The following is a 57671-nucleotide window of genomic DNA, read 5'->3' as shown; positions in this document are numbered from 1 at the left end:
TGGTATTACCAAAAACCTATTCTGTTAGTCGCAGCACTGTAATTAACGCTCCTGATAGTGTTATTTATAAAAACATTGCCGATTTTAAAGAATTTTACAAATGGAACCCATGGGCTAAAATGGAGCCAAGTGCTAAAACCACCTATGCCGGTACGCCTGAGCAGCCTGGCCACGTGTACACCTGGGAAGGTAAAGAAACCGGACAGGGATCGATGACGATATTAACAGCCAAACCAAGTACCAATGTAGATATCGAACTAAAATTCATTAAACCTTTCGAGAGTTTAGCCGATACTAAATTTGACATTCAGCCTGATGGTGCCGGACAAAAAGTAACCTGGACCATGAGCGGCGAAAACAATATGATTTCGAAATGGATGTGCGTTTTTGTAAGCATGGATAAAATGATCGGCAAAGATTTCGAAGATGGCTTAAAATCGTTAAAAGAAAAGTCAGAAAAAGGAAGTTAATTTTCACTGGCACCAATATTAAAGGCTCCTCAACCAAAATTGAGGAGCTTTCTTTTTTGTTTAAGCCATAAACGCAAACAATTGTGTCGCTTTGACGTTAAAAAAGCATTAAAAAACAACTTCTGGTGCTAAATATTTTGTAATTCGCTATTTTTTAGATTATTTGCTGCTTAAATGAATTTATTACTTGTAGAAGATGAACCGAGTGTGGTTTCTGTAGTATCGAGAGGACTTACGGAAGAAGGCTTTACGGTTAGTATTGCCCCGGATGGCTTAATTGGTAAACAGATGGCTTCGGAACATGATTTCGATCTCATCATTCTCGACATTATGCTACCTGGAATAAATGGACTGGAGCTTTGCAAAATCATCAAAACGCATAAGCCCCAAACGCCCATCATTATGCTTACCGCATTGGGCACTACCGAAAATGTAGTAAACGGGCTCGATAACGGTGCCGACGATTACCTGATTAAACCCTTTAAGTTTGCCGAGCTTTTTGCAAGGATCAGGATGTTGCTTAGACGGTACAGCGGCCTTACTACGCAAGACCAGATCATCACCATTGCCGACCTGCAAATTAACCTGAGTGCCAAAACCGTAAAACGCAGTCAGCAGGAAATTGTACTCACGGCCACCGAATACCGCCTGTTGGAGTACCTGGCCAAAAATAAATCGAAAATTTTATCGCGGATTGATATCTTAGAGAACGTTTGGGATATAGACTTTAACCTGGGCACCAACGTAGTTGATGTTTACGTAAATTACCTCCGCAAAAAAATAGATAAAAATGCCAGTCAGAAACTGATTCACACTGCGGTAGGTCTTGGTTATGTGCTAAAAGAAAAATAGATGCAGATTGCAAAAAAAATCACTTTACTTTTTGCCATTCTCTCGGCAGTTATCATCTCGCTGCTCAGCGGTTTTGTATGGTATTTCTCTAACGAGTTTGCTTTCGAAGATTTTTACAAGCGTTTAGAGGCCAGGGTTAAAATTGCTGCCCAGATTAAACTCACCGAAGACGTTAACAATAAGGCTTATGCCAAAATGCGTAACCAGTACCTGGAGCGCTTACCTTCAGAAAAAGAATATATTATGCGGGCCGGCGAAGTTAAAGCTCTCGACCGCCAGTTACCAGCCAGTTTTTACAACCGGATAAACACAGGTGCCATGGCCCGTTACCGGATAGAAAACCATTTCTATGCGGGCAAATTCTTTAAAAATAACAACAACGGCTACATTGTTATTGTGTCGGCAAACGATCCCTTTGGCTTTCGCGAATTGAAAGATCTCCAAAGAATCCTGATCATTGGCTTTTTCCTTTCTGTTATTTTATCGTTCATTGTCGGTTGGAAGTTCTCCAACTACATGCTCATGCCTTTGCGTAATATCATTAAAAGCGTAAAAAGGATTAAGGCAGAAAATTTACACTTAAGATTGGATGTTAAAGACGGAAACGATGAAATGTCGCAACTGGCCCAGACTTTTAACAACATGCTTAACCGTTTGGAAACGGCCTTCGAAACGCAGAACAACTTTATCAGCAATGCTTCTCACGAATTAAGAACGCCCCTAACCATTATCAGTGGAGAAGTAGAGCTGGCCATGAAAAACATTGATGATGAGCAGAAACAGGGAAAGGCCCTGGCTAAAATTAAAGACGAAGCCGAAAGACTGGAACACATTTTAACCAGTTTGCTCGGGCTGGCACAATCGGGTTTTAATGGTAAAAACCAACCCTGGGAAGAAGTTAGAATGGATGAATTGCTCTGGGAAATTAAAGATTCAGTTAACCAGGTGCATCCAAACAGTAAAATTGAAATCGATTTCAGCAAACTTCCTGACGATGAAAGCCTGCTTACTTTAAGGGCAAATAAAAACCTGATGAAACTGGCTTTGAACAATATTGTAAGCAACGCCTGCAAATATTCGAACGAAAAGCTGGTAAGCGTAAGCATAGAAAGCAATATACACACCCTTTCTATTGCTGTTACCGATAGAGGGATCGGGATTCCACAAACCGATATACAACATATATTCGAACCCTTTTACCGGGCATCGAACACCAACGACTTTAAAGGTTATGGCGTAGGCCTTCCACTTTCTTTAAACATTATCCGCCTCCACCGTGGTAGTATTGCCATTAAATCGCAGGAAGGTGTTGGTACAGAGATTAAGGTTTTGTTGCCAACCATGGTGTAAGTTTCATTAGTTCAATCGTTCATTAGTCATTAGTCAATGGTTCATTAGTCAATAGTCCATAGCTTAATCCAACTGAAAATTGAAAACTGCCAACTGAGAACTATTGATTATTGCTTCTCTAAATTAAATTCTAATCTCATTCTAATACCGTTCTTATTTCGCTGTAATAACATCGGGCTAAACTTGTATAAATATTTAATTCATTTAACAAGAGAAAGCCATGAAAACAATTTTAGTACCTACCGATTTTAAATTAGGAAGCATTAACATTATCGATGCGCTTGTTCAGAATCAGCCAACCGAAACATTTCATATCATTTTTGTTCATGCATTTAAGTTATCAGATTCGATAACCGACATGTTGATGTTGAGTCGCCGCAGCCGCGATTATGAAAACATCAGTGATGAGTTTTACCAGCAATTAAATCAGGCAAAAGCCAAACATGCCGGCCGCATTGAAGCCATTGGCCTTGAATATTTTTACGGAAGTACCGTTGCTGCCTTTAAAAACTTTATCGAAGCTTTTGATGTAGACTGCATTGCTTATTTGGGAGGCTACAATTTTACACCGATCAATAAATACAGCATCGATCCGAAATTTTTAACCGGACGTGCAGGTTGTCCGGTAATTGAATTAACATCGGCCACGCCTCTTGCTACAGAAAATTTAATCGACACCAAGATTCAGGAAACGCAGTTGCAGGAAGCAAGTGCTTAATTAAAAATCACTTAAAAAAATTATCATATGCTGTTACGAAATAATATTCCGCTCACTTATATATTCGGGAAGATCAAAAAAGAACTGCTGTTTGTGATAGGCTACTCAATTGGTATTGTAGTGCTGTACGAGAACTTCCATGTTACACGCATCTCTATTCCAGTTGCAGTACCGGCATTATTGGGAACCATCATTTCACTATTGTTAGCCTTTCGTTCAAATCAGGCTTACGACAGATGGTGGGAGGCCAGGATCCTTTGGGGGGCGATAGTTAACGATTCGAGGTCTATATCCCGCCAGATATTATCATTTGTAGAAAACCCTTATGGCTCACAAGAAATCGAAACTTTTAAAGAAAGGTTTATTAAAAGGCAAATTGCCTGGTGTTACGCCTTAAGCCAGTCGTTAAGAGGGTTTAACGCCCGCAAAGGCCTCGAAGAATACCTGTGCGCTGAAGAAATGGCCTTTATTAAAAAGCGTAAAAATGTAACCACATCAATATTGGAGTTACATGCCATGGACCTTAAAAAAGCGCTGCAGGAAGGCTGGATAAACAAATACCAGCAGATAGAGATTGATAAAACCATTACGGCTTTATGTAACCACATGGGTGGATCGGAAAGGATTAAAAACACAGTTTTTCCGGTTACCTACAGTAAATACATCAATATGTCTATCCACTTGTTTATTGTATTGCTTCCTTTTGGTTTAATCGAATACTTCGGCTACATGGAAGTTCCTTTGGTAGTAGCTATTGCAGCATTTTTCCTTTTGGTAGAGAAAATGGCCGTACACCTTCAGGATCCTTTTGAAAATAAACCGACTGACACCCCTACAACTACCATTTGCAGGAACATAGAACGCGATCTTTGCCAGATGCTGGATGACAATAAAATATACGAGGATAAACCTCAGACAGAACTGGCGCCTGTAGGCTCATACTATATCTTATAGTGCCGGTTAATAAAGAAAATCGTTTGATAGCGGTTAGTTATGAGCTATAGTTTGCTCCTTGGATGAGGTGCGGTTATAGTAAAGTGTACAAATAATAAAAGCCATTCGAAATTTTTGAATGGCTTTTTTGTATATCGGTACCTTACCTAATTAGGCATATAGTATTTTATATTTTTCAATTAGTGATTTGCTTTCATTCATACCAGTTTTGGCAGTTTTGAAGGCAGAAATAAAATAAACTACAAACAACACAACCGATCCAGCTGCTGCTACCTGCCAGGCGTTAAGCGAAAAAACTGTAATACTTGCAGGCACCTTATTTATCAATAAATTGGTGAAAAATAATCCAGTCATTAAAAAAGAAAGAAAAGAAATTCCCGATTTAAAGGATAGGTATTTTTTATAATCTTTAATCAGAAAACCAGCGAATAAGCCCCCAACAATGGCAACAAGCATACAGATGATATTGAACTTATAAAAATCATCTTTTCCTATAAAGGCAAGCATTTTATAGGCAGCTAATACAAAAAAACAGCTGATTAAAATGTACCTAAAGCCAAAAAGTGAAGCAAAGCTTTTCCAGAAGTAGCGGCTATATCTTTTACTTATTGAACTAATGATTTCATTGGAGATATTATGAAGTCCTGTTATGCAAAATGATTCGTATGTTTCAGCTGTAGCGTCTGCAAAACTCAGATTGGGATTCGCATTCAATTTTTCTTCAACTAATGAAGCAATATGGTCTAAAATTTCCATCTGCACATCAATGTAGGTAAATCCTTTCTTTTCGATAAAGGCTTTAATTTCGAATAACTGCTCCTGATTAAGTGTCATAATTAAACCGCTAAAACTTTGATTTTTTTATTGTAAAGTTTGATAAAAGCCCTTAAATAAATAGAGGTACAACAGAAAAGGCTTAATACGAGAATGGTTTTTAGATTACGACTGATTTCCACTATACTATCAGGAGAAAGAAACCAAAAAAACATAAACACATAAAACGACACACCGATTGAGGTCGATGCTTGTAAAAAAGAATACTTTATTGATGGTTTTTGTAATTTCCGATCTAAATAATATCTTTTTAAATAATAGAACAAACACATCAGTATTACAACAATACCAATTGATGCATTGATTGGTTTGGTATTAAATCCGGTTTTTAAAGTAGTATAATATAGGAATACCCAACTCATTATCATTACCAAATTTGCAGGTAACTGAGGCCACTTAAAAGCATTTATAATTTCGCCTTTAAATAGTCTAAAATACTGTTTGGTAATGCGCTTGGCATGAATTGTCTCGTTAGCTAAAATTTCTGTTTCCCCACCAAAATCTTCTGCTAAAATTTCATCAACCAAAGTAAAGCTGTAAACCTGGTTCTCGGCCGTCAAACGATTCAATACATGATCGTAAACTTCATCATAAGTCTCTTTGTATTTCGTCGTTCCCGAAACTAAACTTGCTACTTCTTGCTGCTGTTCTGTTGTTAATTCCATTAAAAGCTTGGTTTAAGGTTTAATAATAACTGTAACTGGGCAATAAAATCTTTTGCTTCCCGGAGCTTGTTTACTACCTCTTTCTCACCATCATTAGATAAGGAGTAATATTTCCTGAGCCTGTTTTCAACCACCTCTGTTGTGGTTTCAAGCAATCCCTCAGCTTCTAATTTGTGTAATGCCGGATATAGTGCTCCTTCTTTCAACAGTAATTCTCCCTGAGTGATCGATTTTACCTTTTGGGTAATCTCATAACCATACATCCGTTCATTTTCTGCTAAAAGGTTTAGGATAATAGTTTGCAAGGTACCTTTAAATAGTTCGTTGTTAACTGCCATAAACAAATGTATACATTTTTACATACATAAGAAATTTATGTATATAATTTTTAAAATAAATATCATTTGAAACAAAAAACCCTCCCCAAGCTTAACTTGAAGAGGGTTATATATTTTGCTTTCAGCTTTAGTCTTTAAGCTTTTTGCTACTTAAGCATCAATCTTAGCATATTTCGCATTACGCTCAATAAACTCTCTGCGTGGAGCAACCTCATCGCCCATCAGCATTGAGAACGTATGATCGCATTCTGCAGCACTTTCAATAGTAGCCTGCAATAAAGTACGTGTAGCCGGATTTAAAGTGGTATCCCACAATTGCTCGGCGTTCATCTCACCCAAACCTTTATAACGTTGAATGTGTACGCTTTCTTCTTTACCTGCACCTTTTAAACGCTGTACAGCTGCATCGCGCTGCGTGTCATTCCAGCAATATTCGAAATCTTTACCTTTTTTAACCTGATAAAGTGGTGGCGATGCAATATAAACATAACCGGCTTCGATTAACGCGCGCATATAACGGTAGAAGAATGTTAAAATCAGGGTCGTAATGTGCGAACCGTCGATATCAGCATCCGTCATGATTACGATTTTGTGGTAACGCAGTTTAGTTAAGTTCAAAGCCTTATCATCTTCCGGCGTACCAATGCTTACCCCAATTGCAGTAAACATATTCTTGATCTCGTCGTTTTCGTAAATCTTGTGCTCCATCGCTTTCTCTACGTTCAGAATCTTACCTTTTAAAGGTAAAATAGCCTGAATGTTTCTGTCACGACCTTGCTTAGCGGTACCACCCGCCGAGTCACCCTCTACCAGGTAAATTTCACATCTTTCCGGATCACTGTCAGAGCAATCGGCCAGCTTACCAGGTAAACCCGAACCGCCCATTACACTCTTACGTTGCACCATTTCGCGGGCCTTACGGGCCGCTGCACGGGCAGTAGCGGCTAAAATAACCTTATTGATGATTAATTTAGCTTCTTTAGGGTTTTCTTCGAGGTAATTACCCAGCGCCTCTCCTACTGCAACATCAACCGATCCCATAACCTCACTGTTACCCAGTTTGGTTTTGGTTTGCCCCTCAAACTGAGGTTCTGCTACCTTAACAGAAACTACCGCGGTTAAACCTTCTCTAAAGTCATCGCCGGTAATCTCCATTTTTACGTTCTTTAACAAACCTTCCTTATCGGCATAGTTTTTTAACGTACGGGTTAAACCCCTGCGGAAACCTGCAATGTGTGTACCACCTTCGTGGGTATTGATGTTGTTTACATACGAGTGTACATTTTCCGAGTAACTATCGTTGTATTGGAAAGCCAGTTCTACCGGCACACCGTTTTTAATACCTTCGATATAAATCGGCTCAACCAATAACGAGGTACGCGTACCATCTAAAAAGGCAACAAACTCTTTCAAACCACCTTCAGAGTGGAAAGTTTCTGATAAGAACGTTCCGTCATCCAGCTTCTCACGCTCATCTGTTAAAGTAAGCTTAATGCCTTTATTTAAGAAAGCAAGCTCACGTAAACGACCTGCAAGTGTATCGTATTTATACTCTAAAGTTTGGGTAAAAATTTCGGCATCTGGCTGAAAGGTCTGGATTGTTCCAGTACGATCAGATGTACCAATTTCTTTTACATCAAACAAAGGCTTACCTCTTTCGTATTCCTGGGTAAAAATCTTTCCTTCGCGGTGCACAACCGTTTTAACGTGAGTTGATAAGGCGTTCACACAACTTACCCCCACACCGTGCAAACCACCGGAAACTTTGTAAGTATCTTTATCGAATTTACCACCGGCGTGCAGTACCGTCATTACAATTTCTAATGCCGATTTACCCTCTTTAGTGTTAATGCCAGTTGGAATACCACGCCCGTTATCTTCTACAGTAATGGAGTTACCTTCGTGTATAGTTACCAGAATATCAGTACAATAACCTGCTAACGCCTCATCGATTGAGTTATCTACAACCTCGTAAACCAAGTGGTGTAATCCTTTAACACCCGTATCACCTATATACATCGAAGGGCGCTTACGCACCGCTTCTAAACCTTCTAAAACCTGTATATTATCTGCCGAATAATTTGACTTTAAATCCTGTTCTTCGCTCATATATTAATTAAAAACTATAAGTATCAAAAATACGGAAATTTTGGCAATTAAGCTAATATGTGGATAAGTTTTAGGCTGTTAGGAGATTATTTTCGGCACTTTTTTAATGCCTTTAAACCGGGTTTGAAAAGCAAAACCTGTATTCCATTTCAGCGTTACTCCCGCTTTACATTACAAGTCCCGGTGAAGCACCGGGCGCTTTCCATTTCAATCGGGTTTGGCTTGCCACCAACTTGCTAAAATTAACGGAAACACCCACCAACCGTTCTTACGGAACGAAAACGCCAATTATACAATTGGCTACCCGGCAGCCGTTCCTATGGAACAATACGCAGATCATTTTGCACTATGCAGCTTTCAATAGTAGTAGCAATTGGCCACCTAAACCCGATGGTAGTGGGCATGAAATAAAACGGACAGCGGGCCTAACCTTAAAATGAAATGCTGCAAATTGCTTTACCCATTAAAATTTAACCGTTTAATAATCGTTTATTTACCAGATTGCCTTTAAATTGCATTTAAAAACTAATTTATATAAGTTTGCTAAAATTTATTAAACAATAATGGAAAGAAGAACCTTCAAAACCTTTGGTTTATTTGCAACAGCAGCTTTGATTACAACTTTCACTGCCTGCCAGAACAAAGAAGCTAAAACTACTGAAACAAAAAAAACAGATAGCCCTACTGTAGCAGTTGCTGCAAGTGAGAAAATTGTATATGTTAACTCCGATTCTTTGTTAACAAAATACGAATATTTCAAAGATCTTAAGGTGAAATTTGAGGGTAAAACCAAAAATGCACAGGCCGATATGCAAGCTAAAGGACAGGCTTTTCAACGCGAAGTAGCCCAGTACCAGCAATCAGCACAAACCTTATCAGCCGATCAACGTAAATCGACCGAAGAGCGTTTAGCCCGTAAACAACAGGAATTGCAAACTTACCAGCAAAATGCAGGTGGTGCTTTACAAAACGAACAAGCTGTTGAAAACGAGAAACTTTACGATAAAGTTGCTGCATACTTAAAAGTTTACGCCAAAGAAAAAGGCTATAAAATGGTATTAACTTACTCAAAAGGTAACAGCGCTATTTTATTTGCCGATGAAAGCTTAGATGTAACATCAGAAGTAATTAAAGGCTTAAATGCCGAATACAGCAAAAAATAAGTATTAAAATACTAAACAGAAATGCCTCGAAACAAAATCGGGGCATTTTTTTTGTACCTTACCCTTACCATGGAAAACAACAGACAACACGAAGAATTTATGCAAATGGCCATAGCGCTATCAGTAGAAAATGTGAACCAGCATATCGGTGGCCCTTTTGGTGCAGTGATTGTAAAAGACGGTAAGTTTATTGCCGGATCGGCCAATAAAGTAACTTCAACCAATGATCCTACTGCCCATGCGGAAGTATCGGCCATCCGAATGGCTTGCACAACATTGGGTACCTTCGATTTGAGTGGCTGCGTGGTATATACCAGCTGCGAGCCCTGCCCTATGTGCTTAGGCGCTATTTACTGGGCACGGATCGAAACCATTTATTACGCCAACACCAAAACCGATGCCGAAAACATTGGTTTCAGCGATAAATTTATTTACGATGAACTGGAAAAACCTATGGATAAAAGAACTTTACCCGTGGTACAACTGATGCGCGATGAAGCGCTGGAAGCCTTTAAACTTTGGGAAACCTCGCCTTTGCGGATTACCTATTAACAGAGATCGTCATTTCGAACGGAGCGTAGCGAAGCAGAGAAATTTAACTCACTATACCCCAGTCGAGATGACGATCGTTTTATTTATAACTATTTACTCGATTCCTTTTCGGCCAGCAAGCCCACCATCGCATCTATTTCTTTAACTACGCTGTCATCTGAGCCCGAAAAGCCAACGGCTTTAAACCTGATATTGCCGCTGCCATCAATGATAAATTTTGTTGGAATGCCATCTACCTTGTAGGCACTCACCACATCAAATTTTGAAGGGTCTTTCGCATTTTTGGTATCGTAAAGCACGTTAAAATTGTATTTCTTTTCAGCCAGAAAATCAGTTACCAGTTTTTCTCGGTTATCTTCAGTTTGCCAGGTATTTACAAACAGGAACACCACATTCGGGTTGCTTGCGTATTTAGCCATCGCTTTTTGCATACCAGGAAAAGAAGCCACACATGGCCCGCACCAGGTTGCCCAATAATCTAAGATTACCGTTTTACCTTTTAAACTGGCCAGGCTAACGGTTTCGCCTTTTAAATTGGTTAAAGAGAAGCCCGGTGCCGGAATGTTGATCATTTTTTTGGTCCACTCTGCTTTTTCTTTGGCAATGGCAGCCTTTTCTAAATTGGCAATATAAGTTTCATAAGAACCTGCTTTCTTTAAAGTGGTATAAAGGCTTTTGAAAATTGTTTTCAAAGAATCAGTGCCTTTGCCTTCCTTGATAATTTTTTCGGCTTCAGTATAGGCCTTTTCTTTGTTACCAGTTAAGTTTAAATAGGTTACGTACCTTTCGTTTCCACTGGCATCGTTATAGGCTTTAGCTTTTTCCTGATAAGCCAATGCTTCTTCATTATTCCCCTGATGATGCAACAATAACGCATAAGTATCGGCATACATGGCATAGGCCCTGTCAAGCGATTTGATGTACTCCTCTTTTGAAGAGAAATAAGCTGGAACCTCATCTTTTTTGGCTGCTTCAATCAAATCAAGCGACTGTTTAGAAAGTTTGGCAGCGAGTTCGAGGTTTTCTTTTTTCTCGGCTGATGACCAGGCAAAATTATTGTATAAACCAGCTTTACTCTGTTTATTGGTTACTTTGCTGCTGTACAACTCAAACTTATCAAAATCTTTGGCTTTTACAGCTGAACCAGCTAAAGCATTGTAAATGGAATTTAACTTACCTTCATCTGCTTTTTTAGCAGGATCATATTGATATTTGGCAATCATCTCCAGAGCCTTTTTCTCCTGTCCGGCAAAATCTTTGGTGGTGTAAAGCGCATTCATATCCTGCCCGTAAGCATAATTACCTTTTGGATAATTTTGAAGCAGGATGGCTTTAACCGAATCAGCCTGTGGCTTTTCCTTTAACAAATTATACAGGTTTAAAGTAGTGGTTAGATCTTCCTCTTTCGGCACTTTTATTTTAGCCAGTTGCTGAATGTTTTCGTTAATCAGTTTGGTGCCTTTTTCTTTATCTGTTTTATAGGCAAGCGACAAATACTGGTATAAATTTTTCTTTTTAAGCGCAGGCTTTAAGGCAAAAGCTTGTTTGTAAAGCCCTTCAGCTTTTTCAGGATCGAGCGTAAGCCCCAGATAATAATTACCTGCCAGGCCATATAAAAAAGCCTGGTTAATATAAGTTTCAGCAGCTACTTTACCGCCCTTGCTTAGCGCTAAAACATAGCCGGCAGGAGCTTCGTCTTTCTGATCGCCGACCGAAAAGGCCAGTCCTACAACGGTTGCGCTATCTGGTGTAGCAATTTCTCCTCTGTAAATTTCGCCATCTTTAACCAGGTCTACCTTTGCATTCTTTGGGTTTGTACCAGAAAAGAAAGTGAAGCTGGTACATTTAACATCGGCAAGGTTTTCGAGATTGGTACCCTTTGGCGTATAGGTAAACTTGATTTTACTACCCGCAGCCGGCTGATTAACGGCAAATTTTACGCCTTGTGCCTGTACTGCACTGGCAGCAAGCAACAATAACGACAAGATTTTTAATGTTTTCATAATGAAAGGTTTAGATATTGTTTTAGATAACTAAATATATCGTTTTCTATTGGTTTTTAATCATTAAATTGTGTTAATTTTTAAGGAATAATTATTGTAGCAGATTTTGCATGACCTATGAACAAAAAATAGCCAGCGAACTGGGGTTCTGGAAGTTTAAAACCTTACAGAAACCATCGTTCTTAAGTAAGGTAACCGATAAGGTGCAAAAGAAAATAAACAGCGTTATTCCTGATAAAGTACACCAGGCCATTACTACAGCCATCAAACAAATGGTTAAAGCGGTTCTTTTTGGCTCTACTTTTACCACTTCGAAACCGGTTACCGATTTAACCCTGATGCATCGCGAGGCATTGATTAAACAAAAGATAGAAAATTATAAGAATACTGGTGCTGCAGAAGGAGGTATTACCGGTGCGGGTGGTTTTTTAATGAGTTTGGCCGATTTTCCGTTGCTACTGGGTATAAAAATGAAAATGCTTTTCGATATCGCTGCAATTTATGGCTACGATGTAAAAGATTACCGCGAACGTTTGTTTATCCTGCACATTTTTCAGCTCGCTTTTTCGAGCAAAGAAGAAAGTCAGCAGGTTTTTATTAAAATGCAGGATTGGGATAATAAAGCCCACCAGTTACCAACCAATATTGATGAATTTGACTGGTTAACTTTCCAGCAGCAATACCGCGATTATATCGATCTGGCCAAACTGGCTCAAATGTTGCCTTTTGTAGGTGCGGCAGTCGGCGCTGTAGCCAATTATAAACTGATTGAAAAACTGGGCAAAACAGCGATGATGAGTTACCGTTTGAGATATTTCAGTTTGCAGTATGCAGTTATCAGTACGCAAGAAGAAAACCCTAAACTAAACAGCTGAGTAAAGTAGCGATTCAGTTGGCAGTTAACATTACGCGTGCAGAAAACTGGTAACTCAAAACTGTTAATTGCGAACTGAAAACTGGTAATTGAAAACTAACTATTCCTCTTCAAACATCCCACCCAACAAATCGTCGGTTTCCCTTCTGTCTTTTTTGGTTGGGCGGCCTGTTCCCCGATCGCGCTTAAGCGTTGGTGCATGGAAAGCCGATTTAAAAGCATGCGTTTCTTCAACCGGGGTAAGGTCTTTATATTTGGTTAAAGCCGTTGGCGAATCAGTTCGGTTGTAAGAAAATTCGACCACTTCAATCACCTTCTTTTCAATTCCTTTCGATACCTGGTAAACATCGCCGATTTTTACAATGGCCGATGGTTTAATGTTCTGGCCGTTAAGCTTTACCCTTCCCGCTTTACAGGCATCAGTAGCCAGGCTTCTGGTTTTAAACAACCTGATGGCCCACAAATATTTATCGATCCTGAGTTTTTCTGTTTCTGTCATAAAGCTACAAAAGTACGCAATTCGGTTAACTGTATAAACTGGTAAATCGCTACGTTGGTTAATTGTACAAACTGGTTAACCGGTTAATTGTATCGAGCTTAATCCAGCAGTTAACCGATTTAAACAATTAACCAGTTAACCAAAGACCAAAACAATTTAAACAATTAGCCCTTTAATAAACAAAAATTGACTTATTTTGCGTAAAATTTAAAAACATCATGTATTCAGATTTAAAGAAATTAATTGAAGCCGCCTGGGAAGACAGAACCCTTTTAAAATATAGCAACTATTGCGAAGCCATCGAAGCCGTAATTATGGGATTAGATAAAGGCGAAATCCGCGTTGCTGAGCCAGTTTTAAACTCATGGGGCATTAATGAGTGGGTAAAGAAAGCGGTTATTTTATATTTCCCGATTCGCGAGATGAAAGAAATTAAAAACGGTCCATTTGTTTACCATGATAAAATGGAATTAAAAACAGACTATAAAACAACCGGTGTACGTGTAGTGCCTATGGCAAGCGCCCGTTACGGTTCGTTCTTAGCCCCTGGTGTGATCATGATGCCATCTTACGTTAACATTGGTGCCTATGTAGACGAAGGTACTATGGTTGATACCTGGGCTACTGTAGGTTCTTGCGCACAAATTGGTAAACGCGTTCACTTAAGCGGTGGTGTGGGTATTGGTGGTGTTTTAGAACCCGTTCAGGCTGCACCGGTAATTATCGAAGATGATGCTTTCTTAGGTTCGAGAGCAATTGTTGTAGAAGGTGTTAAAGTAGAAAGAGAAGCTGTACTGGGTGCTAACGTAGTATTAACTGCTTCAACCAAAATTATTGATGTTACCGGTCCAACCCCGGTTGAATATAAAGGTATTGTACCTGCACGTTCGGTAGTAATTCCGGGTAGCTATACCAAAAAATTCCCTGCAGGCGAATTCCAGGTGCCATGTGCTTTAATTATCGGTAAACGTAAAGAAAGTACAGATAAGAAAACTTCGCTTAACGACGCGTTGAGAGAAAATAATGTGGCAGTTTAAGCTGAAAGCAAAAAGGTGAAAGCTGAAAGCGAAACACAAACTCAAAAAGCCGAAAGTACTGAACTTGATCAATCAAGCTTTGGTCTTTCGGCTTTAAGCTTTAAGCTTAAAATTGGATTCGACGGCAAGCGTGCAGCCAATAACTTAACCGGACTTGGTAATTACAGCCGTTCTTTAATTGAGCAGCTGGCGAATCAGTTTCCGGACAATCAATATTTGGTTTACACGCCAAAAGTTAAAGCTGCCAAACAGATCGATGCTTTTTTTGAGCAGCCAAACATCGAATTAAAACTCCCTAAAACGGGTCCGTTTTTATGGCGAAGCCTGAACATTCTGAAAGATCTTAATCAGGACGGTGTTCAGATTTTTCACGGCTTAAGTCACGAAATTCCGTTAGCGATACAGCATACGCGCATTAAATCGGTTGTTACCATACACGATTTAATTTTCTTGCGTTTCCCGCAGTATTACAAATTTATTGATCGTAAGCTTTACGAATGGAAAAGCAGATCGGCCTGCGAACGTGCCAATCAAATTATCGCCATCAGCGAAAAGACAAAGGCAGATATTGTTGATTTATATGGCATTGACCCCGCTAAAATTACAGTGATTTACCAAAGCTGCGATGATAGTTTTAAAAGCCCTTTTGCAAAAGAAAACCTAAGCCGCATTAAAGCCACTTATAAACTACCTGAGAAATTTATCCTTAGCGTAGGCACGATTGAAGCGCGTAAAAACCTGAAACTGGTTGTACAGGCTTTAAAAGAGGTAGATGAAGCCTACAAACTGGTGGTAATTGGCAAGCATACGCCTTATTTTAAAACAGTTGAGCAAGAGATTGAACGACTCGGTTTAAAAAACAGGGTTCTATTTTTACAAAATATTCCATTTGCCGATTTACCGGGCATATACCAAATGGCCGATGTTTTTGCTTATCCTTCATTTTACGAAGGCTTTGGCATTCCCATTATCGAAGCTTTGTACTCGGCTGTACCGGTTGTAGCGGCAACAGGCTCATGTTTAGAAGAGGCCGGCGGACCAAATAGTTTATATGTTTCACCTAACGATGCCGGTGCATTAGCCAAAGCCATCAACAGGATTATTGAATCGCCGCAGTTACAAAAAGAAATGAAAGCAAAAGGGCTGGAATTTGTTCAAAAATTCAACAGCCCTGTAGTTACGCAGCAATTAATGGATTGCTATTTAAATATGTTTAGCCAATAATTAAGGCTTATCTTGCCGCTACCATATTTGGTGGATATTGAGCCAATATTTCTTTAACACCGGTATACAGGCGTTGTTCGCGTTTGCTAAAATTATCTAAGTTAAAGCCACTTCCCTGTCCGTGCCAGAATAAAATCTTTTTAGCAGGATCTAAGAAATCGATAATGATGGTACCTTCTATGTATTGGTTTACGTAGCTTGGGCCACCCCAGCCACCCCAACCGCCGCGCCAGCCCCAGCCGCCGCCCCAACCCCATCCACCGTAGTAGGCAGGACCATAAACGTCAGTTTTTTCTCTGGCAACCACAACCAGGTTTACCAATAAATCGGGTTTATCGGCTTTGGTAAATCCTTTGGCATTCATTTCGGCTTCAACAGCCGCCATTAAACGGCGCTTGTCGAGGTTATTTAATTTAACCCTCGCAATACCTTTATCGTAAAAATTATAAGTTTTATAACTATTTAAATCTACGTTTTTATCGTAATCGGATGCGGTGCGGAGTGTGCTACATCCAGCTAATGCCAATACCACTGTAAAAAGCATTAATAATTTTTGAAATGTTTTCATCGTGCGTTTTTTTATGTAAATAACCTGTAATAAATATAACAATTTTAAAATGAAAAGGTTACGGTTGATATAAATTTTACAAATCCATTTGATTTCTATGAAACCTCATTAAAATTTCGATTCGGAAAATGGCTATAAAATTAAATATTGCAGGCTTAAAAAAAATAAACATTAACATAATTTAACTTCCTATTTATAAATACCTTTGCAACATGCTTAGAGACGAAATTAATAAGGCTTTAGAAGTTTTGAAATCAGGCGGGGTTATCCTGTATCCAACCGATACGATCTGGGGTTTAGGCTGCGATGCCAGCAATCCCGAAGCGGTTGATAAAGTATTGAAAATCAAAAACCGTCCGGCAGAAAAGAGCCTGATTGTTTTATTGGATGTAGATAGCAAGTTACAAAGCTATGTGACCGAGATACCAGATGTTGCCTACGATCTGATTGAATATGCAGAAAACCCTTTAACCGTAATTTTCTCAGGCGCAAAAAACCTGGCTCCTAATGTGATTAATGCAGATGGAAGCGTAGGGATCAGGATCGCAAAACACGATTTCTGTACCCCCCTTATTCAGCGTTTCAGAAAACCGATTGTTTCTACCTCAGCTAATTTAAGCGGTCAGCCATCACCTAAATTCTTTGATGACATTGCCCCCGAGATACTGGAGGCAGTTGATTATGTGGTAGACTTTGAACAGGAAAACCGGACTAATAAAAAACCGTCAACCATTGTTAAACTGGGTCCATCCGGACAGTTTGAGTTTATTAGAAAGTAATTTTATTACTTTTGTAATTCATTACCATTATACCCATACCTGAAAGTGCCGGCTATATGCCTTATATTTTCCGGAATTTGGGTTGAGTACTATTATCAACTGCATGCAGCAACACCTACAAAACCCGATTTTTAAAACCTTATCATCAATAGCCGATAAGCACAATACCGAAGCTTATGTTATCGGCGGTTTTGTTCGCGATATCTTTTTAAACCGGCCATCAAAAGATATCGATGTAGTGGTGGTAGGCAGTGGCATTGAGTATGCCGAGGCTGTAGGCAGAAAATTAAACACCAAAGTGGCTGTATTTAAAAACTTTGGTACTGCCAACATTAAATACCAGGATTTAGAGGTAGAATTTGTTGGGGCAAGAAAAGAATCTTATCGATCTGATTCGCGTAAACCTATTGTTGAAGATGGTACTTTAGCAGACGATCAGTTACGTCGCGATTTTACCATCAATGCCCTGGCCATTAACCTGAATGCCGGTAATTTTGGTGAGCTGCTCGATCCTTTTAACGGCATGCAAGATCTGGAAAACAAGCTGATCCGCACCCCACTCGATCCGGAGATTACGTTTTCAGACGATCCCCTGCGCATGATGCGTGCCATCCGTTTTGCCACACAGCTTAACTTCAGTATAGATGAGGCTGCCATAAATGCTATCAAATCGCAGAAACAACGCATCAGCATTGTATCTAAAGAAAGGATAACCGACGAAATGAATAAAATCATTTTATCACCAAAACCTTCTATCGGTTTTAAACACCTTTTTGATACCGGCTTACTGCAGATCATTTTCCCACAAATGGCACAGCTTTATGGAGTGGAAATTATAAAAGGTAAAGGCCATAAAGATAATTTTTACCATACATTAGAGGTACTGGATAATATCTGCGCCGATACCGACGACCTATGGCTACGCTGGGCAGCTATTTTACACGATATTGCCAAACCAGCAACCAAACGTTTTGAAGAAGGTCACGGCTGGACTTTCCACGGTCATGAAGATAAGGGTGCACGCATGGTACCCAAAATCTTTGCACAGTTAAAGCTTCCTTTAAACGAAAAGATGAAGTATGTGCAAAAACTCGTTCAACTGCATTTACGCCCCATCGTACTGGCCCAGGAAACCGTTACCGACTCTGCCGTAAGAAGATTGCTTTTCGATGCCGGAGAGGAAATAGAAAGCCTGATGTTGTTATGCAATGCCGATGTGACCACCAAAAACGAGTATAAAAAAACCAAATACCGCAACAACTTTGAACTGGTTAAACAAAAGCTCAAAGATGTAGAAGAACGCGATAAAATCAGAAACTGGCAACCTCCCATTACAGGCAACGATATTATGGAAACTTTTGGGCTAAGCGCCGGTAAAGAAGTAGGGTTAATTAAAAATGCAATCCGCGAAGCCATACTGGAGGGAGAAATCACAAACGATTACAACGAAGCGTTTAACTTTATGCTCGATCAGGCAAAACAAATGGGATTAAATCCTGTTAAATAATCATTTAATTGCCTAAATCATCCCCTCTTACCTTGTTTTGTGACGTTTGATGTTTTGTGGTAATGCAAATTAACTTTATTTTTACGGTTCCAAAATACAATAATGGCTATTTATAAATTTAGAATTACTTTCGAAGATTATGATGATGTTGTGAGAGAGATCGACATTAAATCAAATCAGACATTTGAAGACCTGCACAAGGCTATTCACAGATCTACAGGTTACAATGCCGAAAAATCTTCGTCTTTTTATGTAAGTACCGACAATTGGTTAAAGGGTGATGAAATTGCCTATTTACCAAGCGAGCGTAAAAAAGACCGTGTAGTTTTAATGGAAAATTCGAAATTAAGCGGTTTTATTGAAGATCCACACCAAAAGTTTTATTACATCTATAACTTCGATCGTCCGTACGATTTCCACGTGGAACTGGTTAAAATTATTTTAGATGCCGATCCGAATATCGAATATCCGTTTTTAGCCAAAAGTACCGGCGAAGCGCCTAAAATTTTCGAAAGCAGCAATGCTCCCGTTGCCGATCCCGGTTTAGCCGCTGGTGCTGCTGCAGGTGAATTCGATTTCTTAAACGAAATGAATTTTGTACCTGAAGATACCGACGAGCTGGAAGCCATGGGCGATATGGGTATTAACGAAGAAGAACGCGATGAAGATGAAGAAAACGAAGAGGACGAATTTGGAGATGAGTTTTCTGACAACGACAATTACGATGATGATAATCACAAAGATGATTATTAATTTGTTCAATAAAATCTAAAACATATCAAGTCAGGTGTATAACATCTGACTTTTTCATTTTAAAAACATGATGTCTGCCGCAAGTAGCACCGATCAAAAAACGAAAACTTTAATCTCTGTTGTAGGTCCTACTGCAATTGGTAAAACTGCTTTGGCTATTCAGCTGGCACAACATTTTGGTACTGAAATTATTTCTGCCGATTCACGTCAGTTTTTCAGGGAGATGGAAATTGGTACCGCCAAGCCCGATGCAACGGAACTAGCCGCAGCTAAACATCATTTCATTAACTCACATTCGGTTGCTCAACTGTTTAGCACTGGTGATTTTGAAGTTGAAGGTTTACAAGTACTGGATCAGATTTTCGAAAATCACGACATAGCTATTATGGTTGGCGGTTCGGGCCTTTATATCAATGCCTTAATTAACGGTTTAGACGAAATGCCCGAAATTGATCTGGCCATCCGTGAAAAACTGAATAATCAATTCGAAACGGAAGGCATCACAACCATTCAGCAACAGCTGGCCGAGGCAGATCCCGAATATTTTGCAAAGGTAGATCAGCAAAATCCGCAGCGCATGATCAGAGGGCTGGAAGTGTTTTTATCTACCGGCCAGAAACTTTCTGCTATGCTCTCGGCCACTAAAAAAGAACGGCCATTTAACATTGTTAAAATTGGGCTAAATACCGACAGGGCAGTTTTGTACGACAGAATTAACCGCCGGGTAGACCAAATGATCGATATGGGGCTTTTAAATGAAGTGAAGAGACTAGTAGATTTCAGGAAATACAACGCGCTTAACACAGTTGGTTACAGCGAAATTTTCGACTATTTAGACGGAACAATTTCTTTAGACGCGGCCATTGCAGCCATTAAGCAAAATACCCGCCGTTTTGCCAAACGTCAGCTAACCTGGTTTAGAAGAGATGAGGAAATTAACTGGTTCGAGCCTGATGAAAAGGAGAAAGTGCTTCAGTTGATCAACGAAAAACTGATTAACAAAAAAGGCTAACTTATAAAGAAAGTCTAAATGAGTTTGTCAGGTTGAGCTTGTCGAAACGCTTTAAGATGTTTAGACAAGTCCTTCGACAGGCTCAGGATGACAATCTATTAGAAGATAGCCTTTTTCTCTGTGTAATCCACTTAATTAATTCGGGAACTTCACCCCTCTATACTGAGTAATATCAACAGTTGGAATAGTAGCACCATATTTGGAATTTATTGCCTCAATAAATACATTGGCAATTACAGCATTTCCGCGTGGGGTTAAATGAATTCCATCCAAAGAAAAGGCGCCACCACTAATAAATGCGGCATTAATACCTACCCCCTGAATATTCAAACCTGTTTTAACCTGATTAAAATAATCATAAGTATCTGCAATGGCTAAACCTTTGCTGGTAGCTAACGATTTAATGCTGCTGTTATAGCTATTTACGTAATCTTTAATTTTAATTACTTCGTCTTTATCAAGCACCCAGTTGTTTGCAATTGGGTTTAACGGATGTAAACCATAAGGAATGGTACCCTGACCGAATAAACCGGCAGACTGAAATGGTAAGCGAATTAAATCTTCGGAAGTTGCTGCCCTGACTGTACCTGTTCCTGTTTGGATATATACTGCTGTAGCAGCCGGATTAATGGCTTTTGCAGCAGCCAATAAAGCTGGTACTGTTACAGTATTAAAATAAGGAATAGCCGTTACATCCGGAATGGTAGCTACAATACCTTTTTGGCCGTTTGCAGTTAAAACATTCAACATATTTGTGTACAATGATGCAAAAGTAACTTTATCGGTTAAGGTAGTTGTTGGATCGCCAGTAACTGCAACTGCACCATTTAAGGCATATCCCAATACATCATTATTACCTAGCCAAAGCGAGAAAAAGGTATGATTTCTGCCCTGAATAAACTGAAAATAATTGGTTTTGCCTACCTGTGCATCAGCCAGTAAACGCTCAAAGAAAGGGTTGGCAGCACTGAAAGTTAAAGTTGGATCGAAAGATAAATCGAGACGCATACCCGGAATACCCAGGTTTTGAACTTCACCACTGTATTTATCCAGATGTTTTGCTGCATCTCTGTAAGCCAGTTTATCTGCAACAGGTGTTAGCGTTGGTGTACCATTAACGAGTGCGGTTAAAGCAAGATAGCCTGAACCATTTGAATGCTCCTCAGTAAAAAACGGTGAGGTAAAGGCACCTCCACCCACTGTGGCCATTTTAGCTGCGATTAAGTTCGGGTAAGCCACTTTTTGCCCTTCCAGGTATAATCCACCATCTGCATACCCCGAAGTTAAAGAGTTACCAACGGCAATATATTTGCTAAAATTAGCTTGTCCTGCGGTTGAACCTGCAGGTGTTTCTATTTCGGGTTTACAGGCTGCTGTAAAAAGGATGGCAGCAGCAATGAAACTATTTAATATATATCTTTTCATTTATAATCTCTCCTACCATTTATAAGTTAATGAAATACCTGGTGCATAAACCAGGGTCTTAAATGTACCGTCTAAACCAGTTTCGATGTTCTTTTGCTTGCGCGATTTCACATCTTCGAAGAAAAAAGAAGCATTTACTTCGAAATGGCTGGTAGGGGTATAACCTAAACCCGCACTTAAAATATAACGGTCGGCATCAGGTGCTTCGGGTGTTACATAACCATCCTGAACCGGAGAGAATGCATAGCCTACACCTGCCCTTAGCGCCAGTTTTTCTGAAGCCTGGTGATTGATCCCTAATTTAAACGATGAACCATCGCGGTAATTACGGGCAGATTTAGTTTGCGAAGATCCGTTAACAGGTTGCGCATAATTAAAAGTTAAATCCTGATAAACATGCCATTGCACCCAGCTGGCATCAAAAGCCAACGTAGTGCTTTGCGATAGCGGAATACCTACCCCCAGACTTGTAGTTGCCGGCAATGGTAATTCTGCATTAAAAGTATTGCCTGCCGGGAAAGCACCGGTTAACGATTTTGGCACATCAAACCCCGCCGATCCATTGTCTAATTTGGTTACCACTTTTGATTTGTGCACCAAAGCAAACGAAATATTGCTGAGTGTTTTGATGTATAAACCCGCATTCCAGCCGTAACCTTTTCCGGTACCTTCTAAAGTAGCATGACCAGAGTGGCCATCAGGGAAATTAACAGGAAGTGCGCGTTGCAGATTTACTTCGCCATGGTTATACACAAAACCTGCACCAATACCAATACGATCGGTTATCTTAATACTCAACGTAGGCTGAAAGTAAATGGCTTTCAGGTTTAAAGAGGTAAGGGCATATCTACCTGACCAGTTGTCGCCCCAATCTACCAAACCGCCAAAAGGGGTGTAAACGCCCAAACCCAGTTTCCATTTGTTGGATTTCGGTCCCCAAACCGCATAAAACTCGAAAGGTGGAGCAATTTTGTTCTTTACATTTTCGGTAATATCCGAACCTGACTGTTTAAACGCTGATTTAAACAACAATGGGTTTACGCCTGCTGAAACTGAGTTTTTCTCTAAGAAAGTTACTGCTCCGGGATTATAAAATACAGAAGCCTCGTCTAAAGCCAATGCAGAACCTGCACCTGCCATACCAATTTGCTTCTGACCTTGTAAATTAACCTGAAAGCCCTGCCCCAGAACCCACAATGGAGCAGAAAGTAATACGCTCAATAAGATTTTTTTCATTTATAGATGGTTATAGCACAAATATATATTATGCTAACATAGCATACAAACATTTGTTTGTAAGAATCTTAATATACTTAGGCCTGAGCAGTAGGTCCTCCGAAGCCCATCGGAAATGGTGGCTCTTCCTGGGTTTTAATACGGCCATTTACGGCTTCGAATTTCTGTATATTATCTTCTAATGCTGATAATAAGCGCTTTGCGTGCTCGGGTGTTAAAATAATACGCGATTTTACCTTTGCTTTAGGAATACCAGGCATTACACGGATAAAATCCAACACAAATTCGGTATTCGAATGGGTGATAATGGCCAGGTTTGAAAAAATTCCTTCAGCAATTTCTTCTGACAGCTCTATATTTAACTGGTTTTCGTTTTGTTGTTCTTCCATAATAGCTCAAAAATAAAAAATTCCGCAGCTTAATGGCGGAATTTAAAATATAATATTAAAAACTTGCGATCCTCGTTATTTCAGCATAAAGTTAATGATGCCAATAACAGCGCCTACGATGGCTAGAAACTGCACAAGCCCAACTAAATAGATCGATTTGGAAAGCTCCGATTTAACTTGCAAGATATATTCTTTTGTATTGGCTATATCTTCTTTTGTCGCTAAAATTTCCCGTTTATTTTCAAATTCAGCTTTCACCTCATCTTTAACAAAAGAAACTAATTCTTCGGCCTCTTTCTCCCCAAGTTTTAATTTAAGTATCTGAAAAAGTTGAATTTCTGTAACGCTCATTGCACTTATTTTTTATTAAATCTACAAAATCTATTCCAAATAAAAAATTCAGTAACAATGTCATTCCATCTCATTTATTTCGCTAAAAAATCTAACTCTGCAATGGCCAGCGCTTTTTTACCTCCGGCAATGAGCGTAGCCTTTACCTGTATGTATTTAGCCGAAATTACCTTTTTAAAATAATGTGTCCTTGGCGTAGGGTCGTTAATTAAGTTCCCGAATTCAAATGTTTCAGCATCAGTCCAGGTTTGGCCATCGTTGCTAATTTGGATCACCCCTTTTTCCATCATACCGTCTAAAAATTGCGCAGGTGGCGTATAGATAAATCCGGTTAAGTTATAGCTGTTGTCTAAATCTAATGCTATTTTGTGTTCAGCATCGTTTGAAGCAGATAGCCAATAGCTCTGTTTATTGGCATCGAAAGCCATACCTGCGGTACGTCTGTTCATTTCGCTGTCGGCAGCTAATAATTTCCAGTCTTTTTTCACTATCCCAAAAGTCTCAGAAGCTATGGCCCCTTTTTCATTTTTGATGATTGCTATTGCTTTAACCTCGCCTTTTGCAATCTGTACAGGGCCAGTATATTTATTGGCGCTTGCATTGGGTACGCTACCATTGGTGGTATAATAAATTGCTACTCCTTTATTCAGATTAGCCGTTGCATTTTCGCCATGCGGTTTCCAGCCAAACTCGTGCATTTTAGGAGAAATGGTAGTTAAACCGTTTGCATCTCTTGTAAACTGCAATTGTGGTGGATGTGTGCGGTAATAATGTGCTGAAATGGTAGCAATTGCCGGATTTGCTCTTGACGAAAGTACTGTTAGCCTGAATTTCGAAGTGGTAATTTCAGGAAAACGCAGAATACGTTTATATCCAACATTGGTAGCTTCGGCAATTTTTTGCCATTTATTGCCAATCCAGGCTTCTAACTGGTGTTGTGTTACACGTTCACTAAAACCGGCAATATCTTCCTGTATTACAATCCGGTTTACAGTAACTGGTTTAAGAGTAGTAATTTCGATGCTTTTTTGCTGGTTATTAAGTAGAACATAGGTGTGTAAATTGTTATCCAGCACCTGTTTCGCACCTTTAGCGCCGGCAAATAAGTCTTTACCATAAGTGTCGTTTATGCGTTTACCTACTTCATTCAGCACTTTTACATCTTCATCCGAAAATTTCCCATTCCTGTTCGGTGGGATATTAAGCAAAAAGGTCGAATTTCCACCCACAGAACGTTCGTAAATATCGAAAACATCGTCGGCACTGCGTACTTTTTGTTTATCATCATCGCGGTAAAACCACCCTTCCCTGATAGAGGTATTGGTTTCTGCCTGTTGGTAGTGCAGGAATTTAGCTTTGTACAGTTGCTCATCACTGCCCAGGTCTTTATCAGTAAGATCAGGAAAATGTGTAGCCATATCCGGATTTTCGCTAAAAGGTAATACATTCCATTCTGTGTTTCGTGTTGCGCCGGCTTCGTTTCCGCACCAGCGGATATCTTCACGACCGAAAATTACCGCTTTAGGGGCCAAAGTATGGATGAGTTTTTTCCAGGCCAGATAATTGTACTGCTGCCCGCCTTTTGTTTTAGGATGCGCGCCATCAAACCAAACTTCATCTATTGGTCCGTATTCAGTTAAAACCTCGAATAGCTGGTTGAGAAAGTATTCATTGTAATCGTCAACTTCGAATTGAAATTTGGTCTGATTGGCAAAAGGTCTTCCTGCTACCGCCCTGGGAATAGTGCGTGTAGTAGTTTTGCTTAGGTTGCCATATAAACCTGCTGCATCTTCCATTTGAAATAAATCAGCCGGCGATAAATAAATCCCCAGTTTTAAGCCATACTTCTTACAGGAGGCAGAAAGTTCTTTCAAAATATCGCCTCTACCGTCTTCAAAACCACTTGACATGATGCCGTGTTTAGTATAGCGGCTTTGCCAAAGTACGAAACCATCATGGTGTTTCACGGTTAGCAATACCATTTTCATCCCCGCTGTTTTCATCGCCTGACACCATTGGTCGGTATGCAGTTCCTTCAGATCAAAAATTTTAGGGTCTTCTTTACCATTTCCCCATTCCATCCGGGTAAAAGTATTGGGACCGAAATGGATAAATGCAATAAATTCGTTTTTTAAAGCACTTAACTGGTTGGGTGTTGGTACTACGTGGCTGGCCTTAGCTATAATGGCCGCTTTACTATCAGTTGGTTCAATTGCAATGGTATTTTGCAACTTGATATTGTTGCTTTGGGCAAGCGCATGCGCTGTGAATGTGGCTATGATAGCCGATGTAATCAATATTCGTTTCATTAATGTTTTGTGTGTATCATTTGTGTGTTTAAAATTATCGTTTGGTTCAGGTTAATTCATAAACCAAATTGGCCGCTTATTCATGTATATTATCATTTCCCTCCATAAAATCGTGTAAGCGGCTAATGGTTATTTATGAAGGTTTTCTTTAAAAGGATAAAACTTAACCCAATCAATTTCCATTTCAACCGGTAAATCGGCATCTTTTATTTTGCCTACCCAGCTTCCGCCGAGTTGCATATCAAGCAGCAGGTAATGATTTACACCAAAGGGGAATTGTCCTTGCGCTGTAGTAGCTATTTTGGGGTAGGTAAAAGTTTTTTTATTATTAACGAAGAATACCAAACTATCAGGATATTTCTCCACGGCATAGGTATTAAATTCGGCAGGATTAATCTTCGCAATACCGCCAGATTTGGGTCTATCTTTTATTTTGAGCGTTAGCGTGTAATAAGTATGAATGGTTTGATAGGCGATGGAGTCAAAATTTAAACGTTCCATAATATCAATCTCGCCACCATCGGGCCATTTGCTGTTTTCGGCCAGCAACCAAAAAGCTGGCCAGGCACCCTTTGCGCCATTTAGTTTCGCCTTAATTTCTAAACGGCCAAAACCAAAGCTCTTTTTATCTTTTGTATAAATGCCACCTGTTAAATACCGGGAAGTATCCTTAGCTAAATCATTATTTTTTATTCCCCTGAGGATCATTTTACCATCATGTAAGGCATAACAAGTATCGTTATTGCTCATGTGCCTGTTCCAGTCTGCCCCACCCCGTGGTATCTTAGACCAATATTGAGTATCGAAACTACCTTTTTGATTAAAATCTTCTGTCCACGAAGCCCGGCCACGATAAGCCTTATTAACCGAACACGAATACAACAAAACCAGCAACAAAGCCAGCCAGCTCATTTTTTTCATCTCAAATTATCTTTTTGTGTTTAAAATTTTCCTGATTACTTTTTCATAGGCATCTGCATATTGCATCATGCCCAAATCGTTCGGATGGGTACCATCAATGGTGCTATCGTCGGTAAAGCCGATCTCTTTTGCTGTTAAAAGGTAAAGATCCTTTATACCCGACTTCCTGAGTTTTTGGAAAGTATTATTCAGTATTTGGGAAGTCCAGATGTATCTGGCCGTAAGCGCCGAATCGAGGTTAACTGATGGTAAACCGGAGCTGTGCTCAACCAATAAAACCGGGATATTTGGGTGCTTTGCTTTTAAGCTTTGTACCGAGCTGGTAATTCGTTTCTCAATTTCTTCCGCTGGATAAACATTTTTATCATGCAGGTTTGGCTGACAATCGAGCACAAAAAGCCTGGCATTGGTCTGGTTCATTAAATCGATAAGTGGTGCTTCTAATCTTCCATTACCCGAAAAGCCCAGGTTAATTACTGGTTGATTTAACTGTCGTCCTAAAATGTTAAGCCAGGCCATTCCCGGTCTGCTGGCGCTGGCACCCTGCATAATCGAAGTGCCATAAAACACCAGCACAGGTTGGTCGTCTACATTTTCAGCTACAAAATCAGCATTAGCCGCCACACCTATTTTTAACCATTTAGGGGTATTGTACAGTGGCAGGTATAAACGAAACTTTTTGATTGATACGGTGGTATTAAAATTTTCATAGCTGTACGTAACTGTATCTTTATAGCTATAAGCAGCTTTAATCCAGTGCCATTTATTTTCAGTGTCCTGCGCATATAAATCTACTCCACTCACACCTAATGTTGGCATGTTATCTAAACTCTTGGTTCCGGCAAGCTGATATTTTACTACAATTTTTTTCGCATTGGTAGTAAAATCGATGTACTCGCCAGCAGTGTTCTTAGCTAAGTTCCAGACCTCTTTGCGTAAATCTTTTTCTGCTACCACCGGCAAACGGTTATAATAATTGGCACTATCGGTATTTTGCCAGGCCTTGCCCTTTAAGGTAACAGCAGTATTTAACCTGGGGTTAAACCACTTCAAACCGGCATCGGTTTGGGCATACGTGGTCTGGTTCAGCATCATGAAGGGAGCCAGCAAACCTAAAAAAATAATGGATCTCATATATCTGGTTCAGGATCTAAAATTTGGTTAATAGTTAATGGGCAAGCAGTTAGCGTTATAAATAATCATCTAAAAATTACCCAACAAGGAACATACTAATCGGCAATAAGACGCTAAATAAACTTGTGTTGACTAAGTTAATTAAACGAAATACAATAAAATTAAAGATTTGATAACCAGCGCCTACGCAAACGGTTGATAAATTGTAACAAAACAGATAGTTCCTGTAACAACGAAAAAAGCCCCTTTTTAAGGAGCTTTGCTATCGCTTTAAAGCAAAAATAATTGTTATACGAACTATAAAGCCTGATTAAAAACTTTTAAAGCTTCCTGATCATCGTAAGCGACAATTAGTTTATTTAGTTTCTTTTTAAGTTCGTTTTTGATTGTGTTATAATGCTTATCATCAACAATATTATTTAACTCGCTGGGATCCTTCTTCAAATCGTATAATTCCCAGGCTTCTGTACCTTTATAAAAGCGAACCAGCACATAATCATCTGTGCGGATGCCAAAATGCGGCGATACGTAGTGTGGCCCCGGATATTCGTAATAATGGTAGTAAGCGCCATCTTTTGACCAGTTTTTTATTTGCGGATTCTTTAACACCGGCAGGAAAGATTTGCCCTGCATAAAGTCAGGTTTTGCAATGCCCGAAAAATCAAGAATGGTTGGTGCCCAATCTACATTGGAAATGATCTGGTTTACTTTTTTATCCTTAAGCGCCGGCAATTGCGGCATCCGGATGATGAATGGCGTACGAAGCGATTCTTCATAGATAAAGCGTTTATCAAACCAGCCATGCTCGCCCAGGTAAAAACCCTGATCGGATGCATAAATTACAATGGTATTTTCGCTCAGTCCATTTTTATCGAGATAATCTAATATTTCGCCAATGTTCCGGTCTAAAGATTTAGCTGTAGCGTAATAATCTTTCATATACCGCTGAAATTTCCATTCTTTTAACGCATTGCCGGTTAAATTCAGTTGCGCAAATTCTTTAGCAAGTTGACCATAATAATTTCGGTATGCCTTGCTCTGCACGCTATCCATCCGCGCGTATTCGCCTTGCTGATAGTAGCGCATCATCGATTCTTCGATCTCCTTTCCTTTAACAGCTGGCTTTGCAGGCTGATTATTCACCTTTGGTTTTTCGCCAAAGGGCTGATTAATCTTTAAATCGGTTTTAAGCGTCAGCACATCTCCAACGCTCATTAACTGTTTAGCAGCAGCTGTTCTTCCTTTGTAATCATCATAAAAGGTTGCAGGTAAAGGAAACTTAACCGAATCGTAAGCACCAAGGTCTTGTAAATCGGGCAGCCATTCTCTGTGTGTGGCCTTCTCGCCTACCACCAGGAAAAAAGGTTTATCGGGGTTTCTGTCTTTTAAATATTTTTTGGTGAGTTCGGTAATCACCTCTGTTACGTAACCATGGTACAACAGGGTATCGTTCTTTTGGTTAATAAAATCGGGGTTAAAGTAGTGCCCCTGAACCGGCATCACATTCCAGTAATCGAAACCTTTGGGCAAGCTGCCTAAATGCCATTTCCCAATCCAGGCGGTTTGATAACCATTTTGGCTCAAAATTTCGGGTAAAAAACGTTGATTGGTATCCAAAACCCCATCATTAACCTTGTAACCATTTTTATGACTGTATTGCCCGGTAATAAATGCCGCACGACTTGGTCCGCAAATGGCGTTGGATACAATTGCATTATTAAACAAAGCGCCTGATTTTGCCAAACGGTCTATGTTGGGTGTACTGATTAATTTATTACCATAAGCACCAATGGCCTGATAGGCATGATCATCAGACAGAATAAAAATAATATTAGGCTGCTTATGCTGTGCAAAAACTACTACATGGAAGCAAAAGAATAACAGGATTAAAATTTTCTTCATGGGGATGGTATAATTTGGCTTAACCACTACGGCGAAACGGTACAAATATAATTTCTTTTTGTAATGGATAATTTGATAAATCCAATTTGGCCGGTAAACAAAAAAACCCCGGCAAAATGCCGGGGTTTCAATTATCATGCGCTTAAATATTAAGCTTCTACTTCTTCTTGTTTCGAAGCCAATAATTTGTCGTATTCTTCTTGAGAACCTACAATGATACGCTCGTAACCACGTACACCAGTACCTGAAGGGATTAAGTGACCTACGATCACGTTTTCTTTCAAGCCTAACATGTTATCGCGTTTACCTGCAATCGCTGCCTCATTTAATACTTTCGTAGTTTCCTGGAACGAAGCCGCAGAAATGAACGATTTAGTACCTAATGATGCACGGGTAATACCTTGTAGAATTGAACTGGCAGTTGCCGGTCTTGCATCTCTCACCGTGATCTGTTTTAAATCTTTACGTTTTAACTGAGAATTTTCGTCTCTTAATTTACGTAATGATACAATCTGACCTGGTTTGAATTCAGTCGAATCACCTGCGTCTTCAACAACTTTCTTGTCGTACATCGCATCGTTTTCTTCTGAGAAGTCCCAACGATCTACTGCATTGTTTTCTAAGAAAATAGTATCTCCCGGATCCTCGATGTGAACTTTCTGCATCATCTGGTGAACAATTACCTCGAAGTGTTTATCGTTAATTTTCACACCTTGTAAACGGTAAACCTCCTGGATACCATTTACTAAGTACTCCTGAACTGCTGCAGGGCCTTTAATTGCAAGGATATCAGCCGGAGAAATTGAACCATCAGATAATGGCATACCTGCTTTCACAAAGTCGTTATCCTGTACAAGGATGTGTTTCGACAATGGAACAAGGTATTTTTTAACTTCACCATCTTTCGATTCGATTGTGATCTCGCGGTTACCACGTTTAACGCCACCTAAAGTTACCACACCATCAATTTCGGTTACTACAGCCGGGTTAGATGGGTTACGTGCTTCAAATAGTTCGGTTACACGAGGTAAACCACCCGTAATATCTCGGGTTTTACCAGTTGCACGCGGGATTTTAGCAATGATCTGACCAGTTTGGATAGCTTCACCTTCATCAACTGAAACGTGTGCTCCTACCGGAATGTTATAACCTTTGATAAACTCGCCTTTTTTGTCAACAATCTGAACTGAAGGGTTTTTAGTTTTATCACGGGTATCGATAATTACTTTTTCACGGTGACCAGTTTGCTCATCAGACTCTTCACGGTAAGTTACACCATCGATAATGGCATCGAATTGTGCTTTACCGGCAAACTCTGAAAGGATAACCGCGTTGTACGGATCCCACGAACAAATTTTATCGCCTTTAGTTACTTTATCGCCTTCTTTAACGAATAAATATGCACCGTAAGGAATGTTGTTGGTTACGATCACGCGACCGCTTCCTGGTTCAACAATTCTAAACTCACCTGAACGGCCCAATACAACCTGTACGGTACCATCTTCAGTTTGTGTATCTACAGTACGAATGTTTTCGAACTCAACCACACCATCAAACTTAGCTACGATGTTAGATTCTGCAGCGATGTTTGATGCAGTACCACCCACGTGGAAAGTACGAAGTGTTAACTGTGTACCCGGCTCACCGATTGACTGTGCTGCAATTACACCAACAGCCTCACCTCTTTGAACACGTTTACCAGACGCTAAGTTACGGCCATAACATAAGGCACAAACACCACGTTTAGATTCGCAGGTTAATACCGAACGGATTTCGATACCTTCAAGCGGCGATTCTTCAATTGTTTTAGCTACATCTTCATCAATATCTTGACCAGCAGCTACCAATAACTCACCATTTAAAGGATTGTACACATCGTGTAATGATGTACGACCTAAAATACGCTCGTATAATGGTTCAACAATATCTTCGTTATCTTTCAATGCGGTTGTGTACATACCTCTTAAAGTACCACAATCCTCATCGTTAACAATCATATCCTGAGCAACGTCATGCAAACGACGGGTTAAGTAACCCGCATCGGCAGTTTTTAACGCCGTATCAGCCAAACCTTTACGGGCACCGTGTGTAGAGATGAAGTACTCTAATACCGATAAACCTTCTTTAAAGTTTGATAAAATCGGGTTTTCAATGATATCGCCACCTGAACCTGATTTTTGAGGCTTAGCCATCAAACCACGCATACCGCAAAGCTGACGAATCTGCTCTTTAGATCCACGTGCTCCCGAGTCAAGCATCATGTAAACCGAGTTAAAGCCCTGGTTATCTGACGATAACTGAGTCATAACGAAAGTAGTTAACCTGTTGTTGATACGGGTCCAGATATCGATAATCTGGTTGTAACGTTCGTTGTTGGTAATGAAACCCATGTTATAGTTGTTTCTTACCTCTTCAACTTCTGCTGCAGCCTGCTCTAATAATGTATGTTTCTCTACCGGAATGTTTACGTCTTGTAAGTTGAACGATAAACCTCCCTGGAACGCCATTTTGAAACCTAATTCTTTGATATCATCAAGGAACTGAGAAGCACGTGCCATACCAGTCATTTTAACTACTTCACCGATAATATCTCTTAACGATTTTTTAGTTAATAACTCGTTGATATAACCCACTTCTTCCGGAACCAACTGGTTGAATAATACTCTACCAACAGTAGTTTCGGTTAATTTGTTAGCGATAGTGCCATCAGCTTGTTTCACATTTACCCTTACTTTGATAAATGCGTGCAAGTCTAATTCTTTCTCGTTATAAGCAATAATTACTTCTTCCGGAGAATAGAAAGCAGAATCCTGTCCTTTAACCACTCTTGTTTCATCAGTTCTGCGGCCTTTAGTAATGTAATAAAGACCCAAAACCATATCCTGCGATGGTACAGTAATTGGCGTACCGTTTGCAGGGTTTAAGATGTTGTGTGCAGCCAACATTAATACCTGGGCTTCCAAAATTGCTGCGTTACCTAGTGGTAAGTGGACAGCCATCTGGTCACCGTCAAAATCGGCGTTGAATGCGGTACAAACTAATGGGTGTAACTGGATCGCTTTTCCTTCGATTAGTTTTGGCTGGAAAGCCTGGATACCTAATCTGTGAAGCGTAGGTGCACGGTTTAATAATACCGGGTGACCTTTTAATACGTTCTCCAGGATATCCCAAACTAAAGGATCTTTTCTATCTACAATTTTCTTAGCTGATTTAACTGTTTTTACCACACCACGTTCAATCATCTTACGGATGATGAATGGTTTGTAAAGCTCAGCAGCCATATCTTTAGGAATACCGCACTCGTGTAATTTAAGGCTAGGCCCTACAACAATTACCGAACGTGCCGAGTAATCCACACGTTTACCCAATAAGTTCTGACGGAAACGACCTTGTTTACCTTTCAAAATATCTGAAAGTGATTTTAAAGCACGGTTACCTTCAGTTTTTACTGCGTTAACTTTACGTGAGTTATCGAATAACGAATCTACAGCTTCCTGTAACATACGTTTCTCGTTACGTAAAATTACCTCTGGTGCTTTAATCTCGATCAAACGTTTTAAACGGTTGTTACGGATAATTACACGACGGTATAAATCATTTAAATCTGAAGTAGCGAAACGACCACCTTCTAATGGCACCAACGGACGTAATTCTGGTGGAATAACCGGAACGATTTTAACAATCATCCACTCAGGGCGATTCTCGATACGGGTATTGGCACCACGGAAAGCTTCTACAACCTGAAGACGTTTTAACGCCTCATTTTTACGTTGCTGAGAAGTTTCGTTAGCCGCCTGGTGACGTAAGTCGTAAGATAAAGTATCTAAATCAATACGTTTTAATAAATCTTCTAATGCTTCAGCACCCATTTTGGCGATGAATTTATTAGGATCTTTATCATCCAAGTATTGGTTTTCTTTAGGTAATTTATCTAAGATATCTAAATATTCTTCTTCCGTTAAGAAGTCCATATAGTTGATACCTTCTTCAGCCATTAGACCAGACTGAATAACTACGTAACGCTCGTAATAGATAATTAAATCTAATTTTTTAGTAGGTAAACCTAATAAATAACCGATTTTGTTTGGTAAAGAACGGAAATACCAGATGTGTGCAACAGGAACCACCAAAGCGATGTGCCCCATACGCTCACGACGTACTTTCTTTTCAGTTACTTCAACACCACAACGATCACAAACAATACCCTTATAACGGATACGTTTGTATTTACCGCAATGACATTCGTAATCTTTTACCGGACCAAAAATACGCTCACAGAACAAACCATCACGCTCAGGTTTGTAAGTACGGTAGTTAATGGTTTCTGGTTTCAACACCTCACCGCTTGAACGTTCCAGAATAGTTTCCGGAGACGATAAGCTAATCGTGATTGATGTGAAATTGCTTTTTAATTTATTATCCTTTTTGTAAGACATATCTTTTTGTTTTTAGTAGCAAGTACCTAGTATCAAGTATCTAGACGGGTAATCCGATCTTGATACTCGATACTTTAATACTTAATACTTAGTCTAACGTAATATCTAAACCTAAACCGCGTAACTCATGTACCAATACGTTAAACGATTCTGGTACACCCGGAGTTGGTAGGTTTTCACCTTTAACAATGGCTTCGTAAGTTTTGGCCCTTCCGATTACATCATCCGACTTAACGGTTAAGATCTCCTGAAGAATATTAGCAGCACCGAATGCTTCTAATGCCCAAACCTCCATCTCACCAAAACGCTGACCACCGAACTGGGCTTTACCACCCAATGGTTGTTGTGTAATTAATGAGTATGGTCCGATTGAACGGGCGTGCATCTTATCATCAACCATGTGACCTAGTTTCAACATGTAGATAATACCTACAGTTGTGGTCTGATCGAAACGCTCACCTGTTAAACCATTGTATAAGTAGGTTTTTCCTGAAGCAGGAACTCCCGCTTTAGCAATCCACTCTTCAACCTCATCGTGCGTAGCACCATCAAAAATCGGAGTTGCAAATTTAACACCCAATTCTTTACCGGCCCAGGCCAATACGGTTTCGTAGATCTGACCAAGGTTCATACGTGAAGGTACACCCAGTGGGTTCAACACGATATCAACCGGGCTACCATCAGCTAAGAAAGGCATATCTTCATCACGTACAATACGTGCAACAATACCTTTGTTACCGTGGCGACCTGCCATTTTATCACCTACTTTTAACTTACGTTTTTTAGCAACATAAACTTTTGCCATTTGTACAATACCCGATGGAAGCTCATCACCTACACTGATCGCAAATTTATCGCGTTTGTAAGCACCAAGTTCTTCGTTAACACGGATACCGTAGTTGTGAAGCAACATTTTAATCAGCTCGTTTTTATCATCATCAGTAGTCCATTTGTTAGGGCTAATGTGGTTATAATCAAGCTCTGCTAAAATTTTCTGAGTAAATTTAGCGCCTTTAGCAACTAATAATTCTTTGTAAATATTAAATACACCCTGCGATGTTTTTCCGTTTACAATAGCGAATAATTTGTCTACTAATTCGTTCTTTAACTTCTCAGTTACGGTGTTATAGCCTTTATCTAACTTCTCAATTGCCGATTTTTCTTCAGCTTTGGTAGTTTTCTTAGCACGGCTGAATAATTTAGTATCAATTACCACACCCTGGATTGAAGGAGGAGTTTTTAAAGACGCATCTTTAACATCACCTGCTTTATCACCGAAGATTGCACGTAGTAATTTCTCTTCCGGTGAAGGATCAGACTCACCTTTAGGGGTAATCTTACCAATTAAAATATCACCTTCTTTTACTTCAGCACCGATACGGATAATACCGTTTTCATCAAGGTCTTTTGTAGCCTCTTCAGAAACGTTCGGGATATCTGGTGTTAATTCCTCTTCTCCACGTTTAGTATCACGTACTTCTAATTCAAACTCTTCAATATGCAATGAAGTGAAAACGTCATCACGAACAATACGCTCATTGATTACAATCGCATCCTCAAAGTTGAAACCTTGCCAAGGCATGAATGCCACTTTTAAGTTTCTACCCAATGCCAATTCGCCATCTTCAGTAGCATAACCTTCGCATAGTACCTGACCTTTACTTACTTTCTGACCTTTCTTAACGATTGGTTTTAAGTTGATACAGGTATTCTGGTTGGTTTTTTTGAATTTGATTAAACGGTATGTTTTGCTATCACCTTCAAATGAAACTAAACGATCATCTTCGTTACGCTCATATTTAATGGTAATTTCGTTTGCATCTACATATTCAACAACACCGTCACCTTCTGCATTGATCAAAGTTCTTGAATCGCGGGCAACGCGACCTTCCAAACCTGTACCAACGATTGGTGCTTCAGGACGTAACAATGGTACGGCCTGACGTTGCATGTTCGATCCCATCAATGCCCTGTTCGCATCATCATGTTCTAAGAACGGAATTAACGAAGCAGCAATTGAAGTAATCTGGTTAGGTGCAACGTCCATCAAGTCTAATTTCTCAGGCTCGATAATCGGGAAGTCACCCTCGTAACGTGCTTTAACACGTGGCGTAGAGAACACACCTTTATCATCATACTCAGCGTTAGCCTGAGCAATGGTTTTACCATCCTCATCCTCTGCCGATAAATAGATAACGTCTGAATCTACAACTACTTTACCATCTTCAACGCGTTTGTATGGTGTTTCAATGAAACCTAAATTGTTGATTTTTGCATGCACACAAAGTGATGAAATCAAACCAATGTTTGGTCCCTCTGGAGTTTCAATTGTACATAAACGACCGTAGTGCGTGTAGTGAACGTCACGTACCTCGAAACCAGCACGCTCGCGGGATAAACCACCCGGACCTAAAGCTGATAAACGGCGTTTGTGCGTAATCTCTGCCAATGGATTGGTTTGATCCATGAACTGAGATAACTGGTTTGTACCAAAGAAAGAGTTGATTACTGATGATAACGTACGGGCGTTAATCAAATCAGTTGGTGTAAACACCTCGTTATCGCGGATGTTCATACGCTCACGGATAGTTCTGGCCATACGGGCTAAACCAACACCGAATTGTGCGTATAACTGCTCACCTACCGTACGTACACGACGGTTTGATAAGTGATCGATATCATCCACCTCTTCTTTAGAGTTGATCAATTTGATCAGGTATTTAACAATCGCGATAATATCGGCTTTCGTTAATACTTTTACATCATCAGGGGTATTCATTTTCAACTTACGGTTGATGCGGTAACGACCAACATCACCTAAATCGTAACGTTTATCTGAGAAGAATAAACGATCAATGATACCACGGGCAGTTTCCTCATCAGGTGGTTCTGCGTTACGCAAAGCACGGTAGATGTTTTCAACAGCTTCTTTCTCTGAGTTTGATGTATCCTTTTGTAATGTATTATATATAATGGTATAATCGGCCTGGCTAGCACCATCTTCCTTAGAAAGGATAATGGTTTTAACACCTGCTTCAATAACCATATCAATGTGTTCGTCTTCTAAAACGGTTTCTCTTTCAAGAATCACTTCATTACGGTCGATAGAAACTACCTCACCTGTATCTTCATCTACAAAATCTTCAACCCATTTCTTCAATACCCTTGCAGCCAGTTTACGACCGATGTATTTCTTCAAACCTGATTTACTAACTTTTACTTCGTCAGCAAGATCGAAAAGTTCTAAGATGTCTTTATCAGAATCGTAACCGATAGCACGTAATAAAGTGGTAACCGGGAATTTTTTCTTACGATCGATATAAGCGTACATTACGTTGTTAACGTCTGTAGCAAATTCGATCCATGAACCTTTGAAAGGGATAACACGTGCAGAATACAATTTGGTTCCGTTAGTGTGACGGCTTTGGCCGAAGAACACACCCGGAGAACGGTGTAATTGCGAAACGATAACACGTTCTGCACCGTTGATAACAAATGTACCTTTTGGTGTCATATACGGGATAGTACCTAAATACACATCCTGGATAATGGTTTCAAAATCCTCATGTTCAACATCGTTACAAGAAAGCTTAAGCTTTGCTTTTAATGGAACATTGTAGGTTAATCCACGCTCAATACACTCGTGTATATCGTAACGCGGCGGATCAACAAAATAATCAAGAAATTCTAATACGAAGATATTTCTTGAATCTGTTATTGGAAAGTTTTCAGCAAACACTTTGAACAAACCCTCGCTAGAGCGATCGTCTGATGTGGTATCTATCTGGAAAAATTCTCTGAATGATTGCAATTGCACATCCAGAAAATCCGGATAGTCTATAATGTGCTTACTAGTTGCAAAATTTACTCTTTGTTCGACTGTCTTTGCCAATGGACTAAAAGATTTTAGTTTAAGAATAAACTATTTGTTTGGTTCGAATTTCAAACAAGCTCATTAACCAAACAAAATGAGATGTTTATAAACAGGTAAAGACACCGACATTTTCAGTCGGTGTCTAATACATTTTTAGCTTAGCTAAGTTAAGTGATTACTTAATCTCAACTACTGCTCCAGCTTCTTCTAATTGTTTTTTAAGAGCTTCTGCTTCGTCTTTAGCAACACCAGCTTTTAATTCTTTTGGTGCACCGTCAACTAAGTCTTTAGCTTCTTTCAAACCTAAACCAGTTAAGTCTTTAACAAGTTTTACAACTGCTAATTTCTGACCACCAGCTTCTTTTAAGATTACATCAAAAGATGTTTTTTCTGCAGCAGCAGCAGGTGCATCACCACCAGCAGCAGGACCAGCAACTACAGCAGCAGCTGCAGGCTCAATACCATACTCATCTTTTAAGATTTGAGCTAATTCATTAACTTCTTTAACTGTTAAGTTTACTAATTGCTCAGCAAACGCTTTTAAATCTGCCATTTTATTAAGATTTTAAAAATTTACGTAAAAATAATTTTGTTTAATTTGCGAACTTAAGGTGTTCGTTAACCTTCTCTTTCTTGTAGAGTTTTAACAATTCCTGCAATTTTGCTACCGCCTGATTGAAGTGCAGATAGAACATTTTTAGCTGGTGATTGTAATAATCCAACGATATCTCCGATAAGCTCTTCTCTTGATTTCAAGCTTACTAAGTTATTCAATTGGTCATCGCCAACGTATACTGATGAATCTATGAATGCTGCTTTAAGCACTGGTTTATCAGAAGTTTTTCTCAAAGCTTTAATCAACTTAGCCGGAGCATTAGCTGTTTTTGAGAATAATAATGATGATGAACCTTTTAATGCTTCGTATATCTCAGAAGCGTCGCCTTCTAAACCTTCAATCGCTTTGCGGATTAAAGAGTTTTTAGCAACTTTCATTACGATATCGCCTTCAAAACATTTGCGACGGATGTTATTAATCTGCTCAACAGAAAGGCTAGAAGTATCAGCAATATAAAAATTGCCAAACTCTTGCATTTGTCCTTGTAGTTCTAAAACTACTTCGTTTTTTTCTTCTCTGTTCATGATTAGATCCCCGCTACTGATTTGGTTTCAATTGCAATCCCAGGACTCATTGTAGAAGACACGTGAATGCTCTTGAAATAAGTTCCTTTTGCAGCAGATGGTTTTAATTTTGAAATCACCTGAATAATTTCAAGTGCGTTCTCATAAATTTTATCTGCCGGGAATGATACTTTTCCTATCGAGGCGTGTATGATACCCGTTTTGTCTACTTTAAAATCAATCTTACCTGCTTTAACCTCAGTTACAGCTTTACCAACTTCGTTAGTTACTGTACCTGATTTTGGGTTAGGCATTAAGTTCCTTGGACCTAAAACACGGCCCAATTTACCTACCTTAGCCATACAAGCTGGTGTAGTGATAATAATGTCTACATCGGTCCAACCACCTTCAATTTTAGCTACATACTCGTCTAAACCTACGAAGTCTGCGCCAGCTGCTTTCGCTTCTTCTTCCTTATCAGGAGTTACTAAAGCTAAAACACGTACAGTTTTACCTGTTCCGTGTGGTAAAGTAGCAATACCACGCACCATTTGATTGGCTTTACGTGGATCTACGCCTAAAGATACATCAATATCAACTGAAGCATCGAATTTAGTAGTAGTGATTTCTTTTACCAAAGCAGCAGCATCCTTCAAAGTATAAGCTTTGCCAGCTTCTATTTTAGCATGTGCCTTTTTTTGATTTTTAGTTAATTTCGCCACTGTTGTAAACTGTTTTTTAATTAATTTTTCCAGGGTGCGTCACCAGAAACGGTGATTCCCATACTGCGTGCTGTTCCAGCAACCATACTCATTGCTGATTCGATTGTAAATGCATTTAAATCAGGCATTTTATCCTCAGCAATAACTTTAATCTGGTCCCAGGTCACCGACCCAACTTTCTTACGGTTAGGCTCAGCAGAACCACTCTGTAATTTAGTAGCATCTTTTAACTGAATAGCTACCGGAGGGGTTTTGATGATGAAATCGAATGACTTATCAGCATAAACAGTAATTACAACTGGCAATACTTTACCTGCTTTATCTTGGGTACGAGCGTTGTACTGTTTGCAAAACTCCATAATGTTCACCCCTTTAGCACCTAACGCAGGTCCTACTGGTGGCGATGGATTTGCCGCTCCGCCTTTGATCTGTAATTTGATCATTGCACTGACTTCTTTTGCCATTTTGTGTTTTTTGTTTATTTAAAACTCAATGTTAAATATTGGAAGCATGTAACATTTATTTCCTTAGGGCTCCTATAAAGCTTAAAGGACTGCAAAGATATGGATAATCTTGCAGTCCTACAATAGATTGAGAAAAATAAATTTAAATGTTTTCAAAGTCTCATCATCATGTTTTAATGAATTCTTCAGCTACCCCAATAGGCTTCACTGTTTCACATCTAGAATTTGCTTACACTTTTGATAATTACTTAAATTAAGCTTTCATTAGTAAACAATAAAAGTATAGAAATCACTGCCGGCTTTTCGGAAACCAAAAAATGATACTATTTTATTTTGCTTAACCAGTACATAAACTGGTATTGTATTTTTTAGCTTTATCCTGTACACTCCCTTTTTATCAACCTCAGAAAGGTTATTGAATTGCGATTGATCTGAACTGTTAAAAGCAATAAAATTATCAATCGAAAAATTGTGTTCAAGAATATCTTTCTTCATAATTGAAAAATGCCCTGTACTACTATCTCGCGGGCTTCTCATATCCAATATTGCCAAAGCTGCAGTTCTTAAAGATACTGTATCTTCGTGCTTTACGAATTTTGATATGATAACTTCTGAAGATATTTTAGTATTATAAATATCTGCCAAAAATTTTCTAATTAATTTATCTCCATTTTCTTGCCCAGATGAAAGCGAACAAAACGAAAATACTGCAATTATTATTAATGATATAGATTTCATAGTTTAAAAATTAAATTAATTGCAGCTTCTTTTTCGCATAAAATCAGGTGTTCAGGTGGAACTCCCCAATTGCTCTTATAATGAAATACAATTGCACTGTCGGTATTTTTTATAAAAAACTTGTATAAACGAGAAGATTTTAAATTTTGCGGAGCATAACTTGTTACAATATTAAACAGCAAAGCTATAAGAAGGGAGATCTTATATATCAGCTTATTAATGGATCACTGATTTTATATCAACAAAGTTTTTAAAGGCAAATGGTACACTTTTTCCCCGGTACTTCTCTGCATGCGGTTCATCGAAAAGAGGTTTTAGCGGCTCTACTTTAAAACCAATAACCCCTACATTTAATTTAAATTTGATTTCATTTGCAAATCTGCCAAAACTATAGGATCCGGTGGCTACCCTTATTAAACGAATCCAAAAATCGAAGGTTTTTTCAGATTTGTTTATAGCCTTTATATTCCATTTACCGTCAAAACCGTCATACTCAAAATGCTTCATCCCACTTGTATCGGTTTTCATTTTATTTTGAATTGCCTCAATATCTTGCTCAGTATAAGGTTTACCTAATAAATTCAATTCGTATCGATTCGACATTAGTGGTGCATAATCGGGAAAATATTGAGCCTTTTCCTTCAAATTAAACGCCTGCCCAAAAATATCTGCTTCTTTAAACTTATATAATTTATTTTGGTAGCGGATCAATGGAATGAAATTAAAATCATCAATGCTGCCGGACGTATGTATAAGTATGTTTCTGATATTAGAAATATCACCTGCTTCAGTAATTGAATCTGATTTGGAAACTTCGACCAGTTTTAAATCTTTGGCTTTTGGAAAAACATAAAAGACAAAAATAAAATTAGCGTCAGCACCAATTGAACTTTTAATGCCGTTCACTTTATAGCTTACATTTAAGATATATGCATTCTTTTTAAATGTATCTTGGGTCTGGAGTAGGTTATACCCAATCTGAGATTTTGACGGCAAGGCATTAGTTTCAATTATCAAATATTGTAACTTATAATTTTCAAAACTAAATGCCTTAACATTGCATAAAACAAAAATACAAAGCATTAGATATTTTAGATTCATCATTTTATTTTTTACAATTTAGGGTTTGAGTTATTGTTGTTGATGCATTGCCAACTTCTGCACTGTTGGTATAACTTGCACCCTCTGGAGCAAACTTATATGCAGAAGTATATTGCAAACCACCCCAAGCCATCTTCTTAAAATATAATGGATTGCCCCTTCAATTGAGTATAATAAATGAATTAATAACCACTGGCTCCCATTGTTAGTGGAGAAAGAATTACACATTCTAACATATTTAAGTACTTACCATTAGATTTCAAAATATCCATAACAGCATAATTTGCATTTCGTGCAGTATTATCCAGTTTTCTATATTCTTTTGCTCTTCTTTCCTCAGAGATATTAATCTCTAACTCTCCAGTCCCAACCTCACAACCCCTTCCGTAGAATAGCACAATAGGCAAGATAAATGTCTTCTTAGAGAAATACTCCAAATCAGTATCTACATTACTCCAATGACCGTTAGAAGATTCTATAGCTTTCTCCAAACCTTTTTTAATCACATCTGGAGTCTTTTCAGAGAGTGCTAGCTCAACTATTTTACCATTCGCCGCTACTTTAAATTTCATAAATACTGTAGTGTACAAGCACAGGGTATCAAGTGCCTTTTCCTTTAACTTATAATTTGCAGAAATATAATTGTTGATATCAGAAACATTTAAAGATGTTAATGTGGCTAACTTATTCTGCGCTTTTGAGCTCAAAGTAAGTAAACAAAATATACTGATGATAAAGATTATTTTTTTCATAAAATGTTTAATCTAATTATTGTGAGCATGCCGTCTTAGTTCCTGAATTATGACTTTTGTAACTGTCTCTTATATTTATGATTTGTGCGTTATCCAGATCATATTTAGAAACTAAAGAATTCCAATAGGTCAAATCATTTTTGAAAATATCTCCAAAACCATTTAGAATTAATGCGTAAGCTGCTTTGTCATCTAAACTAGAATAAATGGCTTGTACGGCATTTTTCAAATCATCTATATAATTTTCTGCCATGTTTCTATGTTGCTGAAATTGTTGTGTATAATACGTTTTCTGTGAATCAAAATATGCATGCATAATTTCATGCACCATTGTAGTAGCAATAAATTCTTGTGAGGCTGATGGTAAAGTATTTTTATTAAGCGTTACTTTCACATCGAATACATGAATACCATCACTATTCACTTTATCCGTAACAACTTCCGTTTTGGCAGCGTATCCACCATCAATATTACCATCAACAATTTTGAAATTTATTTTATCACTTGTGTTAAAGGTATTGTTTAATATTTTGGCAATTTTATTATTCAAAGTATCCTTAACTTTAATCCAAACTGAATCCAAGCACTTATTTTTAATTTTATCGGTAATATCAGCACAACTTTGAATCCCTGTATTCCCACCAATGCAACCACAGTTTTCAATTCGAGCACTACCGTTCAAATCATTATTACAATCGTACATGCTGGTGTAGTCATTAGGTTCGCCACCGCCAGAAGTACCACCATTATTATCTAAATCAGGAGCATTGTCTGTATTTCCACCACCATTTCCACCCCCAAAACAAAAGGTTTCACTTCCTAAATAAGTATATTGCATATAACCATCAACACCCACACCACTATAATGATCAATTCGAATACAAGTTGTACTTGCATAATTTATTTTTTTAAAAATGAAAGATTCATCTTTATATATATTTTTTATACCGCCATTTTCACCAACAGCATAAGCTCGCTTAAATTGACCATTCCAATCTTCTATATTAACAATGCCTACAAATTTACCTTTAATCTTATTTGCCATTGGAATTAGCGTTACCCATTCAGCACACCAGGATTTATTTTGATCTTTAAAAATAATCAAGTAGCTGGTTTTGCCTATTATAATATTATTGTCAGAATCCTGGGGACGTAACAAAATATCATTTTTATATTTTATGGGAACAATTACAGCATTACCAACTGATATTTTCTTTACAAAAGCCTTATCCCATAATGGCATTTTTTCTATACTATGCCTAATGTTGTTATCGTTTAGTGCTATTTGTTTTAAAATAATGCTTTGGAAATAAGTTCTCGATTCGTTTAGAAGCTGAGTATTTAATTCAGTAATTGAAGCTTCGCGATTTTTCTTACAAGAATAAATAACAACACTTGTTGTTGTTAATAACATTAAAGCCAGTACACACTGCTTTAGTGAGAGATAAGTTGTTCCTATTTCATTAATTTAGTTAGAAAATTAAATAGCCTGGGATTACAGCTAGACGAATATAACTAAAAAATTAAAACTACAAACAAATAATACTAAATTGTATACAAGAAATATAAGGGCATAAAAAAACCCCGGTTAATCCGGGGTTCTAAATATTTTTAGTAATTGCTTACTCTTTTTCAACCTGCATGTAGTTCAATTCAAGCGGAGTTTTACGACCGAAGATTTTAACCATAACTTTCAGTTTTTTCTTCTCTTCGTTTACCTCTTCGATAATACCAGAGAAACCGTTGAAAGGTCCGTCCATTACTTTGATGTTTTCGCCAACATAGTAAGGAACATTCATGGTTTCGCCTTGCTCGCTCATTTCATCAACCACACCTAAAATGCGGTTAACTTCTGCCTGGCGCATTGGAATTGGGTTACCGGCCTTATCGCCTAAGAAACCAATTACACTATTGATACCTTTAATAATGTGCTCTAACTCACCATCTAAGGTGGCTTCGATTAACACATATCCAGGGTAAAAGTTACGTTCTTTGGCAATTTTTTTACCATCTTTCATTTGGTAATATTTTTCCATCGGGATTAACACCTGAGGAACCAAATGAGAGAAACCTAAACGGCTGATCTCAGCATCAATGTACTGTTTTACTTTCTTTTCTTTACCGCTTACCGCCCTTACAACGTACCACTTTAGATCGCTCATTCGTAAATATTAATTAGAAAGTGATTTATAAAAAGTATCTAACACAAATGTAGATCCTTTATCCATTGCAAAAATTACCAATGCAATAATTAAAGAAGCCACCAATACCAGAATTGCAGAACTTTGCAGCTCGCCCCATGTAGGCCAGGTAACCTTCTGGGTCATTTCATCGTACGATTCTTTTATAAACTCAACTACTTTAGCCATATTTATTATAATGATTAAATGATTGAGCTAGTGAGAGACTGAATATAAAATACATTCAATCCTTAAAAATTCACTAATTCAATCATTATTTTGGCACGGGAACAAGGATTCGAACCCTGATCAAAGGTTTTGGAGACCTCTATTCTACCGTTGAACTATTCCCGTGTATTTTAAAAAGAGCTAGCCTGAACCAGCTCTTTTTGTATTGTTGCAGCTTAAAATTAAGCTAAGATTTCAGTTACCTGACCAGCACCTACTGTTCTACCACCTTCACGGATAGCGAAACGTAGACCTTTTTCCATTGCAATCGCGTTAATTAATTTAACAGTGATTGTAACGTTATCACCTGGCATAACCATTTCAGTTCCTTCAGCTAGTGAGATCTCACCAGTTACGTCTGTGGTACGGAAATAGAATTGAGGACGATATTTGTTGAAGAATGGAGTGTGACGACCACCTTCTGCTTTTGATAATACATAGATCTCAGCTTTGAAATCAGTGTGAGGAGTTACTGAACCTGGTTTACAGATTACCATACCACGACGGATATCAGTTTTCTCAATACCACGTAACAATAAACCTACGTTATCACCAGCCTCACCGTAATCTAAGATTTTACGGAACATCTCAACACCAGTTACTGTAGATTTTAAGTTCTCAGCACCCATACCTAAGATCTCAACAGGATCTCCAGAGTTGATTACACCACGCTCAATACGACCAGTAGCAACAGTACCACGACCAGTGATTGAGAATACGTCTTCAACAGGCATTAAGAAAGGAAGATCAGTTAAACGTGGAGGAATTGGAATGTAGCTATCTACAGCATCCATTAATTCCATGATTTTACCAACCCATTTAGCATCTCCGTTTAATCCACCTAAAGCAGAACCTTGGATTACTGGAATATCATCACCTGGGAATTCGTAGAATGATAATAATTCACGAACTTCCATTTCAACTAGTTCTAATAATTCTGGATCATCAACCATATCCACTTTGTTCATGAATACAACTAATGAAGGCACACCAACCTGACGAGCTAACAAGATGTGCTCACGAGTTTGTGGCATTGGACCATCAGTAGCAGCAACAACGATAATTGCACCGTCCATTTGAGCAGCACCAGTAACCATGTTTTTCACGTAATCCGCGTGACCTGGACAGTCAACGTGTGCATAGTGACGGTTAGCTGTTGAATACTCAACGTGAGCTGTATTGATAGTGATACCTCTTTCTTTTTCCTCTGGAGCAGAGTCAATAGAATCGAATGAACGTGCCTCAGTTAAACCAGCATCAGCTAAAACTTTTGTAATAGCCGCTGTTAAAGTTGTTTTACCGTGATCCACGTGACCAATTGTACCGATGTTTAAGTGCGGTTTACTGCGGTCAAATTTTTCTTTTGCCATTTTATTTATAACTAATTAGTAGGTTAACTTTTTTATTATTTTTATTTATTGTTTTTTCAACACAAAAAACCTTGTCTACTCTGCTTTAAACAGATTTAACAAAGCTTTATTATACCTGAGCCAACTATGGGAATTGAACCCACGACCTCTTCCTTACCAAGGAAGTGCTCTACCGCTGAGCTAAGTCGGCTTTTAGCTTTCAGCTCCTGTATTTAACTCTAATTACTTAAAGCTTTTCAGTAACTGTCGACTTTCTAATTTTAAATTGGAGCGGAAGACGAGGTTCGAACTCGCGACCTATAGCTTGGAAGGCTATCGCTCTACCAACTGAGCTACTTCCGCTTTTAAAATCAGTGATTGATTGAACGAATGAATGACCGGTCTGATCAGTAAAACATTTGGTCATTCATTCATTTAAAGTGTGGGGAGAGAAGGATTCGAACCTTCGAAGTCTTACGACAACAGAGTTACAGTCTGTCCCATTTGGCCGCTCTGGTATCTCCCCAACTTTATCTTAAAATGTTAACACTTTAAAATAAAAAGAGCCTCCTATCGGAATCGAACCAATGACCTACTGATTACAAGTCAGTTGCTCTACCAGCTGAGCTAAGGAGGCTTTAAATTTTGTGCAATGATACGAAAAATCTTCATTTTTCATACTATTAGCGTGTATTTTTAAAACTTTTATCTTTTTAAAGAACAACCCTTTTCTTCTTGGCGTAACGCCCTTTCCGAAAGGGAATGCAAATATACACACTTATATTTCACTTCAAAATAAATTTTAAAAAAAATGGCTAAGTTTTTTCGTCTGTTTCCATAAACAAGCCGAATTGGCTTAGTAATCAACCGCTTAAAATTGAATATTTTTTTTACTTTTTTTGCTCCATTTTCTAAAAAACCAGGCTTTACGAATAATAACCGCAATACTCACCTGAAATAAACAGCTAAATAATTTTCAAAAAAAATAAAATGGGCCCTTTTTAGTTCTTTTTTTATTCAAAAGTCAAACCAAAAAAGTGAAATTAAGGGTGAAAAAAAATGTAATTTCTATTAAATCATACTTATTGAACACATTTTTTCTGATCAAAAACTGTCAATTTTAAAAAAATCACCCCACCTTTTCACAAAAAAAGCAGTGCATTTTAATTTGCACTGCTTCCTTTTTTATTAATTTTCTACTTCGTATTAATAATCTGCCGCTTCGCTTTCGCTTAAAATGGCTTTGTGCTCGCTTAGTTTAGCACGCGTTTTATCCTTGTGTTTCGTAATTTGCTTTCTTAAAGATTCGATAGCCAGGTCGGTGGCTTCTTCAAATGATTTACATTGTTCTTTAGCGAATAAGGTCCCTCCTGGCACAATAAGTTTAATCTCACTGATTTTATTGGCTTCATCCTCTACGTTCTCTAACTTTAAATACACTTCGCCGCTAATGATCTGATCAAAAAACTGATCGAGTTTATTTGCTTTTTTCTGGATAAAGTCTAACAACTTACTGTCTGCATTGAAATGGATTGATTGAACTCCGATTTTCATTTTTCCTCCTTTTTTTACGCCTTTGGGTGGGCTTGTTTATAAATTGTTTTTAATCTTTCGATCGAATTATGGGTGTAAACCTGTGTGGCCGCTAAACTGGCGTGGCCTAATAATTCTTTTATTGCATTTAAATCTGCTCCTGCATTTAACAGGCTCGTTGCATAGCTATGCCGCAACACATGTGGACTTTTCTTTTCATGGGTTGATACGTGTTTTAGGTATTCGGTAACAATGCGGTATATTAATTTCGGATATGCCGCTGCACCTGTATTGGTAACGATTAAGATAAGCAAATTGTTATTAAAGTTTTGCAACTTTTTTTGTTCGATATAGGTATTTAGCTGATTGATAAGCGATTTATTTATTGGGATAATACGCTCCTTGTTCCTTTTACCCAAAACTTTAATCGTAGCCGAGTAAACATCTATATCGGTATCTTTTAATTGCAGTAATTCAGTTAAACGCATGCCGGTACCAAAAAGCAGCTCAATCACTACGTGGTCACGTACGGAAGGGAAACTTGCATCAAAATAATGGTCAGAATCCAGTAAATGATCCATTTTTTGCGCATCAACAAATACAGGCAGTCTTTTGGGAATTTTAGGCGCCTTAATTAAAACGGTAGGGTTCTGGTCAATCTTGCCTTCCCTCAATAAAAATTTGTAAAAACTGCGTAAAGCTGAAATTTTGCGGCTTATGGTTGTTTCGGCATTTTCGTGCTCCATTAAATCAACCAGGTAACTTCTGAGATGGGTATGCTTTACCGCTAAAAACTCAAGCTCGAATGTATTTTGGATATACCCTTCAAACTGTTCTAAATCGGCTTGATAAGAAGTAACGGTATGCTGAGAATAGCGTTTCTCGTGAGTTAAATATGTGATAAAACTTTTTAGCAACATGCCATATCAATTTGAGCGGGTACTGATATGAAGTTACAAATAGTTTTGATATAAAGAAATCATTAATTAATTGTTTATTGTAAAGTTTTCGATTCCTTTAAAAACAAAAAAGCTCTCCAGATTTACATCCGGAGAGCTTTTATATATTATATCTTAAACAACTTAAGAAGTTGTATCCTGATTCATATTCTGAATGTAAACAGCATGTTTAATTTCAGTACGACGGGTAACAGATTTCTTCTCGTATGCCTGACGGCTACGTAGTTCTCTTAACACACCAGTTTTTTCAAACTTTTTCTTGAAACGTTTAAGGGCTTTATCTAATGATTCGCCGTCTTTAATGTTGATAATGATCATAACGCTGAAATACCTCCTCTCGTGGTTTTTAAATTTATCCGTGTTATCGGGGCTGCAAATGTAAGTAAATTATTGAGAATGAGAAAGCTTTTTTAAAAGAATTTTTATTAAAATCATTAGCCTAATTAAACTGTTCTTTACTTACATTTAACTAAACTATTTATACTATGACAACAGGCAAAAAAGCAATCACCATTATTGCGGTAATCATTGTTCTCCTACTGGCAGCAATCTGCTATTATCGCTATTTCTTTGTATTTGGCGAAGGTGTTAAAGCCGGCGAATTAAATTATGTAGTGAAGAAAGGCTACATTTTTAAAACCTATGAAGGAAAACTGATCCAAAGCGGTATTAAATCGCGCCAAACCGGAACTGTACAGAACAACGAATTCGAATTTTCTATTGCCAATAAAGCAATCGCAGACAAAATGATGGCCAATAGCGGCAAATTTTACGAGCTACATTATAAAGAATATAAAAATACCCTTCCATGGCGCGGCTTTAGCGTATACGTGGTGGATAGTATTTTAACAAGCAAGGATATTCAATGAGCAGAAAGAAGCTGAAAGTCCAAAGACTAAAGCAGAAAGCAAGATCCTGAAATAAGCTAAAAGCGCAAAGACCAAAACAGAAAGCTTAGATGCCCTTAAATGTCTTAGGTGGTGAAAAAGACTTAAGCGCTTTACGCTTTAAACTGGCCTCATACCCGGCAGCTTTGGTCTTTAAGCTTTAGTCTTTCCGCTTAAAAATTAGCTTTTCTTCTTCGGTACCTTAGCGCCTGCTTTCCGGGCTTCCGATAAACCGATTGCGATTGCCTGTTTTTTAGAGGTCACTTTTTTACCTGAACCACTTTTCAATTTCCCTTCTTTCATTTCGTGCATGGTTTTTTCTACTTTCTCACCAGCTTTTTCTGAATACTTTGCCATCTCTTTAGTATTTAGTATTTAGTATTTAGTATTTAGTATTTAGTAAGAACATAGATCAGGATGGGGAGTTTTAAAATTTTAAATAAAAAAATCCGGAGGTGGTTAAACCGTCCGGATTACTCATAATATATTTGGTTTGTTGTTTCTTTATAGTGTGAAGCTGCTTTGGTCTTTAAGCTTTAGTCTTTCTGCTTAACTTAAAACTTCCCGGGCAATCACAATCTTCTGTATTTCCGATGTACCCTCGCCTATGGTGCATAATTTACTGTCGCGGTAAAATTTCTCTACCGGGAAATCTTTGGTATAACCATAGCCACCAAAAATCTGAACAGCCTCTGTGGCTACCTTCACCGAAACTTCCGAGGCAAAATATTTAGCCATCGCTGCTTCCTTAGTCATGGGCTGGTGTCTGTTTTTTAAATCTGCTGCCTGGCGGATCAATAATTCGGCCGCTTCAATTTCAGTTGCCATATCGGCCAGCTTAAAACTAATGGCCTGAAAGTTCGAAATTGGCTGACCAAATTGCTGGCGTTGTTTCGAATAAGCTACAGCAGCATCAAAAGCGCCCTTGGCAATCCCAAGTGCCAGTGCGGCAATCGAGATACGGCCGCCATCCAAAACTTTCATAGCCTGTTTAAAACCTTCCCCTACATTACCCAATAAATTGGCTTTCGGTACACGGCAATTATCAAAAACCATTTCGGTGGTTTCCGATGCACGCATGCCCAGTTTATTTTCTTTTTTTCCAGCCGAAAAGCCTGGCGTACCCCGTTCTACCACAATAGCAGAAATCCCTTTAGAACTCCCCTTTTCGCCAGTACGAACCATTACAACCGCAATATCACCACTTTTACCGTGGGTAATCCAGTTTTTTGCACCATTAATAATATAGTCATCGCCATCCTCAACAGCGGTAGTCATCATTCTTAAAGCATCCGAACCTGTATTGGCTTCAGTTAAACCCCAGGCGCCAATCCATTCGGCACTTGCCAGTTTTGGCAGCCATCTTTGCTTTTGTTCTTCGTTGGCAAAGGCCAGAATATGGCCTGTACATAAAGAATTGTGTGCCGCAAGCGATAAGCCAATTGAGCCACAGACCCGTGCTACTTCTACAATTACATCAACATATTCCTGGTAGCCCAATCCGGCACCTCCGTATGCTTCGGGTACTAAAACACCCATTACGCCCAAATCTCCAAGTTGTTTAAACAATTCAACAGGGAAATGCTGGGTTTCATCCCATTCCATAATATTTGGACGAATGTTTTTCTCTGCAAAATCGCTGACCATTGCCCGCACACTTTGCTGAGTTTCTGTTGCTGAAAAATCAAAGCTCACGCTCATCAGATGTATATTTTATAGTTAGTTGCAGCAATTATAATCATTTATTTGATAGTTAATTACCATCAAATATTTGCGCAATTGCAGAATGAAATGGTATTTGGTTCAATAAGCTATACCACTAATTTTAAACCCTGAAATTAGCCTGAAAACTTTTTTTCATTTTTTTTTACAACCATAAGTCCACTTTGATCAAATCCAGTCTGGCTAAATCTGCATCTGCCGCTAAAAAGAAATATAAGGGCTTATTTTATCAATCACCTCCTGATTTAAAAGCACAACCTTTTTTAAATCGTCAATTCCGGTATAGTTACCATGCTGTTTGCGGTATTGGATAATGGCATTAATCTGTTTGAACGACAAATAGGGATTACTTTTTAAATCGTTAAAAACTGCAGTATTGATATTGATGGTTTTAAGACCGGCCTTACCAATTGAAACCTGATCTTTAATTTCGGCATATTTTTGCTCATCCAGGCCATACACCTCCATCAACTGTTCTGTTTTGTAAAATCCGCCTAAACGGTCGCGGTATTTAATAATCCGTTTGGCAAAAGTACCACCTATCCCTTTTATTTCATCAAGCTCTGCAGAATCGGCGGTATTGATATCTACAATTACCGTTTTCTTCACATAAGCTTTCCTTTCTAAGGGGGTAAAACTTTTATCAACACCTGCTGGTTTTTCCGCTATCTGAACATAGGGCAGCAATTTATGGTACAGCTCAGGCGAAATGGTGTACATTTTCTGAAGATCTTCAGGTTTATAAAAGCGACCACCTTTTAGGGTATAATTTACCACAGCTGCAGCCTGCTTTGGTGATAAGCCAAAACTTTGCCAACCTGCAACGGGTAAAGTATTGGGATCGAAATTAAAAAAACGGAGATTTTTAGGCTTATTATCATGCTCAGTCCGTTCGCTGATATAGGCCTGGCGCTCTTCATCTACTACCTTTAATTGCTGAATCCGGGATAAAAGTAAAGGGTCGTCTTTTTCAACAGGTTTATAGTAACCATATATAAAAGGTATGGCTTTAATTACAATAATGAGCAGCACCAGAAACAACAAGCCATTGAATTCGCCTTTGCTAAAACCGAAATGTTTGTTGAGCCAAATTCTCATAGATGTGATATGACATGTGTATTATAAATATAAATCTTATTTTTGGGATTGCAAAACAGTATAGGTTTTGCCTATCAACGCCACAAAGAATTTTATATGAAGATTATTACTACATCTGAATTTGCGAAAGCAACCAAGATTGATAAGCTGGGTGTACCGGGTTTGGCAGGTTTGATGATGGAGATCATGAAACTGAACGACATTAACGACGTTTTCGCTCAAAACCAACACTTTAAAGGTTTAGAATTTGTAGATAAAATATTAGAAACCATTGGCGTTTCTATCGAATTTGATGAAGATGACTTAAACAGCATACCTAAAACAGGCCCATTTATTGCCATTGCCAACCACCCTTACGGTGGGGTTGAGGGGCTGGCCCTGGTTAAGCTTTTGTGTACGGTACGCCCGGATGCAAAGGTGATGGTAAACTTCATTTTGAAGAAAATCCCGAATCTTGACGAATTTTTTGTTGCGGTTAATCCCTTCGAAAATGTGCAGCACTCCTCAAGTATCAGTGGTTTAAAAACAACTTTCGATTTACTTAGAAACGGAACACCGATTGGAATTTTCCCTGCTGGCGAGGTTTCGACCTTTAAGCTGGATGCACAACAGGTAACCGACAGGATGTGGCATCCTGTGGTTGGTAAACTAATTGCGAAAGCAAAAGTGCCTGTGGTTCCGATTTATTTCCATGGTAACAATGGTGTGTTTTTCAATATTCTCAGTTTCATACACCCTACCCTGCGGACAGCCAAATTACCTTCTGAGTTTTTAAATAAGCATGGCCGCACCATTAAAGTAAGAATTGGTAAACCAATTGCGGTTTCCGAAATTTCGCATATGAACAGCAGCAATAAGCTAATGGACTTTTTAAGGGCCCGTACTTATGCGCTGGGAATTGGTTTAGATACCGAGAAAAAACTCTTCAACCCGCTTAATCTGTTTAAAATTAAAAAGAAAGCAGCTGATGTAATTGAAGAAACTTCGCGCGTGCTGATTAAAGGAGAAGTAGACCAGCTGGAAGATTTTAAGGTTTGGACCGAGAAAAACTATGAGGTTTATATTGTTCCGACATTAAAAATCCCGAACATTTTAAGGGAAATTGGCCGTTTACGCGAAATTACTTTCCGCGAGGTAGGCGAAGGAACCAACAAAAAAATCGACCTCGACAACTACGACATTTACTATAACCACTTATTTATTTGGGATAAGGACCTTGAAAATATTGTAGGTGCCTACCGCATTGGTAAAGGCGACGAAATTTTAGAAAGCATGGGCCGCCGTGGTTTCTACCTTTCAGAGTTGTTTAAAATGAAAGATCAGTTTTATCCGATGTTGAGACAAGGTATTGAGCTCGGCCGTTCGTGGATCAGAAAAGAATACCAGGGTAAACCACTTCCTTTGTTCTTACTTTGGAAAGGTATTTTGAAATACCTGATTGATAATCCGCAATACCGCTACATGTTTGGTCCGGTAAGTATCAGCAATAATTTTTCGAAGTTTAGTAAGGCATTGATTGTAGATTACATTACGAAAAACCACTTCGATTACGAAATGGCCAAATATGTTAAACCGAGAAATAAATTCAAGGCCGATTTATTGCCCATTGCTACCGATACTTTGGTAGATAGCAGCGAATCTTTTAAAGACCTGGATAGCATTATTGGCGATATCGAAAACTCGCACATTAAAATACCGGTATTGTTAAGGCAGTACATGAACCTGAATGCGAAGATTATTTCTTTCAATATCGATCCGAAATTTTCTGATTGCCTGGATGGTTTCTTAGTGGTAGATACCCACAACATTCCACCAGAGATGCTGGAAAAACTTGGCAAGAACTTATAATTTTAAGCAATAAAAAAACCCAGACATCCATCTGGGTTTTTTATTATCAACTAACCTAAACTTTATAAATACTAACCAAATATTTATGCCACAAAAGTACAGGCAGCTTGTTAAGCCGGTATTAATGAAATGTTATAAATAAATTTTCTTTTACTGATTACCCCCTTCGCTGGTAAGCTTTCTTAAAACGATTTTTTTCTACCACTATAAAAGCATTACTCTTTAGCAGTGTTAATTTTTCATTAAGCTGGTTATTGAGCTTAACATAAAGAAATTGTTGCTTTTATGTTAATTATAAGTAAATTTAATGTAACCAAATATTAAGGTGGTTTGAAAAGAAGGATTTATACATATTTTTTGAGTGCGTTTTTGTTCGCCTGCCTGTCGTTAAATGCGGTTACGGCAAAGGGACAGAACTACTCTTTTGATTTTTATAATGGTACCTTCAATTTTAGTATCGATTCTACAATTGTTTTTCAAACTGCACAAAAAGCAACCGCTGCCGAAACAGCACAATTTTACAGTCATGTATCAGCCGGCCATTACGAGCCTTTAATCAGCGCGCTAAAAAAATACCAGCAGCAGTACGACCTTAACGACTGGATTTACTACCAGCTGATCCGTAAAACAGCGGAACAGATTAGCCCCAAAGCCGATAACTACTTCCGCTATACTTTGTACAAATGGTTTTTATTAAGCAAGTGTGGTTATGACGCAAGGGTAGCCGTGGGTAATGATCAGGTTATTTTTTATGTGAGGAATGAAGAAAACATCAGCGACATTCCGTTTTTCATGATCGATGGCGAAAAGTACATGTGCCTCAATTACCATGATTACGGAAAGCTGTTTAAACAAGCAGATGCTTATAAGCCGGTTAACATCACCATTCCGGAAGCCAAAAATGCTTTTTCGTACAAGGTTACCCGCATGCCCGACTTTAAGCCTGAAAATTACGCCGAAAAAGATGTAGAGTTTAGCTACCGTCAAAAAATTTACCACTTTAAACTAAAGGTAAATGAAGATGTGCAGGCTATTTTTAAAAACTATCCGGGTGTTGATTTTGAAAGTTACTTTAACATTCCGCTAAGCCGCGAAACCTACAGCTCACTGATTCCGATTTTAAAGAACAATTTAAAAGGCATGGATCAGAAAAAAGGGGTTGATTATCTGATGCGTTTTACCCGGTATGCCTTTTTATACGAGAATGACGAGCAAAACTTTGGAGCAGAAAAAAGATTATCTCCAGAGCAAACCCTGTTAAACAAATACAGCGATTGCGACGACCGGGCAGCTTTGTTTTTTTACCTGGTTAAAGAAATTTATAATTTACCTATGGTGGCCCTGCTCTACCCCACTCACCTCACCATGGCGGTGCAGTTTGATAAACCTGTGGGCGATTTTATTACTTATAAAGGCAAAAAATATTCATTTTGCGAACCAACCCCACAGGCCCAGGATTTAAAAATCGGTCAGCTATCCGATAAGCTTAAAAACATTAAATATGAGATTGTTTATGCCTACGAGCCTACGAGGCGTTAAAGCACCTCAAAGATTAAGCTTAAGTTAAATTAATATTAAAAAAACATTATCTTATTAATAACAAGTAGATTAACAGCTTATTTACAGTATTTTTATCCTTAAAGGAGAATAACCCCATGGCTGCTATCATCTATACTGTTATCAAAGAGTTTTTTGTCGAAATTCACGGACACCCGGTTAAAGCCCGCATTCTATCCCCCATTAACGACGAAAAGTCTTTTACTTTTCAGGTGAGTTCGCACTTTAAAAATACCAGCGAGCAGGAAGCCAATATACCTGCTTCAACATTTACTTCGTATGCCAATGCCGAACGCCATTTGCTTGGCTACCTCGAAGCTTTTCAAAACACATTGGATTTAGGTGGCGATGTTGCGCCGGGAGTTAATTTCTAAATATTCTCCTTATCGTCTTTTTCAGGAGGGAGTTCGGCATCTATAGTATCCTTTTCAAATTTCTTCTCATCCTTTCGGTTTTTCCAGATCAGGTAACCAACCAGGAGCACCACGAGAACAATAACACATATTAAAATTGGATAATTTATATTCATAACCTTGAGCTTTAACACATCCGCACTAATTAAATATACCCATAAATATTTTATGTGTTAACTCATAACTAACGAGTTAACAGAAAGATAATATTGATTTCATCCTTAGTTAACATATCTTTGAGGATATCCATTTTAAGTTCGATGAAAAAAAATAAAGCAAAATCCCGAAACCATTCAGCAAGCAAAAAAGTACGTAAAGAATTAGCATCTAAGTTAGCAGCAGCCTTTAGCGAGGTGGTTCTTGCTTACGGCAAAACCAAAAAAGCAGATAAAGTGATCGAGAAGTTTGCCAAACAATTAGCTAAAAAAGTAACTATCCCGGCTACAGATGATTCAATAGCCCCGTTTATTAAAGAAGAAAAAACTGTTGTTACCCCGGTTAAAGAAAAACCAGTTAAGGTGGTTGCAGCAAAAAAAGTAAAAGCGCCCGTAGAGGAAATAGCTGAATAAAAATAAAAGGCCCTGCTGGTTAACCAACTGGACATGCCCCAAAAAGTTAGACACTTTTTGGGGCATTTTTTATGAGTAGAAAACAAAAATATGACTATCAGTTTAAACTTGATTTAGTCAACAAGGTAATCAAAGAAGAACACTCTGTACATGAACTTTCCAATATGTATGGATTGGCTAAATCACAGTTACAA

General features: G+C 38.5%; 54 protein-coding genes and 5 tRNA genes (1 of these 59 running past the window's edge). 19 read left to right on the top strand and 40 right to left on the bottom strand.

What is annotated here, in order from left to right; genetic code table 11:
- The 5 genes from OC25_RS24275 to OC25_RS24255 all read left to right on the top strand — a co-directional run.
- A protein-coding gene (locus OC25_RS24275; RefSeq protein ID WP_039482123.1) for an SRPBCC family protein crosses the window boundary here: on the top strand, window positions 1-470 show its 3' portion. It extends 67 nt beyond the left edge of the window; only the last 470 of its 537 coding nucleotides appear in the window; its start codon lies beyond the left edge, outside the window; the stop codon is at window positions 468-470.
- Between the two features lie 174 nt (window positions 471-644).
- Window positions 645-1322, top strand: coding sequence for a response regulator transcription factor (locus OC25_RS24270; RefSeq protein ID WP_039482119.1), 678 nt, complete (start codon window positions 645-647; stop codon window positions 1320-1322).
- Entirely contained in the window at window positions 1323-2672 is a 1350-nt protein-coding gene (locus tag OC25_RS24265; protein ID WP_039482115.1) for a sensor histidine kinase, read from the top strand.
- Between the two features lie 220 nt (window positions 2673-2892).
- Window positions 2893-3390, top strand: coding sequence for a hypothetical protein (locus OC25_RS24260; RefSeq protein WP_052266427.1), 498 nt, complete (start codon window positions 2893-2895; stop codon window positions 3388-3390).
- A gap of 27 nt (window positions 3391-3417) precedes the next feature.
- Entirely contained in the window at window positions 3418-4344 is a 927-nt protein-coding gene (locus tag OC25_RS24255) for a bestrophin family protein (RefSeq protein WP_039482112.1), read from the top strand.
- A gap of 150 nt (window positions 4345-4494) precedes the next feature.
- Here the strand turns inward: OC25_RS24255 and OC25_RS24250 are convergent, their stop codons facing one another.
- From OC25_RS24250 to gyrB, 4 genes are all read right to left on the bottom strand, one after another.
- The gene (locus OC25_RS24250) at window positions 4495-5100 is read right to left on the bottom strand and encodes a hypothetical protein (RefSeq protein ID WP_156131574.1); all 606 of its coding nucleotides are present in this window, start codon (window positions 5098-5100) and stop codon (window positions 4495-4497) included.
- Between the two features lie 80 nt (window positions 5101-5180).
- Window positions 5181-5843: a hypothetical protein gene (locus OC25_RS24245; protein WP_039482102.1), complete on the bottom strand. Its 663-nt coding sequence runs from the start codon at window positions 5841-5843 to the stop codon at window positions 5181-5183.
- Entirely contained in the window at window positions 5843-6181 is a 339-nt protein-coding gene (locus OC25_RS24240) for a PadR family transcriptional regulator (protein WP_039482098.1), read from the bottom strand. Before OC25_RS24240 ends, OC25_RS24245 begins: the two co-directional genes overlap by 1 nt.
- 150 nt (window positions 6182-6331) lie before the next feature.
- Window positions 6332-8290, bottom strand: a complete 1959-nt coding sequence (gene gyrB, locus OC25_RS24235) for a DNA topoisomerase (ATP-hydrolyzing) subunit B (protein ID WP_039482095.1) — start codon at window positions 8288-8290, stop codon at window positions 6332-6334.
- A 563-nt stretch (window positions 8291-8853) separates the two neighbouring features.
- Between gyrB and OC25_RS24230 the strand changes: the two genes are divergently transcribed.
- Both OC25_RS24230 and OC25_RS24225 read left to right on the top strand, forming a co-directional pair.
- A complete protein-coding gene (locus tag OC25_RS24230; RefSeq protein ID WP_039482092.1) occupies window positions 8854-9453 on the top strand; it encodes an OmpH/Skp family outer membrane protein in 600 nt (199 codons plus the stop codon).
- Window positions 9454-9522: 69 nt separating this feature from the next.
- Window positions 9523-10005, top strand: a complete 483-nt coding sequence (locus OC25_RS24225) for a nucleoside deaminase (protein ID WP_039482088.1) — start codon at window positions 9523-9525, stop codon at window positions 10003-10005.
- Window positions 10006-10094: 89 nt separating this feature from the next.
- On the opposite strand, the gene OC25_RS27120 is transcribed toward OC25_RS24225, so the two are convergent.
- Window positions 10095-12008, bottom strand: a complete 1914-nt coding sequence (locus OC25_RS27120) for a redoxin domain-containing protein (RefSeq protein ID WP_052266426.1) — start codon at window positions 12006-12008, stop codon at window positions 10095-10097.
- A 110-nt stretch (window positions 12009-12118) separates the two neighbouring features.
- On the opposite strand from OC25_RS27120, the gene OC25_RS24215 reads away from it, so the two are divergent.
- Entirely contained in the window at window positions 12119-12883 is a 765-nt protein-coding gene (locus OC25_RS24215) for an EcsC family protein (RefSeq protein ID WP_039482085.1), read from the top strand.
- Window positions 12884-12982: 99 nt separating this feature from the next.
- Here the strand turns inward: OC25_RS24215 and OC25_RS24210 are convergent, their stop codons facing one another.
- Window positions 12983-13381 carry an RNA-binding S4 domain-containing protein gene (locus OC25_RS24210; RefSeq protein ID WP_039482083.1) on the bottom strand — a complete coding sequence of 133 codons (399 nt, stop codon included), beginning with the start codon at window positions 13379-13381 and terminating at the stop codon, window positions 12983-12985.
- 218 nt (window positions 13382-13599) lie between these two features.
- Here OC25_RS24210 and OC25_RS24205 point away from each other — a divergent pair, with 218 nt between their 5' ends.
- Window positions 13600-14418, top strand: a complete 819-nt coding sequence (locus tag OC25_RS24205; RefSeq protein WP_039482080.1) for a 2,3,4,5-tetrahydropyridine-2,6-dicarboxylate N-succinyltransferase — start codon at window positions 13600-13602, stop codon at window positions 14416-14418.
- Window positions 14419-14433: 15 nt separating this feature from the next.
- Window positions 14434-15642 (top strand): glycosyltransferase family 4 protein, encoded by a 1209-nt coding sequence (locus OC25_RS24200; RefSeq protein ID WP_082018709.1) that lies wholly within the window; start codon window positions 14434-14436, stop codon window positions 15640-15642.
- Window positions 15643-15649: 7 nt separating this feature from the next.
- Here the strand turns inward: OC25_RS24200 and OC25_RS24195 are convergent, their stop codons facing one another.
- Complete coding sequence (locus tag OC25_RS24195; protein WP_039482076.1) at window positions 15650-16210, bottom strand: DUF4136 domain-containing protein; 561 nt, start codon at window positions 16208-16210, stop codon at window positions 15650-15652.
- A 212-nt stretch (window positions 16211-16422) separates the two neighbouring features.
- On the opposite strand from OC25_RS24195, the gene OC25_RS24190 reads away from it, so the two are divergent.
- From OC25_RS24190 to miaA, 4 genes are all read left to right on the top strand, one after another.
- Window positions 16423-16989 carry an L-threonylcarbamoyladenylate synthase gene (locus OC25_RS24190; RefSeq protein WP_039482071.1) on the top strand — a complete coding sequence of 189 codons (567 nt, stop codon included), beginning with the start codon at window positions 16423-16425 and terminating at the stop codon, window positions 16987-16989.
- A gap of 103 nt (window positions 16990-17092) precedes the next feature.
- Window positions 17093-18496 carry a CCA tRNA nucleotidyltransferase gene (locus OC25_RS24185; protein ID WP_039482068.1) on the top strand — a complete coding sequence of 468 codons (1404 nt, stop codon included), beginning with the start codon at window positions 17093-17095 and terminating at the stop codon, window positions 18494-18496.
- A gap of 102 nt (window positions 18497-18598) precedes the next feature.
- Window positions 18599-19249, top strand: a complete 651-nt coding sequence (locus tag OC25_RS24180) for an IS1096 element passenger TnpR family protein (RefSeq protein WP_039482065.1) — start codon at window positions 18599-18601, stop codon at window positions 19247-19249.
- Window positions 19250-19316: 67 nt separating this feature from the next.
- Window positions 19317-20261: a tRNA (adenosine(37)-N6)-dimethylallyltransferase MiaA gene (miaA, locus tag OC25_RS24175; protein ID WP_245222145.1), complete on the top strand. Its 945-nt coding sequence runs from the start codon at window positions 19317-19319 to the stop codon at window positions 20259-20261.
- Between the two features lie 135 nt (window positions 20262-20396).
- On the opposite strand, the gene OC25_RS24170 is transcribed toward miaA, so the two are convergent.
- The 29 genes from OC25_RS24170 to rpsU all read right to left on the bottom strand — a co-directional run bounded on the left by OC25_RS24170 (window position 20397) and on the right by rpsU (window position 49701).
- Window positions 20397-21686, bottom strand: a complete 1290-nt coding sequence (locus tag OC25_RS24170; protein WP_039482058.1) for an SGNH/GDSL hydrolase family protein — start codon at window positions 21684-21686, stop codon at window positions 20397-20399.
- Window positions 21687-21698: 12 nt separating this feature from the next.
- A complete protein-coding gene (locus OC25_RS24165; protein ID WP_039482055.1) occupies window positions 21699-22922 on the bottom strand; it encodes an OmpP1/FadL family transporter in 1224 nt (407 codons plus the stop codon).
- Window positions 22923-22999: 77 nt separating this feature from the next.
- Window positions 23000-23311, bottom strand: a complete 312-nt coding sequence (locus OC25_RS24160) for a DUF3467 domain-containing protein (protein ID WP_029279713.1) — start codon at window positions 23309-23311, stop codon at window positions 23000-23002.
- 75 nt (window positions 23312-23386) lie between these two features.
- Window positions 23387-23662, bottom strand: coding sequence for a hypothetical protein (locus OC25_RS24155; RefSeq protein WP_039482050.1), 276 nt, complete (start codon window positions 23660-23662; stop codon window positions 23387-23389).
- 74 nt (window positions 23663-23736) lie between these two features.
- A complete protein-coding gene (locus OC25_RS24150) occupies window positions 23737-25971 on the bottom strand; it encodes an alpha-L-fucosidase (protein ID WP_039482047.1) in 2235 nt (744 codons plus the stop codon).
- A 129-nt stretch (window positions 25972-26100) separates the two neighbouring features.
- Window positions 26101-26892, bottom strand: a complete 792-nt coding sequence (locus OC25_RS24145) for a glycoside hydrolase family 16 protein (protein WP_039482044.1) — start codon at window positions 26890-26892, stop codon at window positions 26101-26103.
- A gap of 6 nt (window positions 26893-26898) precedes the next feature.
- Window positions 26899-28026 carry an SGNH/GDSL hydrolase family protein gene (locus tag OC25_RS24140; protein ID WP_039482042.1) on the bottom strand — a complete coding sequence of 376 codons (1128 nt, stop codon included), beginning with the start codon at window positions 28024-28026 and terminating at the stop codon, window positions 26899-26901.
- Window positions 28027-28323: 297 nt separating this feature from the next.
- Entirely contained in the window at window positions 28324-30066 is a 1743-nt protein-coding gene (locus tag OC25_RS24135; protein WP_209435630.1) for a sulfatase family protein, read from the bottom strand.
- An 11-nt stretch (window positions 30067-30077) separates the two neighbouring features.
- A complete protein-coding gene (rpoC, locus tag OC25_RS24130; protein ID WP_039482039.1) occupies window positions 30078-34364 on the bottom strand; it encodes a DNA-directed RNA polymerase subunit beta' in 4287 nt (1428 codons plus the stop codon).
- Between the two features lie 88 nt (window positions 34365-34452).
- Entirely contained in the window at window positions 34453-38256 is a 3804-nt protein-coding gene (rpoB, locus tag OC25_RS24125) for a DNA-directed RNA polymerase subunit beta (RefSeq protein WP_039482036.1), read from the bottom strand.
- A gap of 157 nt (window positions 38257-38413) precedes the next feature.
- The gene (gene rplL / locus OC25_RS24120; RefSeq protein WP_010601097.1) at window positions 38414-38791 is read right to left on the bottom strand and encodes a 50S ribosomal protein L7/L12; all 378 of its coding nucleotides are present in this window, start codon (window positions 38789-38791) and stop codon (window positions 38414-38416) included.
- A 65-nt stretch (window positions 38792-38856) separates the two neighbouring features.
- Window positions 38857-39378: a 50S ribosomal protein L10 gene (gene rplJ, locus OC25_RS24115; protein WP_039482033.1), complete on the bottom strand. Its 522-nt coding sequence runs from the start codon at window positions 39376-39378 to the stop codon at window positions 38857-38859.
- A gap of 2 nt (window positions 39379-39380) precedes the next feature.
- A complete protein-coding gene (gene rplA, locus OC25_RS24110) occupies window positions 39381-40079 on the bottom strand; it encodes a 50S ribosomal protein L1 (protein ID WP_025143259.1) in 699 nt (232 codons plus the stop codon).
- Window positions 40080-40099: 20 nt separating this feature from the next.
- A complete protein-coding gene (gene rplK / locus OC25_RS24105) occupies window positions 40100-40543 on the bottom strand; it encodes a 50S ribosomal protein L11 (RefSeq protein WP_039482030.1) in 444 nt (147 codons plus the stop codon).
- Window positions 40544-40807: 264 nt separating this feature from the next.
- A complete protein-coding gene (locus OC25_RS24100) occupies window positions 40808-41281 on the bottom strand; it encodes a hypothetical protein (RefSeq protein ID WP_039482027.1) in 474 nt (157 codons plus the stop codon).
- A gap of 216 nt (window positions 41282-41497) precedes the next feature.
- Window positions 41498-42385: a hypothetical protein gene (locus OC25_RS24090; protein ID WP_156131572.1), complete on the bottom strand. Its 888-nt coding sequence runs from the start codon at window positions 42383-42385 to the stop codon at window positions 41498-41500.
- A gap of 179 nt (window positions 42386-42564) precedes the next feature.
- Window positions 42565-43134: a hypothetical protein gene (locus tag OC25_RS24085; protein ID WP_039482017.1), complete on the bottom strand. Its 570-nt coding sequence runs from the start codon at window positions 43132-43134 to the stop codon at window positions 42565-42567.
- A 16-nt stretch (window positions 43135-43150) separates the two neighbouring features.
- Window positions 43151-44548 (bottom strand): hypothetical protein, encoded by a 1398-nt coding sequence (locus OC25_RS24080; RefSeq protein WP_039482014.1) that lies wholly within the window; start codon window positions 44546-44548, stop codon window positions 43151-43153.
- A gap of 208 nt (window positions 44549-44756) precedes the next feature.
- Window positions 44757-45296 carry a transcription termination/antitermination protein NusG gene (gene nusG, locus OC25_RS24075; protein ID WP_010601093.1) on the bottom strand — a complete coding sequence of 180 codons (540 nt, stop codon included), beginning with the start codon at window positions 45294-45296 and terminating at the stop codon, window positions 44757-44759.
- 9 nt (window positions 45297-45305) lie between these two features.
- Complete coding sequence (gene secE, locus OC25_RS24070; RefSeq protein ID WP_029279332.1) at window positions 45306-45503, bottom strand: preprotein translocase subunit SecE; 198 nt, start codon at window positions 45501-45503, stop codon at window positions 45306-45308.
- Between the two features lie 91 nt (window positions 45504-45594).
- A tRNA-Trp gene (locus tag OC25_RS24065) sits at window positions 45595-45668 on the bottom strand.
- Window positions 45669-45724: 56 nt separating this feature from the next.
- Window positions 45725-46912 (bottom strand): elongation factor Tu, encoded by a 1188-nt coding sequence (gene tuf, locus OC25_RS24060; RefSeq protein WP_010601091.1) that lies wholly within the window; start codon window positions 46910-46912, stop codon window positions 45725-45727.
- 118 nt (window positions 46913-47030) lie between these two features.
- A tRNA-Thr gene (locus tag OC25_RS24055) sits at window positions 47031-47102 on the bottom strand.
- Window positions 47103-47178: 76 nt separating this feature from the next.
- Window positions 47179-47254: transfer RNA gene (locus tag OC25_RS24050), tRNA-Gly, on the bottom strand.
- 80 nt (window positions 47255-47334) lie between these two features.
- Window positions 47335-47417, bottom strand: a tRNA-Tyr gene (locus OC25_RS24045).
- 38 nt (window positions 47418-47455) lie between these two features.
- A tRNA-Thr gene (locus tag OC25_RS24040) sits at window positions 47456-47528 on the bottom strand.
- A 569-nt stretch (window positions 47529-48097) separates the two neighbouring features.
- On the bottom strand, window positions 48098-48445 hold the full coding sequence (hpf, locus tag OC25_RS24030) for a ribosome hibernation-promoting factor, HPF/YfiA family (RefSeq protein ID WP_039482001.1): 348 nt from the start codon (window positions 48443-48445) through the stop codon (window positions 48098-48100).
- 14 nt (window positions 48446-48459) lie between these two features.
- Window positions 48460-49344 carry a tyrosine-type recombinase/integrase gene (locus OC25_RS24025; RefSeq protein WP_039481999.1) on the bottom strand — a complete coding sequence of 295 codons (885 nt, stop codon included), beginning with the start codon at window positions 49342-49344 and terminating at the stop codon, window positions 48460-48462.
- Between the two features lie 162 nt (window positions 49345-49506).
- Window positions 49507-49701: a 30S ribosomal protein S21 gene (gene rpsU, locus OC25_RS24020; protein ID WP_039481995.1), complete on the bottom strand. Its 195-nt coding sequence runs from the start codon at window positions 49699-49701 to the stop codon at window positions 49507-49509.
- A 167-nt stretch (window positions 49702-49868) separates the two neighbouring features.
- On the opposite strand from rpsU, the gene OC25_RS24015 reads away from it, so the two are divergent.
- Window positions 49869-50252 (top strand): hypothetical protein, encoded by a 384-nt coding sequence (locus tag OC25_RS24015; RefSeq protein WP_039481992.1) that lies wholly within the window; start codon window positions 49869-49871, stop codon window positions 50250-50252.
- 198 nt (window positions 50253-50450) lie between these two features.
- Here the strand turns inward: OC25_RS24015 and OC25_RS28170 are convergent, their stop codons facing one another.
- From OC25_RS28170 to OC25_RS24005, 3 genes are all read right to left on the bottom strand, one after another.
- On the bottom strand, window positions 50451-50627 hold the full coding sequence (locus tag OC25_RS28170) for a DUF6496 domain-containing protein (protein WP_167335440.1): 177 nt from the start codon (window positions 50625-50627) through the stop codon (window positions 50451-50453).
- Window positions 50628-50819: 192 nt separating this feature from the next.
- On the bottom strand, window positions 50820-51971 hold the full coding sequence (locus OC25_RS24010) for an acyl-CoA dehydrogenase family protein (RefSeq protein WP_039481989.1): 1152 nt from the start codon (window positions 51969-51971) through the stop codon (window positions 50820-50822).
- A 222-nt stretch (window positions 51972-52193) separates the two neighbouring features.
- A complete protein-coding gene (locus tag OC25_RS24005; protein ID WP_039481986.1) occupies window positions 52194-53090 on the bottom strand; it encodes a ComEA family DNA-binding protein in 897 nt (298 codons plus the stop codon).
- A gap of 96 nt (window positions 53091-53186) precedes the next feature.
- On the opposite strand from OC25_RS24005, the gene OC25_RS24000 reads away from it, so the two are divergent.
- From OC25_RS24000 to OC25_RS23990, 3 genes are all read left to right on the top strand, one after another.
- Window positions 53187-54938 (top strand): bifunctional lysophospholipid acyltransferase family protein/GNAT family N-acetyltransferase, encoded by a 1752-nt coding sequence (locus tag OC25_RS24000; protein WP_039481984.1) that lies wholly within the window; start codon window positions 53187-53189, stop codon window positions 54936-54938.
- Window positions 54939-55295: 357 nt separating this feature from the next.
- Window positions 55296-56477 (top strand): hypothetical protein, encoded by a 1182-nt coding sequence (locus tag OC25_RS23995; RefSeq protein WP_039481981.1) that lies wholly within the window; start codon window positions 55296-55298, stop codon window positions 56475-56477.
- Between the two features lie 116 nt (window positions 56478-56593).
- Window positions 56594-56869, top strand: coding sequence for a hypothetical protein (locus tag OC25_RS23990; RefSeq protein ID WP_039481978.1), 276 nt, complete (start codon window positions 56594-56596; stop codon window positions 56867-56869).
- On the opposite strand, the gene OC25_RS28255 is transcribed toward OC25_RS23990, so the two are convergent.
- Window positions 56866-57024, bottom strand: a complete 159-nt coding sequence (locus tag OC25_RS28255) for a hypothetical protein (protein WP_209435629.1) — start codon at window positions 57022-57024, stop codon at window positions 56866-56868. The genes OC25_RS23990 and OC25_RS28255 overlap by 4 nt on opposite strands.
- Window positions 57025-57168: 144 nt before the next feature.
- Here OC25_RS28255 and OC25_RS23985 point away from each other — a divergent pair, with 144 nt between their 5' ends.
- Complete coding sequence (locus OC25_RS23985; protein WP_039481975.1) at window positions 57169-57477, top strand: hypothetical protein; 309 nt, start codon at window positions 57169-57171, stop codon at window positions 57475-57477.
- The last annotated feature ends 194 nt before the right edge of the window (window positions 57478-57671 follow it).

The organism is Pedobacter kyungheensis (assembly GCF_000812965.1).
GTDB classification, from domain to species: domain Bacteria; phylum Bacteroidota; class Bacteroidia; order Sphingobacteriales; family Sphingobacteriaceae; genus Pedobacter; species Pedobacter kyungheensis.
The sequence above is the reverse complement of the archived record's forward strand: the minus strand, read 5'-3'. Positions and strand labels throughout refer to the sequence as shown.

Coding starts and splice junctions, on each gene's coding strand:
- OC25_RS24270 (WP_039482119.1), top strand. CDS start 645: ATGAATTTATTACTTGTAGAAGATGAACCGAGTGTGGTTTCTGTAGTA.
- OC25_RS24265 (WP_039482115.1), top strand. CDS start 1,323: ATGCAGATTGCAAAAAAAATCACTTTACTTTTTGCCATTCTCTCGGCA.
- OC25_RS24260 (WP_052266427.1), top strand. CDS start 2,893: ATGAAAACAATTTTAGTACCTACCGATTTTAAATTAGGAAGCATTAAC.
- OC25_RS24255 (WP_039482112.1), top strand. CDS start 3,418: ATGCTGTTACGAAATAATATTCCGCTCACTTATATATTCGGGAAGATC.
- OC25_RS24250 (WP_156131574.1), bottom strand. CDS start 5,100: ATGGAAATTTTAGACCATATTGCTTCATTAGTTGAAGAAAAATTGAAT.
- OC25_RS24245 (WP_039482102.1), bottom strand. CDS start 5,843: ATGGAATTAACAACAGAACAGCAGCAAGAAGTAGCAAGTTTAGTTTCG.
- OC25_RS24240 (WP_039482098.1), bottom strand. CDS start 6,181: ATGGCAGTTAACAACGAACTATTTAAAGGTACCTTGCAAACTATTATC.
- gyrB (WP_039482095.1), bottom strand. CDS start 8,290: ATGAGCGAAGAACAGGATTTAAAGTCAAATTATTCGGCAGATAATATA.
- OC25_RS24230 (WP_039482092.1), top strand. CDS start 8,854: ATGGAAAGAAGAACCTTCAAAACCTTTGGTTTATTTGCAACAGCAGCT.
- OC25_RS24225 (WP_039482088.1), top strand. CDS start 9,523: ATGGAAAACAACAGACAACACGAAGAATTTATGCAAATGGCCATAGCG.
- OC25_RS27120 (WP_052266426.1), bottom strand. CDS start 12,008: ATGAAAACATTAAAAATCTTGTCGTTATTGTTGCTTGCTGCCAGTGCA.
- OC25_RS24215 (WP_039482085.1), top strand. CDS start 12,119: ATGACCTATGAACAAAAAATAGCCAGCGAACTGGGGTTCTGGAAGTTT.
- OC25_RS24210 (WP_039482083.1), bottom strand. CDS start 13,381: ATGACAGAAACAGAAAAACTCAGGATCGATAAATATTTGTGGGCCATC.
- OC25_RS24205 (WP_039482080.1), top strand. CDS start 13,600: ATGTATTCAGATTTAAAGAAATTAATTGAAGCCGCCTGGGAAGACAGA.
- OC25_RS24195 (WP_039482076.1), bottom strand. CDS start 16,210: ATGAAAACATTTCAAAAATTATTAATGCTTTTTACAGTGGTATTGGCA.
- OC25_RS24190 (WP_039482071.1), top strand. CDS start 16,423: ATGCTTAGAGACGAAATTAATAAGGCTTTAGAAGTTTTGAAATCAGGC.
- OC25_RS24185 (WP_039482068.1), top strand. CDS start 17,093: ATGCAGCAACACCTACAAAACCCGATTTTTAAAACCTTATCATCAATA.
- OC25_RS24180 (WP_039482065.1), top strand. CDS start 18,599: ATGGCTATTTATAAATTTAGAATTACTTTCGAAGATTATGATGATGTT.
- miaA (WP_245222145.1), top strand. CDS start 19,317: ATGATGTCTGCCGCAAGTAGCACCGATCAAAAAACGAAAACTTTAATC.
- OC25_RS24170 (WP_039482058.1), bottom strand. CDS start 21,686: ATGAAAAGATATATATTAAATAGTTTCATTGCTGCTGCCATCCTTTTT.
- OC25_RS24165 (WP_039482055.1), bottom strand. CDS start 22,922: ATGAAAAAAATCTTATTGAGCGTATTACTTTCTGCTCCATTGTGGGTT.
- OC25_RS24160 (WP_029279713.1), bottom strand. CDS start 23,311: ATGGAAGAACAACAAAACGAAAACCAGTTAAATATAGAGCTGTCAGAA.
- OC25_RS24155 (WP_039482050.1), bottom strand. CDS start 23,662: ATGAGCGTTACAGAAATTCAACTTTTTCAGATACTTAAATTAAAACTT.
- OC25_RS24150 (WP_039482047.1), bottom strand. CDS start 25,971: ATGAAACGAATATTGATTACATCGGCTATCATAGCCACATTCACAGCG.
- OC25_RS24145 (WP_039482044.1), bottom strand. CDS start 26,892: ATGAAAAAAATGAGCTGGCTGGCTTTGTTGCTGGTTTTGTTGTATTCG.
- OC25_RS24140 (WP_039482042.1), bottom strand. CDS start 28,026: ATGAGATCCATTATTTTTTTAGGTTTGCTGGCTCCCTTCATGATGCTG.
- OC25_RS24135 (WP_209435630.1), bottom strand. CDS start 30,066: ATGATAATTGAAACCCCGGCATTTTGCCGGGGTTTTTTTGTTTACCGG.
- rpoC (WP_039482039.1), bottom strand. CDS start 34,364: ATGTCTTACAAAAAGGATAATAAATTAAAAAGCAATTTCACATCAATC.
- rplL (WP_010601097.1), bottom strand. CDS start 38,791: ATGGCAGATTTAAAAGCGTTTGCTGAGCAATTAGTAAACTTAACAGTT.
- rplJ (WP_039482033.1), bottom strand. CDS start 39,378: ATGAACAGAGAAGAAAAAAACGAAGTAGTTTTAGAACTACAAGGACAA.
- rplK (WP_039482030.1), bottom strand. CDS start 40,543: ATGGCAAAAGAAGTCAGTGCAATGATCAAATTACAGATCAAAGGCGGA.
- OC25_RS24100 (WP_039482027.1), bottom strand. CDS start 41,281: ATGAAATCTATATCATTAATAATAATTGCAGTATTTTCGTTTTGTTCG.
- OC25_RS24090 (WP_156131572.1), bottom strand. CDS start 42,385: ATGATGAATCTAAAATATCTAATGCTTTGTATTTTTGTTTTATGCAAT.
- OC25_RS24085 (WP_039482017.1), bottom strand. CDS start 43,134: ATGAAAAAAATAATCTTTATCATCAGTATATTTTGTTTACTTACTTTG.
- OC25_RS24080 (WP_039482014.1), bottom strand. CDS start 44,548: ATGTTATTAACAACAACAAGTGTTGTTATTTATTCTTGTAAGAAAAAT.
- nusG (WP_010601093.1), bottom strand. CDS start 45,296: ATGAGCGATCTAAAGTGGTACGTTGTAAGGGCGGTAAGCGGTAAAGAA.
- secE (WP_029279332.1), bottom strand. CDS start 45,503: ATGGCTAAAGTAGTTGAGTTTATAAAAGAATCGTACGATGAAATGACC.
- tuf (WP_010601091.1), bottom strand. CDS start 46,912: ATGGCAAAAGAAAAATTTGACCGCAGTAAACCGCACTTAAACATCGGT.
- hpf (WP_039482001.1), bottom strand. CDS start 48,445: ATGAAAATCGGAGTTCAATCAATCCATTTCAATGCAGACAGTAAGTTG.
- OC25_RS24025 (WP_039481999.1), bottom strand. CDS start 49,344: ATGTTGCTAAAAAGTTTTATCACATATTTAACTCACGAGAAACGCTAT.
- rpsU (WP_039481995.1), bottom strand. CDS start 49,701: ATGATCATTATCAACATTAAAGACGGCGAATCATTAGATAAAGCCCTT.
- OC25_RS24015 (WP_039481992.1), top strand. CDS start 49,869: ATGACAACAGGCAAAAAAGCAATCACCATTATTGCGGTAATCATTGTT.
- OC25_RS28170 (WP_167335440.1), bottom strand. CDS start 50,627: ATGGCAAAGTATTCAGAAAAAGCTGGTGAGAAAGTAGAAAAAACCATG.
- OC25_RS24010 (WP_039481989.1), bottom strand. CDS start 51,971: ATGAGCGTGAGCTTTGATTTTTCAGCAACAGAAACTCAGCAAAGTGTG.
- OC25_RS24005 (WP_039481986.1), bottom strand. CDS start 53,090: ATGAGAATTTGGCTCAACAAACATTTCGGTTTTAGCAAAGGCGAATTC.
- OC25_RS24000 (WP_039481984.1), top strand. CDS start 53,187: ATGAAGATTATTACTACATCTGAATTTGCGAAAGCAACCAAGATTGAT.
- OC25_RS23990 (WP_039481978.1), top strand. CDS start 56,594: ATGGCTGCTATCATCTATACTGTTATCAAAGAGTTTTTTGTCGAAATT.
- OC25_RS28255 (WP_209435629.1), bottom strand. CDS start 57,024: ATGAATATAAATTATCCAATTTTAATATGTGTTATTGTTCTCGTGGTG.
- OC25_RS23985 (WP_039481975.1), top strand. CDS start 57,169: ATGAAAAAAAATAAAGCAAAATCCCGAAACCATTCAGCAAGCAAAAAA.